Source organism: Streptomyces sp. NPDC006544, assembly GCF_040611715.1.
Taxonomy (GTDB): domain Bacteria; phylum Actinomycetota; class Actinomycetes; order Streptomycetales; family Streptomycetaceae; genus Streptomyces.
The window spans coordinates 1-51,101 of record NZ_JBEXOV010000054.1; the positions used below are offsets into that span (position 1 = coordinate 1).

General features: G+C 72.1%; 43 protein-coding genes and 2 pseudogenes. 21 read left to right on the forward strand and 24 right to left on the reverse strand.

Annotated elements, in window-relative coordinates; translation table 11 throughout:
* Positions 1 to 75: 75 nt before the first annotated feature.
* Positions 76 to 1,173 (reverse strand): hypothetical protein, encoded by a 1,098-nt coding sequence (locus tag ABZY44_RS23495; protein WP_356656884.1) that lies wholly within the window; start codon positions 1,171 to 1,173, stop codon positions 76 to 78.
* On the reverse strand, positions 1,170 to 2,087 hold the full coding sequence (locus ABZY44_RS23500; RefSeq protein ID WP_356656886.1) for a class I SAM-dependent methyltransferase: 918 nt from the start codon (positions 2,085 to 2,087) through the stop codon (positions 1,170 to 1,172). The genes ABZY44_RS23495 and ABZY44_RS23500 overlap by 4 nt, the downstream gene beginning before the upstream one ends.
* A 408-nt stretch (positions 2,088 to 2,495) precedes the next feature.
* Between ABZY44_RS23500 and ABZY44_RS23505 the strand changes: the two genes are divergently transcribed.
* From ABZY44_RS23505 to ABZY44_RS23520, 4 genes are all read left to right on the forward strand, one after another.
* Positions 2,496 to 3,014, forward strand: a complete 519-nt coding sequence (locus ABZY44_RS23505) for a hypothetical protein (protein ID WP_356656888.1) — start codon at positions 2,496 to 2,498, stop codon at positions 3,012 to 3,014.
* A gap of 280 nt (positions 3,015 to 3,294) precedes the next feature.
* Positions 3,295 to 4,215 carry an SDR family oxidoreductase gene (locus ABZY44_RS23510; protein WP_356656890.1) on the forward strand — a complete coding sequence of 307 codons (921 nt, stop codon included), beginning with the start codon at positions 3,295 to 3,297 and terminating at the stop codon, positions 4,213 to 4,215.
* A 292-nt stretch (positions 4,216 to 4,507) separates the two neighbouring features.
* Complete coding sequence (locus ABZY44_RS23515) at positions 4,508 to 6,640, forward strand: transglycosylase domain-containing protein (protein ID WP_356656892.1); 2,133 nt, start codon at positions 4,508 to 4,510, stop codon at positions 6,638 to 6,640.
* A gap of 92 nt (positions 6,641 to 6,732) precedes the next feature.
* The gene (locus ABZY44_RS23520) at positions 6,733 to 7,053 is read left to right on the forward strand and encodes a hypothetical protein (RefSeq protein WP_356656894.1); all 321 of its coding nucleotides are present in this window, start codon (positions 6,733 to 6,735) and stop codon (positions 7,051 to 7,053) included.
* Positions 7,054 to 7,428: 375 nt separating this feature from the next.
* Here ABZY44_RS23520 and ABZY44_RS23525 read toward each other — a convergent pair whose 3' ends face one another.
* The 3 genes and pseudogenes from ABZY44_RS23525 to ABZY44_RS23535 form a co-directional block, all read right to left on the reverse strand.
* The gene (locus tag ABZY44_RS23525; protein ID WP_356656896.1) at positions 7,429 to 10,353 is read right to left on the reverse strand and encodes a hypothetical protein; all 2,925 of its coding nucleotides are present in this window, start codon (positions 10,351 to 10,353) and stop codon (positions 7,429 to 7,431) included.
* A pseudogene (locus ABZY44_RS23530) lies at positions 10,354 to 10,758 on the reverse strand (HSP90 family protein); the annotation flags it as partial.
* 84 nt (positions 10,759 to 10,842) lie between these two features.
* Positions 10,843 to 11,421: a hypothetical protein gene (locus ABZY44_RS23535; protein WP_356656898.1), complete on the reverse strand. Its 579-nt coding sequence runs from the start codon at positions 11,419 to 11,421 to the stop codon at positions 10,843 to 10,845.
* A 384-nt stretch (positions 11,422 to 11,805) separates the two neighbouring features.
* Between ABZY44_RS23535 and ABZY44_RS23540 the strand changes: the two genes are divergently transcribed.
* The 3 genes from ABZY44_RS23540 (at position 11,806) to ABZY44_RS23550 (ending at position 14,541) form a co-directional block, all read left to right on the forward strand.
* Positions 11,806 to 12,219 carry a hypothetical protein gene (locus ABZY44_RS23540; protein WP_356656900.1) on the forward strand — a complete coding sequence of 138 codons (414 nt, stop codon included), beginning with the start codon at positions 11,806 to 11,808 and terminating at the stop codon, positions 12,217 to 12,219.
* A 399-nt stretch (positions 12,220 to 12,618) separates the two neighbouring features.
* The gene (locus ABZY44_RS23545) at positions 12,619 to 12,861 is read left to right on the forward strand and encodes a DUF4404 family protein (protein ID WP_356656902.1); all 243 of its coding nucleotides are present in this window, start codon (positions 12,619 to 12,621) and stop codon (positions 12,859 to 12,861) included.
* Between the two features lie 405 nt (positions 12,862 to 13,266).
* Complete coding sequence (locus ABZY44_RS23550) at positions 13,267 to 14,541, forward strand: hypothetical protein (RefSeq protein ID WP_356656904.1); 1,275 nt, start codon at positions 13,267 to 13,269, stop codon at positions 14,539 to 14,541.
* Between the two features lie 523 nt (positions 14,542 to 15,064).
* Here the strand turns inward: ABZY44_RS23550 and ABZY44_RS23555 are convergent.
* The 4 genes from ABZY44_RS23555 to ABZY44_RS23570 form a co-directional block, all read right to left on the reverse strand.
* Positions 15,065 to 15,484, reverse strand: a complete 420-nt coding sequence (locus tag ABZY44_RS23555; protein ID WP_356656961.1) for an ATP-binding protein — start codon at positions 15,482 to 15,484, stop codon at positions 15,065 to 15,067.
* A 181-nt stretch (positions 15,485 to 15,665) separates the two neighbouring features.
* Positions 15,666 to 16,097 carry a hypothetical protein gene (locus ABZY44_RS23560; RefSeq protein WP_356656906.1) on the reverse strand — a complete coding sequence of 144 codons (432 nt, stop codon included), beginning with the start codon at positions 16,095 to 16,097 and terminating at the stop codon, positions 15,666 to 15,668.
* A 283-nt stretch (positions 16,098 to 16,380) separates the two neighbouring features.
* A complete protein-coding gene (locus tag ABZY44_RS23565; RefSeq protein WP_356656908.1) occupies positions 16,381 to 16,716 on the reverse strand; it encodes a YnfA family protein in 336 nt (111 codons plus the stop codon).
* 293 nt (positions 16,717 to 17,009) lie between these two features.
* Positions 17,010 to 17,456, reverse strand: a complete 447-nt coding sequence (locus tag ABZY44_RS23570) for a MerR family transcriptional regulator (protein ID WP_356656909.1) — start codon at positions 17,454 to 17,456, stop codon at positions 17,010 to 17,012.
* Positions 17,457 to 18,080: 624 nt separating this feature from the next.
* Here ABZY44_RS23570 and ABZY44_RS23575 point away from each other — a divergent pair.
* Entirely contained in the window at positions 18,081 to 19,346 is a 1,266-nt protein-coding gene (locus tag ABZY44_RS23575) for a PP2C family protein-serine/threonine phosphatase (protein ID WP_356656963.1), read from the forward strand.
* Positions 19,347 to 19,549: 203 nt separating this feature from the next.
* Here the strand turns inward: ABZY44_RS23575 and ABZY44_RS23580 are convergent, their stop codons facing one another.
* The 5 genes from ABZY44_RS23580 to ABZY44_RS23600 form a co-directional block, all read right to left on the reverse strand.
* Positions 19,550 to 20,356, reverse strand: coding sequence for an SDR family oxidoreductase (locus ABZY44_RS23580; RefSeq protein ID WP_356656911.1), 807 nt, complete (start codon positions 20,354 to 20,356; stop codon positions 19,550 to 19,552).
* 57 nt (positions 20,357 to 20,413) lie between these two features.
* Complete coding sequence (locus ABZY44_RS23585) at positions 20,414 to 21,313, reverse strand: NmrA family NAD(P)-binding protein (protein ID WP_356656913.1); 900 nt, start codon at positions 21,311 to 21,313, stop codon at positions 20,414 to 20,416.
* A 105-nt stretch (positions 21,314 to 21,418) separates the two neighbouring features.
* Positions 21,419 to 21,901, reverse strand: a complete 483-nt coding sequence (locus ABZY44_RS23590) for a hypothetical protein (protein WP_356656915.1) — start codon at positions 21,899 to 21,901, stop codon at positions 21,419 to 21,421.
* Between the two features lie 138 nt (positions 21,902 to 22,039).
* Positions 22,040 to 22,558: a MarR family transcriptional regulator gene (locus ABZY44_RS23595; protein ID WP_356656917.1), complete on the reverse strand. Its 519-nt coding sequence runs from the start codon at positions 22,556 to 22,558 to the stop codon at positions 22,040 to 22,042.
* A gap of 372 nt (positions 22,559 to 22,930) precedes the next feature.
* Positions 22,931 to 23,368, reverse strand: coding sequence for a hypothetical protein (locus ABZY44_RS23600; RefSeq protein ID WP_356656919.1), 438 nt, complete (start codon positions 23,366 to 23,368; stop codon positions 22,931 to 22,933).
* Positions 23,369 to 23,594: 226 nt separating this feature from the next.
* On the opposite strand from ABZY44_RS23600, the gene ppk2 reads away from it, so the two are divergent.
* The 3 genes from ppk2 (at position 23,595) to thrS (ending at position 27,311) form a co-directional block, all read left to right on the forward strand.
* The gene (gene ppk2 / locus ABZY44_RS23605; RefSeq protein WP_356656921.1) at positions 23,595 to 24,581 is read left to right on the forward strand and encodes a polyphosphate kinase 2; all 987 of its coding nucleotides are present in this window, start codon (positions 23,595 to 23,597) and stop codon (positions 24,579 to 24,581) included.
* 198 nt (positions 24,582 to 24,779) lie between these two features.
* On the forward strand, positions 24,780 to 25,745 hold the full coding sequence (locus tag ABZY44_RS23610; protein ID WP_356656923.1) for a hypothetical protein: 966 nt from the start codon (positions 24,780 to 24,782) through the stop codon (positions 25,743 to 25,745).
* Positions 25,746 to 25,907: 162 nt separating this feature from the next.
* Positions 25,908 to 27,311, forward strand: a complete 1,404-nt coding sequence (thrS, locus tag ABZY44_RS23615) for a threonine--tRNA ligase (RefSeq protein ID WP_356656925.1) — start codon at positions 25,908 to 25,910, stop codon at positions 27,309 to 27,311.
* 12 nt (positions 27,312 to 27,323) lie between these two features.
* On the opposite strand, the gene ABZY44_RS23620 is transcribed toward thrS, so the two are convergent.
* Complete coding sequence (locus ABZY44_RS23620) at positions 27,324 to 28,643, reverse strand: MFS transporter (protein WP_356656927.1); 1,320 nt, start codon at positions 28,641 to 28,643, stop codon at positions 27,324 to 27,326.
* The gene (locus tag ABZY44_RS23625) at positions 28,640 to 29,179 is read right to left on the reverse strand and encodes a winged helix-turn-helix domain-containing protein (RefSeq protein ID WP_356656929.1); all 540 of its coding nucleotides are present in this window, start codon (positions 29,177 to 29,179) and stop codon (positions 28,640 to 28,642) included. The genes ABZY44_RS23620 and ABZY44_RS23625 overlap by 4 nt, the downstream gene beginning before the upstream one ends.
* A 302-nt stretch (positions 29,180 to 29,481) precedes the next feature.
* Between ABZY44_RS23625 and ABZY44_RS23630 the strand changes: the two genes are divergently transcribed.
* Genes ABZY44_RS23630 through ABZY44_RS23645 form a run of 4 tightly spaced genes read left to right on the forward strand, consistent with a single transcriptional unit; the run spans position 29,482 to position 34,182 of the window.
* On the forward strand, positions 29,482 to 30,696 hold the full coding sequence (locus ABZY44_RS23630; protein WP_356656931.1) for a polyprenyl synthetase family protein: 1,215 nt from the start codon (positions 29,482 to 29,484) through the stop codon (positions 30,694 to 30,696).
* Positions 30,693 to 32,231, forward strand: coding sequence for a phytoene desaturase (locus ABZY44_RS23635; RefSeq protein ID WP_356656933.1), 1,539 nt, complete (start codon positions 30,693 to 30,695; stop codon positions 32,229 to 32,231). The genes ABZY44_RS23630 and ABZY44_RS23635 overlap by 4 nt, the downstream gene beginning before the upstream one ends.
* Positions 32,228 to 33,193, forward strand: a complete 966-nt coding sequence (locus ABZY44_RS23640; RefSeq protein WP_356656935.1) for a phytoene/squalene synthase family protein — start codon at positions 32,228 to 32,230, stop codon at positions 33,191 to 33,193. The genes ABZY44_RS23635 and ABZY44_RS23640 overlap by 4 nt, the downstream gene beginning before the upstream one ends.
* Entirely contained in the window at positions 33,190 to 34,182 is a 993-nt protein-coding gene (locus tag ABZY44_RS23645; RefSeq protein WP_356656937.1) for a DUF5914 domain-containing protein, read from the forward strand. Before ABZY44_RS23640 ends, ABZY44_RS23645 begins: the two co-directional genes overlap by 4 nt.
* Positions 34,183 to 34,224: 42 nt before the next feature.
* Here ABZY44_RS23645 and ABZY44_RS23650 read toward each other — a convergent pair whose 3' ends face one another.
* The 3 genes from ABZY44_RS23650 to ABZY44_RS23660 are packed head-to-tail and all read right to left on the reverse strand — an operon-like array spanning position 34,225 to position 37,736.
* Positions 34,225 to 35,826: an FAD-dependent oxidoreductase gene (locus tag ABZY44_RS23650; protein ID WP_356656939.1), complete on the reverse strand. Its 1,602-nt coding sequence runs from the start codon at positions 35,824 to 35,826 to the stop codon at positions 34,225 to 34,227.
* Positions 35,778 to 36,488 carry a class I SAM-dependent methyltransferase gene (locus ABZY44_RS23655; protein ID WP_356656941.1) on the reverse strand — a complete coding sequence of 237 codons (711 nt, stop codon included), beginning with the start codon at positions 36,486 to 36,488 and terminating at the stop codon, positions 35,778 to 35,780. The genes ABZY44_RS23650 and ABZY44_RS23655 overlap by 49 nt, the downstream gene beginning before the upstream one ends.
* A gap of 9 nt (positions 36,489 to 36,497) precedes the next feature.
* The gene (locus tag ABZY44_RS23660; RefSeq protein ID WP_356656943.1) at positions 36,498 to 37,736 is read right to left on the reverse strand and encodes a lycopene cyclase family protein; all 1,239 of its coding nucleotides are present in this window, start codon (positions 37,734 to 37,736) and stop codon (positions 36,498 to 36,500) included.
* Positions 37,737 to 38,326: 590 nt separating this feature from the next.
* Here ABZY44_RS23660 and ABZY44_RS23665 point away from each other — a divergent pair.
* Together ABZY44_RS23665 and ABZY44_RS23670 are read left to right on the forward strand one after the other, a co-directional pair.
* Positions 38,327 to 39,724, forward strand: a complete 1,398-nt coding sequence (locus ABZY44_RS23665) for an erythromycin esterase family protein (RefSeq protein WP_356656945.1) — start codon at positions 38,327 to 38,329, stop codon at positions 39,722 to 39,724.
* Positions 39,725 to 39,940: 216 nt separating this feature from the next.
* Positions 39,941 to 41,149, forward strand: coding sequence for a sensor domain-containing protein (locus ABZY44_RS23670; protein WP_356656947.1), 1,209 nt, complete (start codon positions 39,941 to 39,943; stop codon positions 41,147 to 41,149).
* 150 nt (positions 41,150 to 41,299) lie between these two features.
* On the opposite strand, the pseudogene ABZY44_RS23675 reads toward ABZY44_RS23670, so the two are convergent.
* Positions 41,300 to 42,148: pseudogene (locus tag ABZY44_RS23675) on the reverse strand (PfkB family carbohydrate kinase); the annotation flags it as partial.
* Between the two features lie 80 nt (positions 42,149 to 42,228).
* Positions 42,229 to 43,179: a pseudouridine-5'-phosphate glycosidase gene (locus ABZY44_RS23680; RefSeq protein WP_356656949.1), complete on the reverse strand. Its 951-nt coding sequence runs from the start codon at positions 43,177 to 43,179 to the stop codon at positions 42,229 to 42,231.
* Between the two features lie 259 nt (positions 43,180 to 43,438).
* On the opposite strand from ABZY44_RS23680, the gene ABZY44_RS23685 reads away from it, so the two are divergent.
* Positions 43,439 to 43,852, forward strand: a complete 414-nt coding sequence (locus tag ABZY44_RS23685) for a cupin domain-containing protein (RefSeq protein WP_356656951.1) — start codon at positions 43,439 to 43,441, stop codon at positions 43,850 to 43,852.
* On the opposite strand, the gene ABZY44_RS23690 is transcribed toward ABZY44_RS23685, so the two are convergent.
* From ABZY44_RS23690 to ABZY44_RS23700, 3 genes are all read right to left on the reverse strand, one after another.
* Positions 43,846 to 45,039 carry an MFS transporter gene (locus tag ABZY44_RS23690; RefSeq protein ID WP_356656965.1) on the reverse strand — a complete coding sequence of 398 codons (1,194 nt, stop codon included), beginning with the start codon at positions 45,037 to 45,039 and terminating at the stop codon, positions 43,846 to 43,848. The two genes, ABZY44_RS23685 and ABZY44_RS23690, sit on opposite strands and share 7 nt — an antisense overlap.
* A gap of 348 nt (positions 45,040 to 45,387) precedes the next feature.
* Positions 45,388 to 45,951 carry a methylated-DNA--[protein]-cysteine S-methyltransferase gene (locus ABZY44_RS23695; RefSeq protein WP_356656953.1) on the reverse strand — a complete coding sequence of 188 codons (564 nt, stop codon included), beginning with the start codon at positions 45,949 to 45,951 and terminating at the stop codon, positions 45,388 to 45,390.
* A gap of 43 nt (positions 45,952 to 45,994) precedes the next feature.
* Entirely contained in the window at positions 45,995 to 46,879 is an 885-nt protein-coding gene (locus ABZY44_RS23700) for a glycerophosphodiester phosphodiesterase family protein (RefSeq protein WP_356656955.1), read from the reverse strand.
* A gap of 243 nt (positions 46,880 to 47,122) precedes the next feature.
* Here ABZY44_RS23700 and uvrB point away from each other — a divergent pair, with 243 nt between their 5' ends.
* From uvrB to ABZY44_RS23715, 3 genes are all read left to right on the forward strand, one after another.
* Complete coding sequence (gene uvrB / locus ABZY44_RS23705; RefSeq protein WP_356656957.1) at positions 47,123 to 49,282, forward strand: excinuclease ABC subunit UvrB; 2,160 nt, start codon at positions 47,123 to 47,125, stop codon at positions 49,280 to 49,282.
* 86 nt (positions 49,283 to 49,368) lie between these two features.
* The gene (locus ABZY44_RS23710) at positions 49,369 to 49,947 is read left to right on the forward strand and encodes a TerD family protein (protein ID WP_123077559.1); all 579 of its coding nucleotides are present in this window, start codon (positions 49,369 to 49,371) and stop codon (positions 49,945 to 49,947) included.
* A 61-nt stretch (positions 49,948 to 50,008) separates the two neighbouring features.
* The coding region (locus ABZY44_RS23715) for a TerD family protein (RefSeq protein WP_356656959.1) at positions 50,009 to 51,101 on the forward strand (1,093 nt) is incomplete at its 3' end.

Consider the following 51,101-nt stretch of genomic DNA (forward strand, 5'->3'; position numbering starts at 1 on the left):
CGGCTGTTCGGCCGCCGCTGAGCCGGCCCCGCACGCCCGGGCCCCGGCCGCTCCAGGCCGGGGCCACGACACTGCTCAGCCGTGCAGCCTCCGCCACCAGGAAGCGAGAGCCGGCAGATCCGGCGGCTCGCTCCCGGTGACGCTGGGCGTCTCGGCGAACCGGACCGCGAACGCGGCATCCGCGCGGGGCAGCTCGTACCGGTTGCGCGGACTCGCGTACCGGGGCGCACGGCTCTGCCAGGTGATGGAGCCGGCCACGTAGTGCCCCAACGCCGCCAGGTGACGGCGCAGTTCCCTGTCCGCGCCCTCCTCCAGCCGCACCCGCAGGCCGATGAAGAGGTCCATCACCCGGTCGCGCAGGGCCACCGCGAGCGGAACCGCCTCGGCGGGCGAGCAGTTCTCCTGATTCGCGAGGACATTGACGAGGTTCACCTCCCTCGGCTCCAGGTGGTCGTCCTTGTCGTAGGAGAACAGGTCGTTGTCCGCGCTGACGACGAATCCCGCGGCGTCCGTCAGCGTCGTCAGGGCGGGCGAGCAGAGGACATCCGCCGCCAACTGGTCCCCGCGAGCGACGTCGGACCAGGTCAGCGAGAAGCGCGTACCGTTCGCCAGCGGACCCATGGCGACGAAGTCGTTCAGCCCCGGCACGGTCCCCGCCTCTGCCTGGGCCGCCCGCCAGGCGGCCCCGAGCAGCCAGTCGCGCGTGCCCTCGGCGAACCTGCGCAGCTCGTAGGGCGTGAGCATGGCGTGGGTACGGTCCACCAGGTCCACCAGGGCGCGGGTCATGGGCCCGTCGGGCAGCACCGAGGCCCCGGGGTCCTCGATGGTCCGCAGCAGACGCGCGCCGTGCTCGACGACGGCGGCCGTCCCCACCTCGTCGGAACCCGAATCCTGCCAGTCGTCGACGGCGTTGGCCCAGTAGTTCCACTCGGCGAACAGCAGGACGGCCTCCGCGCTCCCGTCCGGGACGACGCGGCAGGAGAAGTCGGCACTGTGGGTGGCGAGACCCCATGCGCGTTCCACAGGATCGGGGTACACGCCGAACGCGTCCAGCCACTCCACCGCCCGGGCCTCCACCTGTTTCGCCTCGGGATGGACGAGGTCGCGCTCCAGGGGGCAGTAGAAGGACGGCAGGCGCGGACCGAGGAGTGAGGGGCGCGGTGCTCCGGTCATCGGCCACCACCGGTCCGGAAGAGCAGCAGCCGCGTCTGCACGGCGTGGTCACGCCAGAGCCGGAAGAACTTGCTGTGCGTGATCGTCGACTGTTCGAGCCGTTCCTCGCTCCAGGCGCCGGGCTCGACGCCGGGGCCCGACCGGAGCCGATCGAGTTCGGCGGTGTTCCACGCCATGGACTGCACCCAGAACTCCGCCACCGAGTCCGTCACGTCCTCGTCCCGCACCAGCTCGAAACCGGCCCGCTCGGCCGCGGCCAGATATTCGCCGTGCCCTCCCAGTCGTGTTCTGTAGTAGCCGTTGATGAATTCGAGCCACTCGGAACGGACCACGAAGTGCTCCTGGATACCGAACCACCCGCCGGGCTCGAGCGCCTTGGCGACGACCTCGAAGAGCCGGTCCCGGTCGGTGTAGCCGCTGCTCTCGTTGGCGTAGACGGCGTCGTACGCACGGGTCTCGTCCAGGTCGTGCACGTCCGCCAGGACGGGATTCACCCGGGCCTCGAGCCCTGCCTGGAGGGCGAAGCGCCGCACGATCGGGACGTGTTCCGTCGCGACGGTCAGGCTGGTGACCGAGGCCCCGTGCTCCTGCGCCCAGTACAGCGAGGTGCCGCCCAGACCGCAGCCGATGTCCAGCAGCCGTCGCGGCGGCGCCTCGTGGGCGCCCCACGACCGGGCCGCGTGCTCGACTATGCGCTCCTGCGCGTCGAGCAGGCACTGCTTCAGCGCGCTCTGGGAGACGGTGGTGTCAGGAGGGCCGTCGGGGTACAGCCCCACGTGAAAGTGCACGCGGGGGCCCGGGCCGTACTTCTGGAGGATCTCCTGTGTCTTGCGGCTGTAGTAGATCTGCACGGGATCGTCCGCGGCTGAGCCCTGGTCGCTGCCTAAGGACGATACGAGGGGTGTGACGCGCATGGGGTGTCGCCCTTTCGTGGGTAGGGCTGCCGGGCTGCCTCCGGGACGCGCTGCCGCTCCCCACCGCGTCCCGAGCGGCACACTGTTGAAGCACGGATCATCGTGGCACTTCGCGGGCGTCACGTCAGCCCACTGGAGCAACACAGAAATCAGCGTCGGCGCACGCGGCGGCGTCGAGGAACCGCGCCCGCGGACGGCCGGGCCGGACGGGACTGGGCCGGACGGAGGCCGGGAGGGACGGCCGGGACGGCCGGGATCCGAGGTGCTCCGGCGCGCGGGTGAGGCAATCCGCCTCGCGGACCGGCTGCGGCGCCGCCTGACGGACGTACGGGCTCCGGCTCAGGCGAGGGGCTTGGATTTCCTCGAGGAGTTTCCCTGCGGCGCGTTGTCTCGCCTACGGTCGGCTCCATGAGCAGTGACGGCGTGGTCGTGGACGAGGCAATCCGTGCGGCGTGGGACTCCTACCGGGTCCTGGAGAAACGGACTTCCGCCAAGGAGCGCCAGGAGGCGCAGCAGCGGGTCAAGGCCGCGATGGACGCCTACGGGCGTGAGGAGGTGTCCCGGGGCACGGTCTTCCTGGTGGGCGTGCTGACCGGCTACCTGATCGCCGAACAAGCCGGTGCCGAGGATCGCCTTGATCCGCTCAGCGATCTGATCCCCGCTGTGATCCGCAGACTGCCCACCTTCGAGCTGGCCGACCCGGCTCAGGTGCCGATGGTCACCGGTGTCCTCATGGCTGCCGCGATGGGCATGGACACCGTGGCGTGGCGCGACCGGTTCGGACGGATTCCGCCGGAGGAGGCTCTGGTACACGGCTTCGTGTTGTGGCTGCTCGCCGACCTCTTCGATTCCCTGATCGGACAGCCCGGAGCCATCGACCGGATGATGCGGGAGACCTTCCACTCCATGGCCGCCGACCGCGGCTGACGTGCGGACGATTCCGAGCCGTCCGAGCCGACCGGCCGGGTCGGCCCCCAGCCCGGACCGGTCGCCGTCCTGATGGCGGTCACCCGCGCTGACCAGGTCGTCCGGATGCGCCAGCACTCCACCTCGTGTCCCCTCGATGTACGCCAGGCGGGGTGACACGGGTGTCCCGGCGCAAGAGTGCACGGGCTGCGGAGCCTCGGGCTGTTAGAGAGGCAGTGCGGTCTGCGCGATGCCGTAGGCCGGCCTACGGGCTCTGCCCGCATGAGGAACGAGGGGCGCAATGCGCGACATGACCACGCCCGGCCGACACCGCCATCCCGGCAGCCCGCTGCGGGGAAGGGTCGCGGTCGTGACCGGCGCCGCACGCGGAATCGGTGCGGCACTGGCACGGAACCTGTCCGAAGCGGGGATGTCCGTGGCGCTGCTGGGCCGCGAGGAGGCATCCTTGCGCGCGACGGCGAGGACCCTGCCGAACCGCAGCGTCTGCGTCGAGGCCGACGTCACCGACAACGCGGCACTGCACGCAGCCGCCCGGCACGTGGAAGAGGTACTGGGACCGGCCAGTGTGGTCGCCGCCAATGCCGGCATCGCCGTCGGCGGCCCCTTCGACCGTACGGCGCCCGACCTGTGGCAGCGCGTGATCGACGTCAACCTCACCGGATCCGCCAACACGGCCAGGGCCTTCCTGCCCCATCTGACCCGCACGCGTGGGTACTTCCTCCAAGTCGCCTCCACCGCCGCGCTGGGCTCCTCCCCCATGATGAGCGCCTACTGCGCCTCCAAGGCCGGCGTCGAGTCCTTCGCCCTGGCGTTGCGCAGCGAGGTGGAGCCCGACGGTGTCGCCGTCGGGATCGCCTACGTCCACTGGACCGGCACTGCCATGATCAGCGGCCTCGACGACCTCCCCGTACTGCGGGCCCTGCGCCGCCACCAGCCCCGCTTCGCCCGTCGGGTCCGCACTCCCGAGCAGGTCGCCGGCTGGCTCGCGGAGGGGATCACGCGCCGCTCCCACTCCGTCTACGCCCCGCCCTGGTTGCGCTGGTGCCAGCCGCTGCGGCCGCTCTTCCCGCCGATCGTCGCCCGCATCGCCCGCCGCGAGCTGCGTACCTCCGCGCGCGGCGAGCTGACGGCCGACGCGGTCGTCCTGGGTGCCGGAGGCCTCGCCGACTGGCACGCCTGGAAGCCGCCCGCGGGCTCCTGAGCCGTCGGCGGCCCCGTCGTGAGATCTCTGGCATCGGTGCGTCCCTCTGGGCGGTGGCTGCCCCGTCGTCCTCGTAGGCCGCCGGGCAGAGGCATCTGTCGGTCCACAGTGCCTCGCCCTGCCTGCGGCAAGCGAGCACCTCCTTGGTGCCTCGCCCTGCCTCCCGCGTCCTGTGCCGCGCGGTAAAAGTTTCACGAACGGCCCAACCGCGAACGCAATATGATCATCTTCCTTGCCGAGTCCGTCACCACCCCGACGTGACGGCTCGCGATCAAGGAGGTCCGCATCCCCCATGAGGCTCCCCCGCAAACGCCGCGTGGACCGCACCCGCAGTACGGACCAGACCGAAGGCCCCGAGCAGACAGACGGTCCGGACCAGACCGAAGGCGCGGAACAGGCGGACGGCCCGGAACAGACGGAAGGCCCACAGCCGACGGAAGGTCCGGAGCGCACGCGGCGCCCTACGGGCCGTACGAAGACCCGTGAGGGAGCCGGCCGGAAGGCCCGTCGCCTCCGCATCGACTTTCCCCGGAGAGGCCGCAGGGGCTGGCGGCGCTGGACGCCCTCCTGGAAACTGGTCTCCGGCCTGTTCCTCCTCTTCGCGGGCGCCCTCGCCGGCCTCTTCACCGCGGTCTACATGCGGGTCGAGATCCCGGACCCGCACGATTCCGCGCGCCGCCAGGCGACCGTCTACTACTGGGCGGACGGCAGCCGGATGGTGAGCATCGGCGACGTGAACCGGCAGGACGTGAAGCTCTCCCAGGTGCCGGAGTCCGTCCAGCGCGCCGTCATCGCCGCGGAGAACGAGGACTTCTACAGCGACTCGGGCGTCTCGGTGACGGGCATCGGCCGCGCCGCCGTCAACATCGTCAAGGGAGAGGAGACCCAAGGCGGCTCGACGCTCACCCAGCAGTACGTGAAGAACACCTATCTGAGCCAGGACCAGACCGTCCAGCGGAAGATCAAGGAACTCTTCCTCTCCCTGAAGATCAGCAACCAGCGGCCCAAGACGGAGATCCTCGAGGGGTACCTCAACACCTCCTGGTTCGGCCGCGACGCGTACGGCGTGCAGGCTGCCTCGTACGCTTACTACGGCATCCCGGCCGCGGAGTTGAACCCCAGTCAGGGCGCCCTGCTGGCCGCTGTGCTCAAGGGCGCGGAGAGCATCGACCCGTCCCTCAGCCCCGAGAACCACAAACGCGCCGAGGACCGCTGGAGCTGGATCCTGGACCGTGAGGTCGACACGGGTGCGATGACCGCCGAGGAACGCGCGAAGTACACGGACTTCCCCGAACCGAAGCCAACCGTCAAGCCGACCAGCCAGGCCGGGCAGATCGGCTACCTCGTCGACATCGCCAACAAGTACCTCAAGAGCCGCAGCGGGATCACGGACAAGGATCTGGCCGGGGGCGGCTACAGCATCCACACCACCTTCGAGAAGGACAAGGAGTCCGCACTCACCAAGGCCGTCGAGCAGGTGCGCGCGGACCGGCTGGACCCGAAGAACCGCGCGGAAGACCAGTACGTGCAGGTCGGCGCCGCGTCGATACGCCCCAAGGACGGAGCGATCGTCGCGCTCTACGGCGGCTCCGACGCGATCGAGCACTTCACCAACAACGCGGACACCTCGGGCGTGCCCGCGGCCTCGGCGTTCAAGCCCTTCGTGTACGCCGCCGCTCTGGAGCAGGAGCTCGGAGGCACGAAATCCCAAGCCGAAACCCCTGCCCCGGATCCCCTGAAACCCAGGGCGGCGGGAACGGCCCCCGCCTCCGCACACCTGCGCTCGGCGCTGGTGGATTCCGACCACATACCGTTCGTGGAAGCCGGCAAGAAGGTCGGGCTGAACAAGGTCAAGGACCTCGCGGTCGCGTCGGGACTGCGTGAAGAGAGCATGGCCAAGCTGGAGCCGACCTTCTCCATCGGTACCTCCACCCCCAGCGCCGTCCGGCTGGCCAGCGCCTATACGACCTTCATCAACGAGGGCCAGGCCACCGAGCCCTACTCGGTGACCGAGGTCGAGCGGAACGGCGTCGCCGTGGACGGCTTCGGCCGGCCCAAGCCGCGGCGGGCGATGAGCTCCGACACGGCCGCGATCGTGGGCGGGGCGCTGCGCCACGTGGGGTGGAACGCCGTCGGACCTCCGAAGAACCAGCTGACCTACGTCCCGTCCTGGGCGGGCAAAACCGGTCCGAACGACCGTATGAACTCCGCCTGGTTCATCGGAACGACGCCGGAGCTGAGCACCTCGGTCGCGATGTTCCGCACGAAGCCCGACGTCACGCAACTGCTGCCCATGCAGGGCGTCGGCGGCCCCGATTCCGAGCGGGGCAGCGCCTTCCCGCCGCTGATCTGGAAGGCCTACACCGACGTGGTGGTGCCCCCGCCGGCGTCCCCGTCGATCGGTCCTCCCCCGGGAGGACCGTGACGGCCCCGTAGCGCGAGCCCATCCCCGGCGCCGGTCGGATCGTTGTCCGGGCCTGGAGGCCTGACGGTCTGCCTGCCGGCAGGGGCTGGCAGGTGGCTCGTACGGGACTGGAGGCGTTCGGGCCGGACGCCGAGCTGTCGCTGCTCATCGCGCTCACCCACGCGGCCGAGGACGACGAGGACGACCGCGCCGAACAGGTCTACCAGGACGCTCTCGAGGTGGTCCCCGACCACCTCGGGCTGCTCGCCGGGTACGCGGAGCTCTGCCTGCGCAGCGACTTCCAGGACCGCCCGGCCCGCAACACCAGAGGTCCCGCCCTCGCTGCGCGGGTGGCCGAGCCGGCCCCCGACTCCCCCGCGATGCTCGGCGTGCCGTCTGCCCGTGGGGTGACCAGGGCAGCCACGGCACAGTGATGGTCACCGACCCGAAGCTGGTCGCCCGGGCCGACTCCCTGAGCGCGAGCTGCGCGCGGCGCTGGTCCAGCCGGCGGACGCCACGCCTTGATCTGAAGCCGCAGCTTCGCCCCGCCGTCGAAGCCCGCCGCGTTGGAGCGGGCAGAGGCACCGGGCCGTCCCACCGGACGGCGCCGTAGGCAGGGACGGCGCGGCGGCCGGTGCCGCTGTGGCCGTGGGGGCCGTCCCGTCGTGGACGGTCGACGCCGCCGCGGCGACGTCGAGCAACGTCGTCGTGGTCATGGCGCGTCAAGGCCAGCCGGGTACCGGACGACACGGCTCCCCTCGCACCGCCGGCCACGGAGCCACGGAGCCACAGGGCCACGGAGCGGCGGGTTACCGCCGTACGTAGTCCTGGCGGAGGGCCTCCAGGATGTCGGCGGCCTCGGGGAGGTCTGCGCTGCGGCACCGGGCTGCCGCGGCAGTGAGCCGGGCTACCGCGTCCTGGAAGCGGGCGAGGCCCTTGCCCTCGATCAGGGCGGCGATCCGGACCGCTTCGGCGCGCGGCACCTCGCCGTGCTCGCCGCCCTCCTCGTGGGCCGCGATGGCGGCCTCCGCCTCGGGCAGGGCCTCCTCGAAACGCTCGACGTCCGCGAGGACACAGGCCCGGCGGTAATGCACGGTGCCGCGCTCGTACCAGTGTGCGAAGTCCTCGGCGTCCTGCGGCACTCCGGCGCGGACGGCGTCCGCCCGTGCGAGGTGCTCGAGGGCCGATTCCAGGCTCTGGGGCTCCCCCGCCCGCACCGTGAGACGCGCGAACTGGCACATCATGCTGATGATCAGCGATGGGTTCGGTGCCTCGGCGTGGGCGGCTACCGCCCGCTCGTAGACGGTGGCCGCCGCATCCCACCGGTCGGCCATCGCCAGAGTGATGGCCGCCTCCGCCGCCACCAGGGTCTGGACCGGGCGGTCGTCCTCCCACGCGGCGACGGTGTCCGCCAGGCGCAGGAACTCCTCCGCTGCGGGCAGGTGCTCGCCGAGTTCCCGCAGCCCGCGGGCCAGCGACAGACGGGCCTGGGCGAACGCGCGTTCGTTGTCCGGGGCGTGCGCCTCGTCCACCAGCAGGGATTCCAGGACGGCGACCGCGTCCTCCGGCCGGCCACCGCGCCCCAGCACGTCCGCGAGCTGGAGGCGTACGTCGATGGCTTCGGCGAGCTCCCCTGCCTGGTCGAACAGCGCGGCTGCCTCGGAAAGATGCCGTACGGCGCCCCCCAGGTCCCCGAGGTGCGAGACCGCGTGTCCGAGCAGGGAGTACGTGGGGGCCAGCGCGAAGTCCGTGTCGTCGTACCGGGCCGCGTCGGCGAGCGCCCGGTGCAGGAGCTCCGCCGCTTCGTCGGGCTCGCCCTTGGAGAGCAGGAACTGCGCGAGCAGCGCACGCGGGCGTGAACCGCGCCAGGGTCGCACGGAGGCGTCCACGGCGTCGAGGGCCGCGCGCAGCAGTTCCTCGGCCGCTTCCGTGTCGCCTCCTCTGCCGGCCAGGTCCGCGGTGAGCTGCAGCGCGTTGGCCACGTGGTGGGGTACGGCCAGCCGCTCCGCCTCGGCGCGCAGCGTCCGGGCCAGCTCTTGGAACCGCTCCGCGGCGGTCCCCTCCGTCTCCGGCAGGTCCCGCAGCGCATCCTGGTAAGCGGCGTAGGCGGCGGAGTACCGCACCGCGAGGTATTCCAGCGCGGTCTCCTCCGTCAGGGGGGCCTGGGTCTGGAGGCGCTCCGCTTCGGCCAGGACGTCGTCGAGGCACGTGCGGGTCGCTTCGCGGTCCGCTTCCTCGGGGCTGCTGCTCCAGGCCAGGGAGCGGGAGCGTGCGTTGAGCGCGTGCCAGGGCATCCGCAGGCCCTCGTACAGTGCGGCCGCTCGCTTCAGCTCGACGGCGCTCTCCTCGTCCCGGTCCTTCTTGGCGAGTTCGTAGGCCCGTTGGTCGGCGAGCTCTGCCGTCAGGAGGTCCTGTGGGCCGAGCTCGTCGTCGTGGGCGGCGCTGTCGTTGGCCAGGCGTTCTTCGATGCGGTCCCAGAGCCGCTTCGCCCCGGGGTGTCCCGCGGCGGCCAGCCGGCGTGCTTCGCGGACCAGGGTGGCGAAGTCCTGGGAGAGGTCCGCTCCGGCGGCGGGTGTCACGGCGTCGGCGGGCGCCGCGGCAGGGGCCGCGGACGCGGCGGGGCGGGTGCCTTGCGTGCGCAGACCGAGCGGGAGCGGCTCGTCGAGGAGCGGGCGTTGCGCGAGGCGGGTCCGGAAGCGGTCTCCGACGGTGCTGGTGGCGTTGCGCGCGTCGAACGCGGCCGCGAGCCGGCCGGCTTCGGAGCGGACGTGGGCGAGGAGCGTTCCGGCGGTCCAGTCGTGCCCGGGCGGTCCGGCGACGGCGGTGTCGGCGTGCCCGTCCTCGACGAGGCGGGTGAGCAGCACCCCGGCTCCGGTGAGGAAGCCGAGGTGCGCCAGGGGGGCGCCGGTGGCCTCGAACAGCGGGCGGTTCTCGGCGAGGATCTCCAGTCCCCGGCCCTCGTTGCGGGAGAGGGCGCAGAACTCCAGGTGGAGGCCCACGGCGTCCTGCGTGCCGGTGTTCCCCCGGACCTGGCGGTAGCCGCTGAGGTGGTGGGACCGCGCCTCGTCCGCCCGGCCAGAGCGCAGCAGTGGCAGCAGCGAGCGCGACCGGCTCAGCTGCGGCTCCTCGGCGCACCCGGTCTCGCCGTCGAGGACGGCACCCCAGATCTCGAGCGCCCCTGCGTCGTCACCGGACTCGACCTGGTGCTCCGCGAGGTGCCGGATCTCGCATGCCTCGCAGTCGCTCAGCTCGGTACGCACGCGGGTGGCCCAGAGGTCGTAGGCGTCGGCGAGGCCGCTGCCCGTGTGGTTCGCGACGTGGTAGCGCATCGCCGCGACCGGCTGCATGCCTTGGTCGGCCGCCGTGTAGCGGCCGCGCATCGTGTCGATCCAGCCGTGGATCGCGGCCAGCGGTACCTCGGGGACTTGCAGCAGAGAGGTGGCGACCCATTTGAAGCGCCAGAAGACCTGATGGGCCTCCCATGGGCTGAAGGTGTCGGGGACGGTGTCCCACAGTTTGAGCAGCCGGGCGAAGACGACGGGCGACTTGCGGTGCTCGCCGGTGAACTCGTACGAGGCCATCAGCTCCAGCAGCGCCGTGACGAGGGTGTCGGGCTCGTCGAGGAGCTCGGCCGCGTCGACGATCTCCTCGGCGGTGACGGTGCGCTGCAGGCCGTGCGGGCGGTCGTGGTTCTCGCGGAGCGCCTCGACCACGGCCTCGGGGGTGTCCAGCATCTACAGTTCCTTCCGGGGCTCGGATCCGGGTGCAGCCGTGCCGCTGTGGTGCATGGCGTGGGTGAGCAGGCCGCTGAAGGCCCGGTTCAGCAGTGCGCTCTCGCTCGCCCGGAGCGGGCGGCGGCTGAGCAGCAGCGCCTGGCCGTAGAGGGCTTCGGCGGTCGTGACGGCCAGCCCGCGCTCGGCGATGGTGATCGCCTGGCGCACCAGCGGGTTGAGGTGGTTCAGGACGAGCTGGGCCCGCGGGGTCCCGTTGCGCAGGGACCCGAGGATGTCGGCCCACACACCGTCGCTGTCGGCGGCCAGGCTCGACCTGGTCCGCTCGTGCCGGGCCTCCCGGTTGTCGAGGAGCAGGGCGGAAGCCGTGACCGGCTGGAAGTCGCGCAGGACGACGTCGCAGTCGTTCCGCAATAGCTCAGGCCATCGATAAGGCGAGGTCAGAGCGGGCCGTACGCGGTGGTGCACGTTCGCTCGCGCGCCGACAAGGGGTCAGCCGATGCGGACGGTGACCTCGGGGAGGGGTATGTCGGAAAGGTTCAGCTGGAGGCCGGTCACCGTCAGGTAGGTCTGCGAGTCCGTCAGGGCCGAGGTGGTGGACGGCGACTGCGTCTTACCCCGCGTGCTCACCAGCAGGTACCAGCCCCCGCGCTTGTAGCTGCGGGAGGCGTCGGGGCGGTCGCCGTTCGGATTCAGTGTCCAGCCCTGGCGCTCCAGGTCGGCGCAGATCGCGTTCATCTCCGACTGTGCGGCGGTCTGCTCGCGGACGGCCGCCCAGCCCGTCCTGTTCGAGTCGGCGCCTGCTGCGCCTATCGGGCGGCCCTGCGCCGGGTCGAGGCCCGACGCGCTCACTGCGGTCCGGATCACCTCGTCCACGGCGTCCCGCGTGAGGGGAGGTGACGTGGACTCCGGTGCGGGCACCGCTGAGGGGGACGGCGTAGGCGCGGGCGCGCCCAGATGGATGCGCCCGTCGTCATCTATCTGGACGTGGTCCGGCAGCACCGCGGCGGCCAGACTCACGATCAAGGCCGCGGCCAGCCCGATCCATACCCTCTTCAACAGCGCGTTCAACGCGAAGCTCCCCCCGAGTGATCAATTCTGAGGGAGTCTCACACATACCGCTCGGAGTCCGGACGTCCGCATCTGCTTCCGAGCCGCGCCAGCGGCGACCGCGGTGAGCGGCGGCGGTGAGCGGCGGCGGTGGCTGTCACCCGACCGCAACGGCAGCGCGGCCGGGCCTACGGGACTGCACAGCCATCTCCTGGCGACCCGCCGCAACCTCCCGCCCCGCAGCTCACCTTGGTGGTCCATGCGGGCCTGCCGACCGCCACGACGAGGCGCGTGTCGGCCTCCATGGCGACCTGGTGTTTTCATCTCGATCACCTGCGGGTCCCCGGCCCCTGGCGGGGCATATCTCGTTCGCCCGGACGGATCAAGCGTGAGAGCCTCACGCCTGTGGCTACGGAAACCGAGGTGGGAGAGCTGTTGCACCAGCGTGGCTGGCGGACGGCATTCACAGTCGCCGAAAGGGTGAGCGCGTGGGCCGCCCTGGTCAGCTCCATCGAGCGCGGCTACGGCGACGACATCTACGAGTACACCAACGACCTGTACTGCCGAAACTGGCTCCACGAGGGGTGGCTCCTGCTGGACGAACACATCGTTCAGCTCTGGACCCCGCAGATCAAAGCCCTGGACGACCGGTACAAGGCCGCGACCATCGATGACGACGGCCAAGCACTTGACCAGTTCCACAAGCTCCCTGGCCCCGACCTGTGGTGGTGGCGGCGACACCCCCGCATCCTTACCAAGGACCTCGGGCGTTCGCTTCGCTCGGCCGGCGCCATCGGCACCGACCCGGACACAGCATGACCCTCAGCCTCCTGGGAGTACGGGACAGCCCTCAGCTGCGCGGCGGCGAGTTCGGTGAAATCGGTTCCCGAGGCGGCGTGAGTTCCCGTTCCGGCACCTCCTTCGCCTCTCTCACTGCCCCCGCGCCCAGCCTGACCCGCGTACGGGCCCGCGGCCCGGTGCAGGGCGACGGACGGCTCCATGGGGGTGGTAGACCGATCCGACACGATCGGCAAACCGCGCCCGGGGCTCGTGGTCTGCGAAGCTGCCCGCATTGCGTGCAGGTTGCCGGACTGACCGATCGTCCCTGCTTACACCTCCGTGATGCCCGCCTCATGAAAGCCGGAACCAGGAGCGTTGACCGCTCACCGCTGCCACACCCCCAGAGGATGACCCACAGTGCCAGCACCTGAAGTGCACATGCAGCTGATGACCCTTCGGGAACAGCTTGAGCAGGGGCCGCCCCTCTCGCTGGAGGAGCGCGAACAGCTTCACGAGCTGGTCCGCAACATCGAGGCCGATATCGAAGTCGAATCGACCACGCGGCGAAACAGTCTGGTCGACAGAGTCGACCGAGCAGTCGAACGGTTGGGGATCGACCGCCCCGACCTCGCTGGAACCCTGGGGAACATCAGTGTGTCCCTCGCGAACATGGAAATCTGAGCCCGGAACGCGGGACACGCGGGAACGGCCGCAACCGTGAAGTCGGCTCCTCACGCAATCCCCCTACTCGGCGCTTCGATGCCCCGCGCACGGGTGATGCGTGTGGTTGACGGTGTCCGGGCGTGATGCGGCTGACCTCTGCAACGGCTTTCGTGACGACGAGAAGAGGCGCCGCGTCCAAGGCGTCACGCGTGATCGTCTGACTGACCACCGCGATCCGCGGGAGTGTCTGCCTCATGAGGTTCCGGAGGCAGCTGAGCGTGTCGTACCGCGAGGTATCGATGCAGGATCCGAGCTGAAAGGGCGTGTCATCGTCCGCCGAAAACTCTTCCTGCCCACCGATTCGGCAACCGTAGACTTCCCGAGCTGCGGGAACACGACGGGTACGAAGAGAGGGGCCTGGACATGGGCGCGAGCGGTTCGGCCGAACGTGAGCCTGACCTGCTTTCCGCGGTCCGGGCCAGAGATACCGCCCTGGTGAGGAGCCTTCTCCGGGAGGGTGTAGGTCTTGACCCCCGGGAGGGTGAAGGTATCGATGTCCGGGACGCCGCGTTCGGCGTAGCGGTCCGGATGCACTCGGGAGACCTCGCCCAACTGCTGCTCCAGTACGGTGCAGAGCCGGGCGCGTGTGGACCGGGCGAGCTTCCGACACTGCGTGAGGCGGTCGATTCGGGCTCGCCCGCGTTGGTGGAGGCGCTCCTCGACCACAGCATCCGGGACAAGTACCCCGTATCCGAGCTTGCGGAGATGCGGGATCTTGCGCGCCGCTGGCACGAGTCCGGGGTCGAAGCCGAACTGCGGCGTCGCACAGGTTCCCAGGAGACCCCCGCCTGTACCCGGGTCGAGGACGACGAGTACTACAGCGTCGGCGAGTACGCCCTCGGCCCGATGGCCGTCCGCGACGGGCACGGGGCGATCCTCACGGACCTGGAGGAGCTCCTCGGAGTCCGCACGGAGTTCGAGGAGCTGATGGCACGCGCCTTGGCCCACGATCATGACCACACCGCATGGGCAAGGGCCACCATCCTGCTGGCCGGCCGGCGTGACCAGGCGATCTGGACGGCTGCCGCGGCGCTGCGCGCACATGCGGACCCGTCCCACCGGTTGTTCGGCGCCGAGGTACTGAGACTGACGCATCTTTTCGACGACAGCGACGAGGACGCGTTCGCCGGCCCCGCCCTGAACGTCTTCACGGACTGGTCGGCCGAAGAGACGGACCTCACGGTGCTCACCGAGGTCCTGGTCGCCCTCGGAGAGCACTCCGATCCGCGCGCTGACGCGGCGCTCCTGGCCTACGCGGGCCACCCCGATCACCGGTTGCGGGGCGCCGTGGCGCGCGGGTTGAACATGTGGCCCGAGCAGCGTGCCTTTTCCGATGATGTTCGTGAGGCGCTGCTGGTGCTGATGGCGGACGCGGACGCGGTGGTACGGCGCAATGCCTGCCTCAAGGTCGGCGAGGGCAGAGGGCGACATCCCGCCCTTGCGGAGGCCATGGCAACCCTGCTCGACGACGTGGACCGGCGGGTCCAGGTTGCTGCCGTGTACGGGCTCGCTCTGCACGACGACGAGCGCTGCGTGGACGCGGCACGTCGCCTCGGTCCGCCGCGGCCCGGCCTTGCCGGGGAGGAGGATCACCTCGACGCGGTGTGGCGCTACGAGCGGCGTCGCGACGGTTGTTGACCCAGCGGACGCTGCTGACCGTGCCGATGGGATCGACGAGCTGGATACGTACGGTCTTCTCCACGCCGGCTTCCGGGGCGTGGCCGCCCTCGAAGCTCGAGCGGCCTGCCTCGGCATACCAGGCCAGCGGCTCACCATCGGGAACCAGCCCGGCTCCCGCGAGCGGGTGGTCAAGGGAAGCGGTCTCGGATCAACGATCCGGGCCAGGTCTGGAGGCCGTGGGGCTCCTCCCGGAACGGGCGGGGTGAAGAGCGACGCCCGGTGTCCGTGGGCCGTTCTGCTCGAAGCCCGGGGAGCCGAGCGCCCCGGGGACCGGATCGTAACGGCTGCCTGGGCGAGGATCGGCGCGAGGGGCGGGGTCAGAACCACTCGGGATGGCCTCCTCGCCGCTCGCACCTTCCGCCAGCATGACCGGCCCACGACCGCGGAGCCCGGCGCGCGCCCCCAACAGGCCGCTCTGTCGCTCAGAAGGCCTCAGGGAGGAGTCGCTCTCTGCGTACGCTCGGCACCCCCCGAGGCGGATTCAACCGATGTGCCGGCCCACGCCCGTGCCCCAGTCGACGCCCAATGCGACAGCCACCTTGATGCGCTTGCCCACCGGCTCGCGGTGCATTTCGAAGCTCCGGCACACGGCCATGACGATTTCCAGACCGTGCTGGCCCACTCGGTGCGGGTCGGCCGCCGCGACCACCGGCAGCGTCGGCTCGCTGTCCCAGACGGTCACCTCGACCGCACCGTCGCGCGCCTCCAGCACCAGCAGGTACGGACCCGGCGCGTACTTGCGGGCATTGGTTGCCAGTTCGGACACCACCAGCTCCACCTGTCCCGTCACCCGCTCGGACACCGCCAGCCCGTGTTCCACCTGGAGATCCGTCAGAAAGGACGAAGCCAGTCGGCGCGCGTCCGAAATCGCCTGATCGTCTTCGAACGCAGCGGACACCATCGGCGCATGCCCCGCCAGCAGCTGCCCGCTCTTTCCTACCGCAGCCAGATCCATACAGGCCGTCCTCCTTTTGCACTCCCCCGACCGGGCGCGTCTACCCTAAAAACTTCATCTCAGTCACCGGTAGCAGGCGAAGTCAGGCAGCGTGTGTCGTCTCGTCGGAACGGGGAGCTACCGCGGTTCAGCCGGAAGAAGAAGCCGGGCCCGTCTCCGGGGGAGCCTGTCCAGGCGCGGGAGACGGAGCAGGGACACCGTGCGGGTTCTCCCTCTCCGCAGCCGGGTCCGGGTTCGGGGCCGCGGCCGGCGTCGGGAGCGGCGTCGGGGCCGGGGTCGAGGTGTCGGTCTTGGGCTCGCAGTACACCTTGTCGTGGGAGAACTTGCAGCCCGGCAGGTTCTCCCCGTCCGGGCCTTTGTTCGTCTTGCCGTGGCTGGGAGTTCCACGTTCCTCGCCGTGGCGCTTCTCGCCCTCGCCGACGTGCCCGCTTCCGGCCTGCTCGACGAGACCACTTGCCTGTGCCGCCGCCGGGGCGGTCCGCGGCGCAGCAGGGGCGGCAAAAGCACCGGAGGGAACCAGCACGCCCCCGCCGACCATCGCGGCCGAAACGGTGAACATCGCGAAACGCTGCTTCCGGGACACGCAGGCCACGGCCAGTACTCCAAGGAACGACAACGGGGAAAGTGATATCGGAGCATCTAAGACTGAATGTCTGTTTTGCCCTCGCGTTAAAACCCTGCCTTCCGGACCTCACGAGGGTGTCCTCCGGCTGTCACAGGCGTGTGACGGCGGCCATCCCCGGACGGGACCCGTTCCGCGCTTCCGTCCGGGCTCGCAGCCCGCACCGCCCCAAGACCCCGCCAACCCCGCCCCCGCCGGCAGAACGAGGGCATGGTGTTGGTCAGTGGCCGCGGGGGGCGTACATGATCACGGCCATGCCGGCGAGGCATACGAGGGCGCCGATGACGTCGTAGCGGTCGGGGCGGTAGCCGTCGGCGACCATGCCCCAGGCGATTGACCCCGCCACGAAGATGCCGCCGTAGGCGGCGAGGATGCGCCCGAAGTTGTCGTCGGATTGAAAGGTGGCCACCACCCCGTACAGGCCGAGGGCGATGACGCCGGCGCCGATCCAGATCCAGCCCCTGTGCTCGCGGATGCCCTGCCAGACCAGCCAGGCGCCGCCGATCTCGAAGAGGGCGGCGACGGCGAACAGGGCAATCGAACGAGCGACAACCATGCCGTGATCCTACCGACGGCCAGTGTTCGTGATCTTCAGCGCGTCACGGGACCCGCATCGGGCCTCCATCCATGAGCCGCCGCGCTCACCTACTGGTTCTGCCTCGCGCCGGAGCGGCTGATCTTCACTGTGTCCGCCGACGTCGTACAGCCGCACCCGTCCTCACCTGCGGTCTTCGGCGCGCAGGAACACGAGCAGCGGCGCTGGCCAAGCCACCAGGTCGGGCGCAGCACGCCACGCAGGCCAAAGCGGCCAGGCCGCCCAGGGCTTTCGGGGTGCGGTGGGCGCGAGGGTCAGCAGCAGGGTCCGGCATGGCGGTTCTCCTCGGCGAGGTCGGTGAACGGAATCGGGCAGCAGGCGCTGGACGCGCAGACGGTCAGGTCGTCGCAGCCCGCTGCCAAGGCCGTGGCCAGAGCGGTGCGGATGGTGGTGAGGTCGGCGATCTTCGCGTCGACCTCGGTGAGCTTCGCCTGCGCGCGTTCCTGGAGGCCTGCGACGGGGCGGCCGTGCCGGTGGCGGCCCGCCTCCAGCAGCTCGGCGACCTCCTCCAGCGTGAAGCCGAGCCGCTGTGCGGCCTTGATCACCCGCAGGGCGGTCACCGCGTCCTCGCCGTAGAGGCGGTGGCCGCCGTTGCTGCGTTCCGGCTCGGCCAACAGGCCGCGCCGCTCGTAGTAGCGCAGCGTCTGGACGTTCACCCCGGCCGCCTCGGCGACCTGCCCGCTGCGCAGGCCCGTACTCACCGCGACTCCCCGGCGGCCGTCCGTGCGGCGAAGGCGTCCAGGACGGCCTCGTGCGGCTGGTCGTCACTCATCACACTCACTCCCGTCATCGTGTCCCGCAGGCGGGGACACCTCCGACGGTAAACCTGTACCTCGGTACCGGTTGCAAGTCTGGCGGGCCCGGGTGGGGAGATCCCATGAGCATGTGTGGGTCACCCCCCGTAGGGGGTGGCGTTTTCAAAGAGCCCCATCCATGGTGCCGCCTTGGGACATGCTGGTGTGCTCTGGGCTGTGGGAAGCTGATGGGGATGGACCAGCCTGGTTCTGTCGATTTCGAGGCCCTGGGCACAGGTCAGTGCTCCGCGCTTCGGAGCGTGGGACTTCATGCGGCATCGGCTGCGTGCCTGGCCCGGCGACGACGCCTCGAACATGCCGCCGACGCCTCGGGCTGCCGCCCCAGCGCGGGGAGCGCGCCGTGATCGTACGTCTTGTCCACTCAGCGGTGCTGGACCGCACCACGCGGGTCACCGTGCGTGAAGACGCCCGCCGCCACGAAACGGTGGGGTGCACGCGGTGACGCTCCACGGCAGTGGGAACCTGACGCCGGACCCCGCGGCCGGCGTCCGGGTGGACCCCGTGCGAGAGATGCTGGGCGGGCTGCTGGAAGCCAGTCATCTGATGCCGTGGACGGACCTGCCCGCGCAGGTCGCGGCGCACGCGGGCCCGGCCGGGCTCCATGACGTGACGATCTACCTGTGCGATCTCCAGGAGGACGTCCTGCGTCTGCTGGCCGGCAGCGGACCCGACGACGGCCCCGACGACGCCCACGGCAGTGGGACGGATGCCGGGAGGGGAGAGAAGGGGGGCGATCTCCAGGTGGCCACGACCGTCGCGGGGCGGGCGTTCCAGCTCGGCCAGCTCCTGCCGATCACACCCGCGGGGCAATCCCGCGTCGCGTGGTGGGTGCCCCTGCTGGACGGCACCGAGCGCCTAGGCGTGTTGCGGGTATCGACCGCGGCCGACGACGAGGCCACCCGACGGGCACTGAAAGAGCTGGCCTCGCTGGTGGCGCTGTTGGTGGTCAGCAAGCGCAGTTCCAGTGACGCGCATGCCCGCCTGGTGCGCACCCGGAGAATGAACGTGGCCGCGGAGATGCAGTGGCATCTCATGCCGGCGACCACCTACGCCGACCCCCGGGTGGTGATCAGTGCGGTACTCGAGCCCGCCTACCAGCTCGGCGGTGACGCCTTCGACTACGCGCTCACCGACGACATCGTCCACCTCGGGATCTTCGACGCGATGGGCCATGACACCTCCGCCGGAATCACCGCGAACCTCGCGGTCGCCGCGTGCCGCAACAACCGCCGCCAGGGTTTCGGCCTGGCCGACACGAGCATCGCGATCGAGAAGACCCTCCTGGCGGAGTTCGACCGGCAGCGGTACGTGACCGCGATCCTCGCCCAGCTCGACACCCGGACCGGGTGCCTGACCTGGGTCAACCGCGGCCACCACCCGCCGGTGGTCATCCGGGGCGGCCGCTGGACCAGCCGCCTGCAGTGCCAGCCCGCCCACCCCATGGGCACCGACCTCGGCCTGCACCCCGTCCTGTGCCGGGAACAGCTCGAGCCGGGCGACCGGCTCGTCCTCTACACCGACGGCATCACCGAGGCCCGCAACAAGGACGGCCTCGAATTCGGTCTGGACGGCTTCATCGACTTCCTCATCCGTCACCACAGCGACGGCCTGCCCGTTCCCGAAACCCTGCGCCGGCTGATTCGGGCGATCCTCAACCATCACGACGGGCGTCTGGCGGACGACGCCACTGTCGTGGTGGCCGAATGGCTGGGCCCGGAAGGCGGACGCTCCCAAGCCGAGGACCGTGCCGGCTTGCCCCGCCGCCACGTGACGTGACAGCTGACCCTTGCCGGCCCCGAGCGGCGGACGGGTCGGTCGTCGCCTCGGGCAGGGGCCTGGACACGCTCATCGCCGAGTGCGCAGAGCCCTCGGCCGGCGCGTGCGTCGCCTGACGTGTCAGCCGCCACTGGAATCGCCATGATCCGCGTGCGGTCGCGTCAACGCGGCGGCGCCGCGTCGCACTGCACCCGACGCCCGCCTCATGTCCGCAGGTACGAGGCGCCGTTGAGGTCCAGGACCGTCCCCGAGGCCCATTCGGCCGCCGGTGAGGCCAGCCAGAGTACGGCCGTCGCGATTTCGTCCGCCGATGCCACTCGCCCGAAGGGGCTCTGGGCACGGATCGCCTCGCCCTGCGCTCCGCTCAGCCGGTGCGCGACCCGCTCGGTCTCGAAGAACCCGGGGGCGACGGAGGCGACTCCGATTCCGTACGCGGCAAGGTGCACGGCGAGGGACTGGCCCAGCGCGTGGACCGCCGCCTTCGTCGCCCCGTACGCCGGGTGGTCGGGCTCGCCGCGGAAGGCCCCGCGCGAGCCGACGTTGACGATCCGGCCGCCGCCGCCCTGCTCGATCATCCGGCGAGCCGCGAGGTGGCTGAGGTTCGCCGTCGCCAGGAGGTTGACCGTCACATGACTCTGCCAGGCGGCCGCCCACTCTTCGTACGAGGTGGTCGCGAGCGGATGCGGGAGGTTCACAGCGGCGTTGTTCACGAGGACGTCCAGCCCGCCGAGCCCTCCTGCCGCCCTCTCGGCGACCGCTTGCGCACCGTCCGGCGTCGACAGGTCACCCCCGGCCAGTACATGCCCCGCGCCCGCGAGGGAGGCGAGTGTCTTCTCGGCTTCCTCGCGCCGCGAGCCGAAGTGAACGGCTACCTGATCTCCGTTCGCGGCGAACGCCTGAGCGAGCGCACGGCCCAGTCCCCGCGAGGCGCCGCTGACGAGCACACGACGGCCGCTGGGCGGGAAGGGCTGCGGGCCGGGGGAGGTGGTCAGAGACTCCACGGTAGTCATGTGGATCATGATGCCACTTGGCACGTGCGGGGACTCCGCCCTGCGCGGCGGGACGGTTCACGGTCGCGTCGCCGGGCTCGGGGCGGCGTCCTGTCGGCGGAAGTCGGCGTGGTGTTCGTGCAGGAAGGCGTCGAGGGTGCGGGGCGGGCGGCCGAGGACGTCGGTGACGGTGGTGGTGGGGGTTTCGGGTCGGGTCACGGCGAGTTGTTGGATCTCCGTCACGTGGTCGGCGAGCCAGGTGGGCATGTGTGCGTGCTGGACGAGGTTGTCGCGCAATTCCTCCGGAGTGAGATGGACGTAGCGGATCGGACGGCCCGTCAGGGCGGTCAGCCGCGAGGCGAGAGCGGGGTAGGAGACGGCTTCGGGTCCGGTCAGGGTGTAGGTGCCTCCGGCGATGTCGGGCCTGGTGAAGGCGGCTGCGGCGACGTCGCCGATGTCGCGGCAGTCGACGTAGTTGAAGGGCGCGTCGCCCGTCGTGCCGAGGATGACGCCCTGCGCGACGGTGGGGGCCATGCGCAGGAGGTTCTGCGTGAACGCGTAGGGGCGCAGGACGGTGTGGGCGAGACCGCTCGCACGCAGGTGTTCCTCGATGGCGTGGTGTCCTCGGGAGACGGCGACCGGCGAGTCGGGTTCGGCGGCGGGTGCGGAGATCTTGACGATGTGTCGGATGCCGGTGTGGGCGGCGATGTCGATGACGCGGGTTTCGAGTTCGACCTGAGCGGGGCTGTTGGCCATGGCGAGGAAGAGCTGGCCGGCGCCCCTGAAGGCGGTGTGCAGGGAGCGGGGGTCGGTGGCGTCGGCGTACTGCACCTCGACGGGCGGTTGGTGTGCGGCGTTTGTGCCGGGGATCGGACGGTGCGGGGTGCGGGTCAGCGCACGGACGGGGGTGCCGAGTGCGAGGAGGCTGTGGAGCAGGGCGTTCCCGGTTGCTCCGGTCGCTCCCATGACAACGATCATCGTGTGCTCATTCCTTGGTGACTTCCCGGCGGCGGATGTCGCCGGGGGGACTCGGTCGGGCTCGGGCTCGGGCTCGTGGGGCGTGGGCCCGCGGCCGGAGGTGGGCTATGCCGGGGATGCCGTGAGGGTGCTGCGCCAGCGCAGGGTGACGATGGTGGCGGCGAGGGCTGCGGAGACGGGCAGGTCGATGCGCAGGCGCTCCAGCCACGGGGTCACGGGGAGGGAGGTATGGGCGGGTAGCCATTGGGCGGCGAACCATCCCAGCAGGGCTGCCGCGCCGGCGGCGGTGATGACGAGTGCGGCGGTCAGGGCGACGCGCGGCGTGGTGGTGGTCCAGCGTCGGGGCTGCCCGCCGTGCCGCAGCCAGATGCCGACCAGGAACGCCACCACGGCGGAGGCGCCGGCGATGGACGTGCAGGCGGCCACCACCAGGTCCTGCTGCCCTGTGACGACGCCGGCGGTACCGGCCATCAGCGCGGGGGCGGCGTACGCGGTCAGTACCTCGCGCCACAGGGTGAACGGCCGGGATGGCCGGGATGTCCGGGGGGCTGCCCGGTTTCGGCTGGTCCTGTCCTTCGTTGCGGGCATGCTGGCCTCTTTCTTGTGCGCGTGAGGGAAGGGGAGGGTTTCGGCCGGGGCCGGAAGGGCGGCTTCGCAATATAATTAGGCGCCTAACTATCACCTCAAAAAAGGACCCGCCCCGAGGGCGGGTAACCGAGATGCGGGTCAGTCAGCAGCCAGGGCCGCACTGCCGCGCACGACGCGGGCGAGCAGATCCAGGAACACCGCGCGCTCCTCGACGGAAAGCCCGCCCACCATGGCTTCAAGTCTCCCGAAATGGTCGGACGCCATGTCGCGCAGGCGCTGGGCTCCGCGCGCGGTCAGGACGGCCACCGTGCCCCGGCCGTCCTCAGCGGACGGGCGGCGGGCGATCAGGCCCTCACGCTCAAGGCCGTCCAGCAGGCCGGTGACCGTGGCCCTTGAGACGCCCAGGTCGACCGCAAGGCGCGAGGGGGACTTCTCCCCGCCGTGGTCTTCGAGGTCGGCGAGCAGTCGGTAGCGCCCCGTCGACAGGCCGAACCTGGCGAAGTGGACCTCGGCCGCCCGGCCGACCCTCGCGCCCGCCGAGATCAGCCGCACCGCGACCAGCACCGCCTGCGGATCGACCTCCAGTCCGTAGTGCTCGACCTGCCGCCTGGCCTGGTCCAGCGTGGGCGCCTCGGTATCGATGCCGTCCCTCGTCATGTAAGTAATATGGCGGCTAATCATTTAGCTTGTCAAGGCGCGGTCCGCTCGCGAGGGGATCGCGCCCAAGACGGTCACGGTCACGTCGCGGTGGATCCGTCGGCGACGACGGAGCGGGCCAGGGTGCCCTGGGCGGCCGGATGCGGCGGACAGGCTCGTGGATGCGGTCCTGTCCGCCGCCTCCGGCTGATCGGTCGCCGTGACGGGTGGCGCTCCTGGACGGGGAGCGCCGCGCCCGACCCGAACGTCACGGTCGGCATGGGCGTTCGGTCAGCCGGATCGCGCCGCCCGCACCCCGGCCACGCGGTGCCTCGCGCAGCAGCTCGAGCAGGAGTCCGGGGCGGCGCGGCCAGGCCGAGCGCGTACCGGCTGCTAGCAGGTGACGGTGACCTCGTGGGTGACGGGGTTGGCCGACTGGGGGAAGGAGGCCACGCCGAAGGTGCCACGGATGGTGGAGCCGCACGGGACGGTGTTGGCCGCGCCGCGCAGCTCGAGGGGCGCCGAGTTGAAGGAGGCGTACCAGTTCTGCGTGTTGGGCGCGCCGCTACCGACCACCTCCGCGGACAGCGTGGCGATCAGTTGCTTCGAGACGGGCGCCGGCCCTGCCAGCCCGACCTTGCCGTAGAACACGACGGAGTTGCCGGTGACTTCGGCACACAACCGCGTGGACAGGCCCACCTGAAGGCCCGAGTTCCCGCAGGAGGTGACGGTCGCCGTGGCGTTGGCCGACTGGGCAGTGGCGCTGGCGGGGGTGATCGCGAAAGCGGCCAGACCTGCGGTACCGGCGGCGAGGAGGGCTAAGCGGTTCACGGGAATCTCCTTCTGGTGGATCACGGCCTCGGCCCGAGGCTTCCGGACTGAGAATGTGACATGTGAAATTTCACATGTCACTTAACCATAAGTTGATCGAGATCTGAACCCTCCAGCGTGCTGGATCTGTCCAGCAGGCCCCGGGGCGGCCGACGGTCCGAACCGCATGCGGACCGCATGCGGACCCTCTTCACATGACCTCCGGCAGGGCGGGCAGGTGCCCGGTGTGAAGGAACCAGAAGCTCCAGAAGGCCCGGAAGACGCGGGCGCCACCCCCTCCGGGCGGCTGCTGCGCGGCCTCACCGTCGACACGTCCAGACCCGAGCAGCCGGTGTTGCTGGACGCCTCGGGCCACTCGATCGAGACGTGGCGGGAGAACTACCCGTACTTCCACAAGATCCGCCGAGCGGAGTACGAGCGGCAGAAACGAATCCTGCAGATCGAGATGCTCAAGCTGCAGCGGTGGGTGCAGGAGAGCGGGCAGCGCCTGGTGGTGATCTGCGAAGGCCGGGACGCGGCCGGAAAGGGCGGCACGATCAAACGGTTCACCGAGCGCCTCAACCCACGCGGTGCGCGGGTCGTGGCGCTCGGCAAGCCCACCGAGACGGAATCGAGCCAGTGGTACTTCCAGCGGTACACCGCTCACCTGCCCGCAGTCGGCGAGATCGTGTTCTTCGACCGCTCCTGGTACAACCGGGCGGGCGTGGAGCGGGTGATGGGCTTCTGCGACGAGGGGGAGTGCCGGCTGTTCCTGCACCAGTGTCCCGCTTTCGAGCGGATGCTCGTCGAGGACGGCCTGCTGCTGGTGAAGTTCTGGTTCTCGGTGTCCCGGGCGGAGCAGCACACGCGGTTCGCGATCCGTCAGGTGGACCCGGTGCGCCAGTGGAAGCTCTCCCCCGTCGATCTCCAGTCGCTGGACCGGTGGGACGACTACACGGCGGCCAAGGTCGACATGTTCCGGGCGACCGACACCGCGCACGCGCCCTGGACCGTCGTCAAGAGCAACGACAAGCGGCGCGGCCGCCTCGAAGCCATGCGCAGCCTGCTGACCCGTTTCGAGTACGGGAGCAAGGACGAGGGGGCCGTCGGCTCCCCCGACCCCCTCGTGGTCGGCGCGGCCGACACCCTGCTCGAAACCGGTGAGGAGGACACCGACCTGTCCCCGACCCCGCTCGCCCACCCCCGCGTCGGCCGGGGCAGTCATCCCGATTGACGGGCCGCGCGTCGACCTCGAGGGAACCCGGACCGGGACGCCGATCGCGAACGTCGAGCGCCGCGACGGGCGTGGCAAGGAGCGCCGTGCTCGTCGTCCGGTCCCGCGGCACACGAGCAACCGGCGGTGCGGAGACGTTGCCTGACGGGTGGGCACGACGGCACCATGGGAGGACGGTCATGCGAGGGGGGAGAGCCGATGAGTCGCTCGGAACTGCAGCACCTCCCCCGGTACGTGACGGTGTTGCCCCGGCAGCGAGGCGGCGAGCTGGTCGGCCCCAAGGACGGCAAGGTCCACGTCCTGGAGACCCAACCCGAATGGCTTCTCGACGGATGGCGGCCAGCCCCCTTCTTCGTAGGACCGGTCTTCCTGGTGCGGACCCCCCAGCCGCGTGACCCAGCTCATAACTTCCAGTTCGACACGGCGGGCGTGGCCCTCCCGACCCGGCAGCAGAGCTGCCTCTTGCCGTGCACTGCGCAGACCTGCCGCCGCTGGGTCGAAGCCGCCGTCGCCTACGCCACCGCCGTGGACGACATCAGCGCCGAACTGCTTGCCGCCCTCCGCCGCGCCGGGTCCGTCCCGCGGTGGAGGCGCTTCGCCGCGCCCCTCGCCCTGCGCGGCTGGGAGCAGACCCGGCAGCGCTACGACCGGGTCATGCACGAGGCCAGTGAGGCCTACAAGCCGGTCCGCCTGGAGATCCTGCAAGCGATCCAGGTCGTGCGGGACAATGCCGCCGAGCAGGCGCGGAAGGAAGGGGAGGCTCGTGGCCGCAGGGCCGAGTTCGCCGAACGGCCCCTCTGGTGCTGGTCGATGGCAACGGACGCCCAGTCGACCGCATGCGTCTTCCGGCACGACGTACCTGTCGGCGACGGCCTCGGAGCGGCTTCGCCGCAGGTCGAGGCGCCCGTCGACGTGTCAGTTCTGCGCCGGGCTCTCAAAGACCAGAAGCCGGCCCATCTGCGATGGGACCGTGCGGCCATCACCGCGACGGAACGCGAGCTGGAAGGAGTGAGCTTCGAGAACTGGTGGCGGGAATTGTTCTACGAGGACTACCGCACCTTCACGTCGCCCCCACGGAGCCAGAGCTCGTCCCGCCTGATCGGCGGCACGGGCACGGGTGGAACAGGCGGATTCACCGGTGGTTTCCACTTCGGCGGGTACTGACGCACTACCGAGGACCCTGCGGGTCGCGGCCCGCGCCGACGGAGCCAGCTCGGGAGGACCGCGGCGACGTCGACGGGCGTGCCGGCTCGCCTCCGCAGCCCCGAGGCTTCGCAGCCGGCGAGGCTTCGCCGTGCGCGTGACCCGGGTTCACCTGACGAATAAATGCCCGTGCGGACGTCGTACGGCCTGCTACGTTTTGGGCATGAAGCGCGCTGCTGTGACGACGACGCCGGAGAGTGTCCCGGCGCGCTGACAGACGTTTCAGTCCGAAGCCCCGGGGCGAGTGCCCCGGGGCTTCTCCTGTGCGGTCACTCGCCCGATGTCCGCGAGGAGACCGCCATGCATGACCACCGCAAGCTCGGCCGTGAACTGGGCCTGTTCGACACCGACCCGCTGATCGGCGCGGGCCTGCCGTACTGGCTGCCCGACGGCGCCACCGTGCGGCACACCCTGGAGGAGTACATCCGCGCCGCCGAGCGGCGCGCCGGGTACCGCCACGTGTACTCGCCGGTGCTCGGCAAACGGGAGCTGTACGAGATCTCGGGACACTGGGCGCACTACAACGACGACATGTTCCCCCCGATGGACCTCGGTGGGGAGCAGGTCGTGCTGCGGCCGAGTCTGTGTCCTCATCACGCCGTGATCTACCGCTCCCGCTCCCACAGCTACCGCGAGCTTCCCCTGCGGATGGCCGAGCTGGGAGGCATGTACCGCTCCGAACTCTCCGGGGTGCTCGGCGGACTGACCCGGGTCCGGGCCATCCAGCTCAACGACGCGCACATCTTCTGCACTCTGGACCAGGTCGCCGAGGAGGCCCGGGCCGCGCTGGAGATGATCCGCCGGGCGTACGAGGCGCTCGGCATCACCCCGGCCCGCTACCGGCTCTCCCTCCCGGGTCCTGGCGGCAAGTACGTCGCGGCCCCCGAGAAGTGGCGGCGGTCCACCGCCCTGCTGACCGACGTCCTCGACCGCTCCGGCCTGCCCTACGAGGCGGCCGAAGGGGAGGCCGCGTTCTACGGCCCCAAGATCGACGTCCAGGTCACCGACAACGCCGGGCGGGAGTCCACCCTCTCCACCGTCCAGGTCGACTTCCACCAGCCCGAGCAGTTCGACCTGCACTACGTCGGCGCGGACGGCGCCAAACACCGTCCGGTCATGGTCCACCGCAGCATCATCGGCAGTGTGGAGCGGGCCGTCGCCCATCTCGTCGAACAGCACGGCGGGGCCTTCCCCGCCTGGCTCGCCCCCACCCAACTGGCGATCCTCCCGATCTCCGACGCCGAACTGCCGAATGCCGCTGCCCTCGCCCGACGATGTGCCGCCCTCGGACTCCGGGCGGAGATCGCAGGGCCCGACCGCGGCACTCTGGGCGCCCGTGTCCGTGAAGCCCGCCTGGTTCCCTACCAAGCCGTCATCGGCGCCAGGGAAGCCGCTGGCGGCCACGTAGCCCTGCGGCTGCGTGACGGACGCCGACTCGACGCGCAGCCGGCCGACGCCGTGCTCACCCGTATCGCCGCTCTCGTCGAGGCCCACAGCACCGGCCTGTGGGACGACGCGGCCGCATAGCGGGCGGCGCTGTCAGCGCCTGCCGTCACCCGGGGCGAGAGCGCCGGTGACGGCTCGCTCCTGAACGGGATCCGGGGACTGCGGGTGGACCAGATCGCCGGCCGGGGCGGTGGCACGCAGCGCCGCCTCGACCCGGCGGTTGCTGGTCATGGTCGACGTGACGGCGGTCATGGTGAGGAGGAGGCCGGCGGCGGTGTAGAGCGGGGTGCGCACGTCGTAGGTGGTGGCGAGCCAGCCGCCGAGGAAGGCGCCGAACGGGGCGGCGCACATGGCGAGCATGCGGGAGGTGGAGGCGACCCGCCCCATCAGGTGGGCGGGGACGATCGCCTGCCGGAGGGAGGGGCCGATCACCATCGTGGCGCCCATGCCCGCTCCGCAGACGGCGAGCGCGAGCCCGGCGACGTACGGGTCCGGGGCGGCGGCGAGGCCCAGGACGGCGAGTCCCTCGGCTGCGGCCGTGCAGGTCAGTGCGGTGCCGGTGCCGAGTCGCCGGCCGAGGAAGGAGGCGATGCCCGCGCCGAGCAGACCGCCTGTGGCCTCCGCCGTGAGGAGCAGGCCGAAGCCGAAGGCGTCGATGCCGAGACGATCGTGGGCGAAGAGGGCGAGTACGGTCTCGACGGCGAGGAAGGCGGTGTTCCCGACCGCCGGACGCAGCGCGAGGCCGAGCAGCAACCGATCGCGCACTACGTACGAGGCGCCGGCCCGCGCCTGCCGCAGCAGCGACTCACGGGCCTGCGGTACGGGCCGGGGTGCGGCGGGCAGTGACCGTACGAGCACTGCGGAGAGTGCGAACGACACCGCGTCGGCGAGCAGCGGAACCGCCCGCCCGAGCGCGAGCAGGGCGCTGCCCGCGGGTGGCCCCGCGAAGCCGGACGCGGCGGTCTGGGCGCCGCGCAGGCGGGAGTTGGCGCGCTCCAGGAGCGCGGGGTCGCGGCCGAGCAGATCCGGCAGATAGGCCGTGGCGGCCGTGTCGAAGAAGAGTGCGCCGAGGCCGAGCAGGAAGGCGAGGACCGCGAGCAGCGGAACGCTCAGCATGTCGAGCGCGGCCGCTGCCGCCGGTATCGCGAGCAGTGCCGCACGCGCCGCGTCCGTGACCCACATCGTGCGCCGGCGGTCCCAGCGGTCCACGAGCGCTCCGCCGAGCACTCCGAAGAGCAGCCACGGCAGTGTTCCGGCGGCGGTGACGACGGCGAGCGCCATCGGATCCCGTGTCAGCGTCAACGCGAGCAGCGGCAGCGCGGCGTGCGTCACCCCGTCGCCGAGCGAGGACACCGTCTGCGCGGTCCACAGCCGTCCGAAACCGACCGGCAACTTGCTTGATTCCGTGGTCACTTGCTGTCCCCCTGGACCTGCTGGCGCGGTGCCGGGTGGAACAGTGCGAAGACGAGCGACGCGTCCGGCAGCGACGGGTCGGACAGCTCCCGGTACTCGTCCGCCAGTGCCTCCAGCCGCGCCCCGAGTTCCGCGAACTGCTCCTCGGTGAGCCGTAGATGCGCCATCCGTACGTGACGCCCACCGTCGGCCGGCGCTGCCTCCAGGTCCGCCACCGCATGCCGCATCAGGACGTCCGGCCCTCCCTCCCCCGGGTCCGGAAGGACGATCGCCCGAGCGGCCATCGCGTAGTACCGCTCGGTGACGCCGCGTACCTTCCGGGTGCGTACCACCTTCACCAGGCCGGCCCGTTCGAGCAGCCGTACGTGGTAGCTGGAACTTCCTTTCGCGAGGCCCACCCGCTCGGCGATCTGCGTGATCGTCGCGGGCTCGAAGCGGAGCACGGCCATGATCCGGTGACGCGTGAGGTTGGAGACGGCGCGCAACTGATCGTCGGTGGTGACGTGGAGTGTCTCTGGCAGGTCTTCGGTCGACATGCCGCCAATGGTCAACGTTTCTTGACCATTGCGCAAGGGGGTTGCGGACCAGCTGTCCGGGACGTGGGGCCCGCACCGCCGCGCTCTGCCGACCGGCCGGGACGTGGGGCCCGCTCCGTCGGCCGATGGTCCGTCTGCTCGCCTGCGCCGTGCACCCATTGAGTGGTTCGGCCAGAGCTGCCGTCTGAACCGCTCGTGCTACGGGGACCCATGGCTCGGCGGCCGAAGAGCGGGCGGTGCATCCGTCCGCCCGGTGAACGCGGAACAGGTGGCAAGCACCACTTCACGACACGGAGGACCAGATGCATGCGAGGCCGGTTGCCCGCCATCACGTCACGGCCCCCCACCGCCTGGCCCTGCCCGGGCCCCCGACGATCGCTGCGGCAGTCGTCGACGAGGCCGTGGCCGAGGCCGTCACCGCGGAACTGGAACGCTGCTGCGCCCACTTCGTCGCCCACAGCCGTTCCCTCGACCCCGTCTTCGCCCGCGATGTCGCGGAACGGCTCGCCACCTTCACGTGCGGCGGCGGCTCGAGGATCCGGCCTCGACTCCTCTGGTGGGCGCTGCGGGCCTGCGGAGGCACGGACGCCCACGTCCCCGGCGCCCTGCGGGTGGCCGCCGCGCTCGAACTCATCCAGAGCTGCGCCCTGGTCCACGACGACGTCATGGACCAGTCGGAGGTACGCCGCGGCGGTCCTTCCTTCCACGCGCAGATCGCATCCCAGTACTCCCGGTCCGTAGCCGCGGCGGAACCGGGCCTGTCGGCGTTCGCCCAGTCGGCAGCGGTCCTCGCCGGGGACCTCGCGCTGTCCTGGGCCGACGACCTCGTCGCGGAAGCCGATCTGGAGCCGCCGGTTCGTGCCGAGGTCCTGAGGGTCTGGCGGGCCATGCGGACGGAGATGATCGCCGGTCAGTACCTGGACCTGCACGGCCAGGCGACCTCGTCCCGCTCCGCCGTGCAGGCGATGCGCACCGCCTGCCTCAAGACCGCCCGCTACACCGTCGAACAGCCTCTGGCCCTGGGGGCGGCGCTGGCCGGATCCGACGAGGCGACCACCCGTGCCCTGACGGCCGCCGGGCGGTGCGCCGGCATAGCCTTCCAGCTGCGCGACGACCTCCTCGGCGTGTTCGGCGACCCCGCGGTGACCGGCAAGCCCTCGGGAGAGGACATCCGCTCCGGGAAGGCGACCTATCTCCTGGCCCTGGCCCACTCGGGGGCGCGGGCCGTCGCCGGCACCCCCGTCCTCGATCTCCTGCGGGGCTGTCGCGGGAACGCTCCGCTCTCCGGGGCCGTCCTGTCCTCGGTACGCGAAGCGCTGCGCTCCACCGGCGCTCCGGCGCGGGTCGAGCGGCGCATCGAGCGCCTGTCCCGGGCGTCCGGCCGTCACCTGGCCGCCGCGGCCCTCCAAGACCCCTCCGCCCGGCACCTGTCCGCTCTCCTGGCACAGGTGGCCTCGCCGCCGCGGTGCGGCCACCTCACGACGGAACCGGCCGGACCCGGCGGGAGCTCCCGATGAGGACGATCACCGGACGTACCGATCACGTGGTCGTCGTGGGCGCCGGGCTCGCGGGCCTGTCGGCAGCCCTCCACCTGCTCGGCGCGGGCCGCCGCGTCACCCTCGTGGAACGCGACCCCCTGCCAGGGGGCCGGGCCGGCCTCGTCGAGCGCGACGGGTACCGCTTCGACACCGGACCCACGGTGCTCACCATGCCGCACCTGCTGGAGGAAGCCTTCGCCGCGGTCGGCGAGACCTTGTCCGACCGGCTGACCCTGCACGCCCTCCACCCCGCCTACCACGCCCGGTTCGCCGACGGCAGCAGCCTCGACGTCCACACCGGCGCCCAGGCCATGGAGGCGGAGATCGAACGCTTCGCCGGAGGCCGGGACGCGGCCGGCTACCGACGACTGCGCCGCTGGCTGCACGATATCTACCAGGCCCAGATGGGCCGGTTCATCGAAGCCAACTTCGACTCGCCCTTCTCCCTCCTGCACCCCGACCTGGCCCGCCTCGCCGCACTCGGTGGCTTCGGCCGCCTGCAGCCGAAGATCGGCCGGTTCATCACCGACGAGCGGCTGCAGCGCGTCTTCACCTTCCAGGCCCTCTACGCGGGTGTCCCTCCGGCCCGGGCACTCGCGGCCTACGCCGTCATCGCCTACATGGACACCGTCGCCGGGGTGTACTTCCCGAAGGGCGGCATGCACGCCGTACCCACGGCCCTGTCCGCGGCGGCAGTGGACGCGGGCGCCACCCTCGTCCACGGCGAGAGCGTGACCCGGCTGGAGCGCACCGGCGAGCGGATCACCGCCGTGGTCACGGACCGGCAGCGCATCCCGTGCGATGCGGTCGTCCTCACCCCCGACCTGCCGCTCACCTACCAGCTGCTCGGCGCGTCCCCGCGCCGTCCGCTCGCCCTGCGCCACTCCCCGTCGGCCGTCGTCCTGCACGTGGGCAGCGACCGCACCTGGCCCGAACTGGCGCACCACACCCTCTCCTTCGGCGCCGCCTGGAAGCAGACCTTCCGCGAGCTCACCGACACCGGACGTCTGATGAGCGACCCCTCCCTCCTCATCACCCGCCCCACCGCGACCGACCCGGACCTCGCACCGCCGGCCAGGCACACCCATTACGTCCTCGCGCCCTGCCCCAACACCGCCACGGGTCCCCGCGCGGCCTCCTGGAAAGAGCTGGGCCCGCGCTACCGGGACAGCCTGCTGCGCGAACTGGAGCGCCGCGGCCTGACCGGGTTCGAAGCCGCGGCCGAGACCGAGGTGCTCGTCACCCCCGCCGACTGGACCGCCCAGGGCCACGGGGCCGGCACGCCCTTCTCCGTCGCCCACACCTTTCCCCAGACCGGCCCCTTCCGCCCCCGCAACCTCGTCCGCGGAACCGCCAACGCCGTCCTCGCGGGCTGCGGCACCACACCGGGAGTCGGCGTCCCCACCGTCCTGATCTCCGGCCGTCTCGCCGCCGCCCGCATCACCGGCGTGTCCCACGTCCGCCACCGCACCACGCCGACCCGCCCGGCCGCGACGAAAGGCAGCACCGCATGACGCGACGCGAACTCGACGCCGCCGCCCTCACCGACCCGGCCCTGCGCAGCGCCTACGCAGGCTGCCGCCGCCTCAACGCCCAGCACGGGAAGACGTACTTCCTCGCCACCCGGCTCCTGCCCGCGGCACGCCGTCCCGCCGTCCACGCCCTCTACGCCTTCGCCCGGCTCGCCGACGACATCGTCGACGACCTGACCGCCCCCGCCGAGCGCACCGACCGGGCGGAGCGGCTCCAGGCCCTCTCCCACGACCTGCGGACCGCGATGAACGGCGGTCCCGCACACCACCCCGTCGTCACCGCGCTCGCCCACACCGCGTACCGCTACCGGATCCCCCACCGCCACTTCGACGACTTCCTCACCTCCATGCGAAGTGACCTCGGCACCACCGACTACGGCACCTTGGACGCGCTGCGCGGCTACATGCACGGGTCCGCCGCCGTCATCGGCCTCCAGATGCTCCCGGTCCTGGGACACGTCACCCCCCGGGACGAGGCGGCCCCGCACGCCGCCGCCCTCGGCGAGGCGTTCCAGCTCACCAATTTCATCCGGGACGTCGGCGAGGACCTCGACCGCGACCGGGTCTACCTGCCCGCCGACCTGCTCGCCGCCGACGGCGTGGACCGGGACCTCCTGCGCTGGAGCAGACGTACCGGCCGATCCGACCCCCGCATCACCCGCGCCCTGCGCTCCGCCATCGCCCTCACCCGGGGGTTCTACGCGCAGGCGGAACCGGGCCTGGACATGCTCGAACCCGTCTCCCGGCCCTGCGTGCGCACCGCCTTCGTCCTCTACGGCGAGATCCTGGACGCCGTCGCCCGGGACGGGTACGCCAGCGTCCACCGCCGCTCCGCCGTGCCCCTCGGCCGACGGGCCGCCGTCGCCGCGGCCGGCCTGGCCAAGATCACGGCAGCGCGGCTCGGGGCGCCTGCCGCCCGTGTCCTCGAGGAGCCGTCCCGGTGAGTCCGCGATCCCGCCTCCGCGTCCCGCTCAGCCTGCGCCGCACGCCCGTGGCCTGGCACCGGCAGGAGCCGACCTGGCGGGACGCCTCGCCACGCCTGATCGACGCCGCCCTCAAACGGGCCCAGGCCCTTCCCACCGGGAACTGGTACGTCCTGGGGCCGTCCACCGCGGTCGGCGCCGACCGCAGCCACGGGACCACGGTCGACGGCACGGAGATCGTGGCCTGGCGCGACTCCGAAGGCGTCCTGACCGCCGGCCCCGGCGCGTGCCCCCACCTCGGCGCCCCGCTGGCGCGGGCCCCGGTGCGCTGCGGCACCCTGGTCTGCCCCTGGCACGGACTCGCCCTGAGCGGGGCCCCCTTCGCCGGCTGGAACCCCTACCCCGCCCACGACGACGGGACCCTGGTCTGGGTACGGCTCGACGCGCACGGCGGCGAGGACCCCCTCGACCGGCCCGTGCTGCCGGCCCGGCCGCCGGCCGGCGCCTGTCTGACCGCCGTCTACTCGGGCACCGGCGTCTGCGAACCCGAGGACATCGTCGCCAACCGCCTCGATCCCTGGCACGGCGCATGGCTGCACCCCTACTCGTTCGTCGACCTCACCGTCCTCGACGACGGCGCCGAGACCGACGTCCTCACCGTGCGCGTCTCCTTCAAGGTCGCCGGCCGCGTGGTGGTGCCGGTCACCGCCGCGTTCACCGCCCCCGGCCCACGGACCGTCCTCATGACCATCACCGAGGGCGAGGGCGCGGGCTCCGTCGTCGAGACGCACGCCACGCCGCTGGGCCCCGGCGCGGACGGCCGCCCCCGCACCCGGGTGACCGAGGCGACCCTCGCCACCTCCGAGCGGACGGGCTTCGCCCTCGCCCGCGGCGCCGCCCCCCTCCTGCGCCCCCTCATGAGGCGCGCGGCCGGCCGCCTGTGGCAGGACGACTTCTCCTACGCCGAGCGGCGCTGGGAGCTGCGCAGCACCGGCCGCTTCCCCGGCTGAGCCGCCTTCACCGGGCCGGGGCCGGCCGGGCGCGGCAGGACGTCATGACGCCGCTGCCGCCCGGCGTCCCCAGCCCGCCAGGGCCCGGGCCGGCGCGGACCTGCCGCGGTCCGGCACCGTCCACAGCGTCTCGCCCCGCACGCCCCAGCGTTCCAGCAGCGCGTTCGCCGCCAGGAACCCGCTGGTGGCCGCCCTTTCCATCAGGGCCACCGGCAGGTCGGTCCGCACCAGGTCACCGGCGAGCACCACCCGCGGGTCCCCCGTACGCACGGCGGGCCGGTCCTGGTAGCCGCCCACGGTGAACAGCGGACAGTCCTCGCGCCACTCGTGCCGGGCGTCCACGATCCCAGCGGCCGATGTCTCCGGATACGCCTCGCGCAGCTGCCCCAGCAGCCCCTCCTGTACCTGCTGGCGCCGCTCCGCCGGATCGACCGCGTAGGCGTGCAGCTCCACCACCGAACCGCCGGTCTTCAGCGCCCAGCGGTGCGCCTCGCCCTCGAACCGGTCCAGGACGGTGACGTTGTCGAGGCCGCCGAACCCACTGGTGCCGAGGAAGCCGGGGCGCGTGCCCGCGACCGGAGCGGACAGCCACAGCCGGGAGACCAGGAACGCCGGCGCCGTCCTCAGTCCGGCGATCCGCTCGCGCCACACCGGGTTCAGCAACTCGGGCGACGCGCCGACCACGGCCTTGAGCCCCCCGGTGTCCAGGGCCAGTACGACGGCGTCACAGCGTTCTGCGCCGGCCTCCGTGACGACGTCCACCTGCTCCTCGCCGACGGGGCGCACCCCGTGCACCGCCGTGCCCGTACGGATCCGCACGCCCAGCCCGTCCAGGTGACGGGCCAGCGGATCCCACAGGGCCTGCGGGAACGGCTCGCGGGGCACGTCGAACAGCAGCCCCTCGCTCGATCCGAGGAAGTAGATGTGGAACATCAGCGCCAGTTCGGCCGCCGACAGGGTGGCCGGGTCGGCGAAGAAGCTGCGCGAGAACACGTCGAAGGCCAGGTGGAGGGCCGCTTCAGGGAAGCGGATCGAGGCCAGGAACTCGCTGGCACTGACCTGGTCCAGTGCCTCGTAGACCCCGGGAACACCCACGTCCAGCAGCGGCAGGGCCGCCCGCGGGTTCATCCGGCCCAGATCCCTCCAGCCGAACGACGGGCTCTGCGCGACGAACCCGAGGGCGCTGAGCGGCGGCGTGCGCGGCACGCGGGCAAAGCTGTCCTGACCGCCGTCGCGGTGCCGCAGGGGATAGTCCGCCAGCCCCGTCAGGCCGTTGAGGCCCGGATCCGTACGCCTCAGCAGCGCCCTCAGGTTGTAGTACTGCCGGAAGAACGCGTGGAAGCCCCGGCTCATCGTGACCTGTGAACCGTCCGCCAGCTGCGTCCGCCAGCCGGCCAGCCTGCCGCCGAGCTGCTGGTCCCGTTCGTAGACGCTCACGCGCACACCGCGCTCGGCGAGCACCGTGGCCGCTGCCAGTCCGGCGATGCCCCCGCCGACCACCGCCACCCGCGGAGCGTCCCCCTCGACCCGCGCCCGCCCGCCCCGCCCGTCGATCCGCCGGGCGCGCCGGTCCCGGCCCGGGCGGACCCCCCGGTTCACTCGGCGACCCGGCCGACGAAGGTGTGGGTGATGCCCGTCTGCCATCCCGGCAGGGGCAGCACCCGCACGTCCGTGAACCCGGCGGCGCGCATCCGTTCCGCGAACTCCCCGGCGGTGTCGAAGTCGAGCACGCTGCGCCACAGGTGCTCGTACAGCCCGGCGTCCCCGCCGGCCCGCCCCAGAGGCATGATCACGGTGCGGCACACGGCCGTCCACAGCGCCCGGTGCACCGGCTTCCCACTGAGCGCGTACTCGTGCACGGCGATCCGCCCGCCCGGCGCCATCGTGGCGCGTACGGCGGCCAGCGCCCGGTCCGGATCGGGCACGTTGCGCACCACGTAGGCCGCGAAGACGGCGTCGAAGGGGCCCTCGACCCCGGCCTCGGCCAGCCGGCCGGCCGACGCCCGGACGAAGCGGACCCCGGCCGGCCAGCTCTTGGCTGTGGCCCTCTCCAGCATGCCCGGCGAGGCGTCCACCCCGGTGATGTCGGCCTCCGCGGCGGCCGACAGGAGGGCGGCCGTCGAGGCGCCGGTACCGCAGCCGAGATCCAGGACGCGGGCGCCGCGGCCGCCGTCCGGCAGGCCCAGGCGGCGTGCCGAACGGCGCAGATGCCCGTGGTAGCCGGGGTTCGCCCGCACCAACAGGTCGTAGCGTGACGCGGCACGGTCGAAGGCGACCGACAGCGCGTCGTCGCGCAGCAGGGACATGAAGGCCTTTCAGCTTCGTCCCGGCACCCGGGCCGGCACGGATCGGCGAAGCAGCGGCAGCTCCAACAGCGACCGCAGCATGGGACGGACGGGTGTGCGCAGCCCGATTGTGAAGTCCTCCCAGGGCGAGGTCGCCCCGTCCAGGAACCGCAGGATCCGCTCGGCGGGCACGGCGGAGAAGAGGCGGGCGAAGAAGGCCCCGCCGTCGATGCGGCCGGTGTCCAGCGCCCGCAGCATGACGGCGTCCATGGCCCGGGCCCTGGGTCCGTGCACGGGGGGAGTCCGGTCCGGGGAGCGGCCCGCCAGCACAGCCTCGGCGAGCTGACGGCTCTGGCGCTGGATCGCTGCGAAGGTGTAGCCCGTGGAGGGCCGCGTCGCACCGCCCGCGGCCCCGATGAGGTGGACCCGCCGTCCGGCGCTCCGGGGGAACCGGCCGTCGGTCATCGGGATCACTCCCTGCTCCCGCTCCACCACGGTGTGGTCGCCCAGGCCCAGGACCGCCCTGCAGTAGTGCCCCAGGGCGCGCTCGTAGGCGGCTTCGTCCAGGACTTCCCGGGAGAACTCCGTGTACTCGACCAGTGCCTCGGACCGGCTGAGCGGCAACACGTAACCGAAGGCCAGCCCGTGGGCGGGCTGGGGTACGCGGAAGTCCATCAGGGTCGCCGCGCCGGGATCGAATGCGGGACGTCCGGTGCGCACGAACCAGCCCCGGAAGTGCTGGAGCAGGGTGGTCCGTGCCGCGGGCAGCTGCCGCGGGGGGCGGGAGTCGAAGACCAGGCCCGCGCGCAGCACCGCCGGATCCCCCGCGGCGTCGCGGCCGTGGACCACCGCCCCGGCGGCGCCGGCGTCGGCCACCGCCTCCACGGTCATCGGCCGCAGGCTCACCCCGTGGACGGACAGTCGGCGGGTCATGGCCTCCTCGAAGCGGTCCGACCTCAGCATCTTGTACCTGAGCGGTCCCAGCGAGCGGTCGATGACCCCGCCGTCCGGGCCGTGGACGCGCAGCCGGTCCCAGCTTCCCGACAGCAGGCCGTCGTAGGGTCCGGCGCCTGCTTCCCAATAGCACCAGGTGCGAGCGGGAGGACGCAACGGCCCGGGCGGCGCCTCGACCACGATCACCGTGGCCGCGGGCCTTCCCCGGGGCGTCGTCTCCACGAGCCCGACTGCCAGGCTCAGGCCGGCTGCCCCGGCACCGACCACGGTCACATCTGCATCCCAGGGCACCCTCAGGCCTCCCGCCGTCCGCATCGTCCGTGGTCACTTCCGTGCCTGGCATCCCCGTGGATGCAGTAAAACCCCTCGCCGACCGGAACTCTTCACGACGCGTCGACAACGGGGCCGGACGCGCGGCGAATTCCGACCCGCCTGCCGGCCCGTATGGCTGCCGGTCGCCGGACCGCGGGCCGGTGGAGGACATACGGGTGTCCGTACGGGGCAGTCGCACACTGCGGTGCCCGGCGCCTGGCCCTTGGCGCCTGGCGGCCGCCGCAGACGCAGACGCAGAACGTGAAGGGGACGGACGTGAAGAACAGCGAGCCCGCGAAAGACAGGAATGCCGGACGGGAGATCCCGGATCTGCCCGACAACGGAGCGATGGTCGACGAACACGGCCGCCCTCCCGGAGTGCCCTCCCGTACGGGAACAGGGTCGTCCGCGCCGCCCGCCGACGCCGATCGTGTGGAGAAGGCCTCGGAGGACCACCGAGGAGACGCCCGGCACTGAAGCGACCGGCGGCGGACGAGCCGCCTCCGCCGGCGGAGCGGGAGGGGGAAACCCCCCGGCTCGATCAGGGGGTGTGTCACATGGTCGGCGCATCCGTGGCCGGACAGCCTGGAGGCATGCACCTTCACAAGCCTGCTCTGGCCGTACTGCCCGTCCTACTCCTTTCGATCGGCGCGTCGATCGTCGCCGTACCCGCCGCCACCGCGTCGCCCGCGCGGGCCGCTTCGGCCGCCTCTGCCTCTGCCTCTGCTGCCGAGTCTCCGGTCGCGGCCCTGGACCGGATCGCGGCCCCGCTGCGGTCCACCGACCCGCAGGACAGCCTCAAGGATCTACGGGCCCTCGGCAGGATGGTGGGCGACGCCAAGCTCGTGGGTCTGGGTGAGGCCACCCACAGCTCACACGAGTTCTTCACGATGAAGCACCGGGTGTTCCGCTACCTCGTGCAGGAGAAGGGCTTCCGCACCTTCGCACTCGAAGGCAGCTGGAGCGCCGGACTGCGGCTGAACGACTACGTCCTGCACGGCAAGGGAAACCTGCGGCAGCTCATGGACGAGGAGTTCCAGAACGTCTACGCCAGCTGGAACAACGCCGAGTACCGCGACCTGGTGCAGTGGATGCGCGACTACAACGTCAAGCACCCGAAGGACCCGGTGCAGTTCATGGGCAACGACAGCGCGTACGCCGGTCCGGACCTGTACGACCAGGTGAACGCCTACGTGGCCGGGGCACTCCCCCGACTGGCGCCGCGCTTCGCCGAGCTCTACCGGGACATGCGCCCGGCCACCGGCGTGGACGGCTACGTCAATGCGTACCTGGCGAAGCCGCTCGCCGAGCGGAAGGCCCTCGCGGAGCGGACGGCGCTCGCGGTGACCCTGCTCGAGCAGCGGCGACCGGGCCGGGGTGCCGACGGCGAGGCGTACGCGTGGGCCGTGCAGCAGGCCACCGCGATCGACCAGATGGCCCGTCTCTTCGCCTACGACTACGACGACCCGCAGCAGGTGGTGGAGAGCATGCGCTACCGCGACTCGGTCATGGCCGCGAACGTGGTCTGGTGGGAACAGCGCACCGGGCACAAGATCCTGCTGGCCGCCCACAACGCCCATGTCGCCCTGGAGACCTACACGCCGGCCTCCTACCCCAAGGTCCAGGGCACCTTCCTGCGCGAGGCGCTGGGCGACCGCTACGTCAGCATCGCCACCACCTTCGACCGGGGCTCGTTCAACGCCACCGGGGAGGACGGCGTCATGCGGAAGGTCACCGTAGGAGCCTCGCAGCCCGGCAGCGCCGAGCACACCCTGGACCGGGTCCGCCTGCGCGACTTCGTCGTCGATCTGCGGAACGCACCGGCCGGGGCGCGCGACTGGCTGGCCGCCCCGCACACCGTCAAGCGCATCGGGACGGCCTACCCCGCCCCCCACACGGATCCGCAGATCTCGCTGGCGCGGTCACACGACATCCTCATCCACCTGCACCAGGTGACCGCGGCCGAGCTGCTGACCCCGTCGGCCCGCTGAAGGCTGCACCGACGATCCGGGCGGCGGCTCCCGGCGTGCCGGAGCAGCGCACGCCGGGACTCTCGCTGGAGGCCGCCTGAAGAGCGGGCGCGCGACAGGGGGGTTATCCCCCGGGCCGACAGGCCGACCCGCCGCATGGTGCGCCGGGGTTCCGGGCGGCAGGGTGAAAGCGTGAAAGATGCACGAGCGGGTCGACGGAACGTACTGGTCGCAATCATGGGTGAAGGCGAGGGTGGCGGCCCGGGCGCTGGGATCGGCGCGTTCCTGCGTGCCCCGCTCGCGGCGCGCACCTGGCGCGAGTTCGGACACCTGCTGAGCGGGCTGCCGCTGAGCCTCGTGTACTTCTCGTTGGCGATCACGGGCGTGGGTCTCGGCGCCGGGCTGTTCTTCACCTTCCTCGGCGTCCCGGTCCTGGCCGGCGCACTGGCCCTGTGCCGCGAGTTCGGGCACCTGGAGCGGGCGCGGGCGCGCAGCCTGCTCGGGGTGGAGATCGCCGATCCCGCGCCGATCCGGGCGAGGGAGAGCGGGGCCCTGTCCGCGATGGGCGCGCTGCTCAAGAGCGGGAGCGCGTGGCGGCACGTGCTGTACTGCGTCGTCCACGTCCCGTTCGCGGCATTCGGGTTCGGGGTGGCGCTGGTCTTCGTGACGACCGGTGGGGCCTGCCTGTCGTACCCGTTGTGGTTCTGGGTGTTCCCGGCTTTCACCGACCAGCCCGGTCTCCAGCTCTTCCAGCGCGACGACTACGCCTTCTTCGCCGACTCGCCCGCCGCGATCGCCCTCACCTCCTTGATCGGGCTGGCGTTCACGCTCGCCACGCCGTGGGTGGTCCGGGCCCTGACCACCGTCGACCGGTTCCTGGTCAGCGGGCTGCTCGGGCCGTCCCGGCCGGACACCCGGCTCATCGAGCGGGAGTCCGGCCGGGGCGCCGTCGCGGACAGCGCCGGGGCCGACCTGCGGCGCGTCGAACGCGACCTGCACGACGGGGCGCAGGCCCGGCTGGCGGCGCTCTCCACGGGCCTGGGGCGGGCGAAGGAGAAGCTGCTCGAGGACCCGCAGGGCCCGGAGCGCGCGGCGGCGATGGTCGACGAGGCCCGCAGCGAGGTGAACCTGACGCTCCGGGAGCTGCGCGAACTGGCGCGGGGCGTCCACCCCGCCGTGCTGACCGGCCGGGGGCTGGACGCGGCGCTGTCCGCGGTGGCCTCGCGGTGCGCGGTTCCGGTGCGGGTCGCGGTGGACCTTCCGGCGCGGCCGACGGCGGCGATCGAGGGAATCGCGTACTTCGCGGTCGCGGAGCTGCTGCAGAACATCAGCAAGCACGCTCGATCGGCCTCGGTCGACGTGTGGAAGGCCCGGGAGCGCCTGCTGCTCCAGGTCTCCGACGACGGCGGTACGACGGCGACCGCCGAACTCCCCTGGCGGTCGTAGCCCGCCCCGGGCCGCCCAGCACACGGCGCCGCCGCCCCCAGGCCGGACCGGCTCGCGGCGCCGCCACGCCGGCCCTCGGCGGGGGAGCCGCCCGGGGCCGGCCGGGGTGGGCCAGGTGCGGGCGGGGCGGTGGGGCTGGTCGCCGGCCCCGGCGGCCCGGGCCGAGCCCGCGCCCGCCAGCCGGGCCGCCAGGAAGGCGCCGGTGAACGCGTCCCCGGCGCCCGTGGAGTCCACCGCCTCGGCGCTCTCCGCCGCGACCTCGGCGGTCACCCGGCCGTCCTCGGCGATCAGCGCCCCGGCCACGCCCCGGGTGACCACCACCAGCGGCACCCGCCGGCTCAGCTCCGCCGCCGCCCGCGCCACCCCGCCCGCCTCGGTGGACCCGGACCCGGGCGACCCGGTCAGCCCCGCCAGCAACAAGGCCTCGTCCTCGTTGGGCAGGAGGACGCCGGCCCCCGCCACGGCGTCGAGGAAGCGCCCCGGACCCAGCGCGGCCAGGAACCCGGCCGACGCCGGGTCCACGCTCACCGGCACGTCCCGGGCGCGGGCCGCCCGCAGCGCCACCAGGGCCAGGTCCCGGCTGCTGGCGGCGAAGAACAGATAACCGGACAGGTGGAGATGGGCCGCTCCGTCCAGCAGCTCCGGCACCCAGTCCTCGGGGGCGAGCCGCAGCGAGGCGCCGCTGTCGGTCAGGAAGGTCCGCTCCGCGTCCTGGCCGACCAGCGCGACCACCGTGCCGGTCGGCTCGGCCGGATCGATCACCAAGGTCGGCCGCACGCCCGCGTCGAGCAGGGCCCGCTCGTGCCACCGCGCCGTTTCACCGCCCACCCGCGCGAGGAGCCGCACGTCCGCGAGCCCCGTACGGGCCGCCCAGCAGGCCGCGTTGGCCCCCGCGCCCCCGGGCAGGGTCCGGATCCGGGCCGGGGTGTCGGTGGCCGGGGCCAGGGGCTCGGCATGTACCGCCACCACGTCGGTCACCACGTCCCCGACGACCAGCAGGGCACCCGGCCGGTCTGAAGCCGGCCGGTCTGAAGCCGGCCGGTCTGAACCCGGTCCGCCTGAAGCCGGCCCGCCTCCGGTCACGGCCGAGCCGCCCAGGCCCGCGCGATCCGCGCCCCGAGGCGCACGTTGCCGCGTACGGCCGCCAGGTTGGCCTCCAGGGAGGCCCCGCCCGTCGCGCGCACCAGGAACCCCAGCAGGAACGGTGTCACCGCCTGCCCCGTGATGCCCCGTTCCCGGCACTCCGACAGCGCCTCGGCCAGTACCCGGTCGTGCAGTTCCGGATCCAACTGCTCGGCCTCCGGCACCGGATTGGCGACCAGCAGCGCCGACTCCGGGCCGCCGAGTGCGTCCTGGGCGGCCATCACCGCCGCCACCTCCGCAGGCTGGTACACCGTCCAGTCCACCGGCTCGCCGGAGTCGGCCAGGTAGAACCCGGGGAAACGATCCGTCCCGTATCCGAGCACCCCCACCCCCAGCGTCTCCAGCCGCTGCAGCGTCGCCGGCACGTCCAGGATCGACTTCACCCCCGCGCACACCACCGTGATCCGCGTCCGCGCCAGCAGCGACAGGTCCGCCGACTCGTCCTGCGACCGCGTCCACTCCCGGTGCACGCCGCCGAGACCGCCCGTGGCGAAGACCCGCAGCCCCGCCCGCGCCGCCAGGAAGGCCGTCGCGGACACCGTCGTCGCGCCGGTCGCCCCCGTCGCCAGCGCGGGCGCCAGATCCCGGTGGCCGAGCTTGCGCACGCCCTCGCCGCTCGCGATCCGCTCCAGCCGCGCCTCGTCCAGTCCCGCGCGGGCCACGCCGTCGATGACCGCGATCGTGGCCGGAACGGCTCCCTCCGACCGGACCAGCTCCTCCAGTTCCCGGCCCACCGCCAGATTGCGGGGGCGGGGCAGGCCGTGCGCGAGGATCGTCGACTCCAGCGCCACGACGGGCCGCCGCCGGGCGAGGGCCTCGCGCACCTCCTCCGACAGGACCGGAACGGGGGCCTCGGCCGATGACGACGCTGCTGTGTGCTGTGACATGTCCCCATCCCTGGCACGGGATCCGGCGCCCCAAACGCGCCGCCGCCGACCGGGCGCGAACCTGTCCGCGTAGCGTCCCGAGTGAGAAGCATGAGAAGCACGAGCAGTATGTGAGGGATGGGCACCCCGTGGCCCGCGCGATGTCCCACCGGCCGTGGCACCGGCCCGTCGGGCTCGACAGGGTGACGCGCCGGGAAGGCGCGCGCTGGACGCTCTGGTCACCCCGGGGCGCGGTGGGCCCGGATTAGGCTGGCGCGCCATGAGCACCAGTGACCACAGCGCCGCCCCGTCCGAGGCCTCCGCCCCCGCACCCGCCCCCGCCCCCGCTTCCTTCGCCGTCTCCGTACCCGACCTTCCGGACACGGAACTGGAGCGCGAGGACCTCGATCCCGCACAGGTCCTCTCCGGAGAGCCGGTGGTGACGGGCAAGGTGCTGTGGGAGGCGGCGGACGGCTCCCAGGTGCGCGGGATCTGGCAGATCACCCCCGGGGTGGTCACCGACACCGAGGCCGACGAGCTGTTCGTGGTGGTCAGCGGCCGCGCCACCATCGAGGTGGAGGGCGGCGCGACGCTGGAGGTCGGACCCGGCTCGGCCTGCGTGCTGCGGGAGGGCGACAAGACGACCTGGACCATCCACGAGACGCTCCGCAAGGCGTACCACATCAGCTACTGAGCCGCTGAGGACGCCTTCACCGGGTGGCGGCGCGAGGTGAACAGCGCGAGCGCCGCCATCGGCAGCAGCAACGCGGCGCCGACCGCGTTGAGCCAGCCGTAGCCCGCCTGGGACATGATCAGACCGGCGACCGCGCCGCCCACGCCCGCTGCCGTGTTCATCGTCAGGTCGCTCAGCCCCTGCACCGCGGCCCGCGCGGGCTGCGGCACCGAGTCGGTCAGCAGCGCCGACCCGGACACCATGCCGGCGGACCAGCCGAGGCCGAGCAGGAACAGCCCGGCCGCGCTCTGGGCGTGGTCCGGGCCGGCCGTGCCGGCGAGCAGGGCGGCCACCGACAGCAGCCCGGCCGCCAGGCCGATCACGGACAGCCGGCCGAGCCGGTCCGCGAGCCAGCCCATCACCGGCGAGAAGGCGAACATGCCGGCGATGTGTCCGCTGATGACCAGCCCGATGAGCTGCAGCTCGGCGCCGTGGTGGCCCAGGTCGACCGGGGTCATCACCATGATCGAGACCATGGTGGTGTGGGACACCGCGATGGTGACCAGCGCGAGCCGGGCCCGTGGGGAGGCCTTGACGGCCGCGAAACCGGCGCGCAGCGAACGCCCGGCGCGGGTCTGTTCCGCGGGCGCGGCGAGCGCGCGGGCCGTCAGGAGCGGGTCGGGGCGCAGGAGTACGGCGATCAGGGCGGCGGTGAGCAGGAAGACGGCGCCGGCCCAGACGAAGGGCCCCGCCATCTCGGGTATGGAGGTGCCGGCGAAGCTGCGGCTGGCCGGGGCGGAGAGGTTGGGGCCGAGCACCGCGCCCAGGGTGGAGGCCCAGACGACCAGGGAGATGGCCCGGGCGCGGCGGCCGGGCTCGGCGAGGTCGGAGGCGGCGAAGCGGGCCTGGAGGTTGGCGGAGGAGGCGGCTCCGAAGGCGGCCATGCCGAGCATCAGGAGCGGAAAGCTCTTGACCGAGGCGGCGAGGACCACGAGGGCCGCGCCGGCGGCGCCGATGAGGTAGGCCAGGACCAGGCCGGGGCGACGGCCGCGGGCGGTCATCAGGGCGGCGAGCGGGAGCGAGACCAGGGCCGTCCCGATCACGGCGGCGGTGGAGGCGAAGCCGGACAGCGACTCCGTGCCGCTGATCTCGGTGGCCAGTACCGGGGCCAGGGCGATGCTGACGGGCACGCCGATCCCGCTCAGCATCTGGCTGGCGATCAGCACGCCGGAGGTCCGGCGCTGGAGTCGGGGCAGGTCGGCGAGGGTCACCGGCGCGGCGGTCCGGTCGGCGGCGGGCCCGGCGCTCACGCGGTCGGCCCCTGACCGGGACACGGACACGGGGGCGGTACGGGGGCGGGCGCGGCGGCAGCAGTAGTCACCGCGGCAGTTTCGCACCCCTTACCGCCCGGCGGAACCGGATAAGCGGCCGCCGGGAGCGGAGCCTCGCGGCCGGGGCCGCGCGCAGAGCAGGAGGCATCGGGACGGGCGACGGAACCCGCATCGGCCGGGGCGTCGCAGCGGACCGCGCGACGGACGCGGCGGACGCGGCGGAGATCAGAACAGCGGCGGCGGGAGCACGCCCTCCAGGGCGAGCAGGACGCGCTTGGTCTCCACGCCGCCGCCGAAGCCGCCGATGCCCCCGTCGTTCTCCACGACCCGGTGGCAGGCCACCACCAGCGGCAGCGGGTTCGATCCCATGGCGTTGCCGACGGCCTGCGCCGCGCCCGGCTGGCCGACGCGCGCGGCCAGTTCCCCGTAGCTCACGACCGCCCCGTAGGGCACCGAACGGTCCAGTTCCCGCAGGACCTGCCGGTTGAAGCCGGAGCTGAGCCGCCAGTCCAGCCGCAGGTCGAAGCGGCGCAGGGTGCCGGCGAAGTAGGAGGTCAGCTGGCGTATCGGCTCGGCCAGCAGGACCTCCTCGCCCGACGGCGGACGCCAGGCGTCGGCGCCGAGCCGGGAGATCAGCGCGCCGGTCGCCCGCTCGGCCCGGTCCGGCCCGGCGTGGAACTCGACCCGGACCAGACCCTCCGGGGTCGCGGCCAGGAGCAGGGGCCCGATGTCGCTGGGGACGACGGTCCATTCGAGGCGCGGCCCGCGGGGCCGCTCGGTGCTGTCCACCCCCTCACGGTACGGCCACCCGCTGACAGCGGAGCTCCCCGGTTCAGTACGCGCCCACCGCGTCCCGTACGACATCGGGCTTGTTCGTGATGATCCCGTCCACGCCCATGTCCTGGACCTTCCGGGCGGTCTGCGCGTCGTCCACGATCCAGGTGTCCACCTCCATCGCCTTGCCGTGGGCGCCGAGCAGTCCGTGCACCGCCGCCACCCAGTCCTCGTTGATCGTGGTGTACCAAGGGTTGATCCGGTCGGCGAACTGCGCGTACCGGGGCAGATCGGCCACGGGTGGGGTGCCGAGGAAGGCCGTCACGAGGTCCGGGCGCAGCTCGTGCACGATGCGCACGGACTCGGCGCTGAAGCTCTGGACGACCAGCCTCCGGCTCACGTGGTTCTCGTCGAGCCAGCCGGTGTCGGCCAGTACCCGCAGGGTCTGCTCCTCGATCCCGGGGTAGATCTCCGGCTTCTTGATCTCCAGGAGCAGCCGCTGCCAGTTGCGCTGCACCCGGTCCATGTACTCCCGCAGGGTCGGCACGCGGGCGCCGGCGAACCGCGGCGCGAACCAGCTGCCCGCGTCCAGCCCGCGGATCTCCTCGGCCGTGAAGTCCTTGACGCGCCACGGCTTGCGGTCGGGGTACACCTGCTCGACGTCGGTGGTGCGGGCCAGGGTGTCGTCGTGGATCACCACGAGCTCGCCGTCCTTGGTGCGCTGGACGTCGTTCTCCACCCAGTCGATGCCCATGCGCATGGCGAGGTCGATCGCCTCGAGGGTGTTCTCCGGCGCGTACGCCGAGGCCCCCCGGTGGGCGTACACGATCGGGTTGGAGAGCCAGTCCGGACCGGGCGCCGCGGAGGCGGCCGTCGCGCCGAACACGGTGAGGGTGAGTCCCAGGAAGGCGGCGGTGGCCGCGGCGACGGGTCGGACGTACATGCGCGTTCTCCTCGGTCGTGAGCCCTGCTCCTGCCTCAAACGGGCGTGGAGCGGCATTCGTTGCGGCAGTGCACGTGCGGGATTGCGGTGTTCGACGGTCTTTCAGGGAGAGCCGTGTACGGCGATCATGGGGTTGAAGATCGTGGGGGCGCCACCGAACTACGACAAACGGACCAGACGACCCGCGGGGATCCGACGGCCGCGGGAGCGTGGAGTGTCAGTGGAGGGTCGTACGGTTGACCCATGCGGCCCGTATCGAAGATCGAACGCACGGTGGCGCCTTTCGAGGTCGTCAGTTCCTACCAGCCCAGCGGCGACCAGCCGACGGCCATCGCCGAGCTGGAGAAGCGCATCCGTGCAGGTGAGAAGGACGTCGTGCTGCTCGGCGCGACCGGAACCGGCAAGTCGGCGACCACCGCCTGGATGATCGAGAAGCTCCAGCGGCCCACGCTGGTGATGGCACCCAACAAGACGCTCGCCGCCCAGCTGGCGAACGAGTTCCGCGAGCTCCTGCCGAACAACGCCGTCGAGTACTTCGTCTCGTACTACGACTACTACCAGCCCGAGGCCTACGTACCGCAGTCGGACACCTACATCGAGAAGGACTCCTCGATCAACGAGGAGGTGGAGCGGCTGCGCCACTCCGCGACCAACTCCCTCCTCACCCGGCGCGACGTGATCGTCGTCGCGTCCGTGTCCTGCATCTACGGCCTCGGCACCCCGCAGGAGTACGTGGACCGGATGGTCCCCCTCAAGGTGGGGGAGGAGATGGACCGCGACCAGCTGCTGCGCCGCTTCGTCGAGATCCAGTACACGCGCAACGACGTGGCCTTCACCCGGGGCACCTTCCGGGTGCGCGGCGACACCATCGAGATCTTCCCGGTCTACGAGGAACTGGCCGTCCGCATCGAGATGTTCGGCGACGAGATCGAGGCGCTGTCCACCCTGCACCCGCTGACGGGCGAGGTGATCAGCGACGACCGCGAGCTGTACGTCTTCCCCGCCAGCCACTACGTCGCCGGCCCCGAGCGCATGGAGAAGGCCGTCCGCGGCATCGAGACCGAGCTGGCCGAGCGCCTCGCCGAGCTGGAGAAGCAGGGCAAGATGCTCGAGGCGCAGCGGCTGCGCATGCGCACCACCTACGACCTGGAGATGATGCGCCAGATCGGCTCCTGCTCCGGCATCGAGAACTACTCGCTGCACATGGACGACCGCGAGCGGGGTTCGGCGCCCAACACCCTCATCGACTACTTCCCCGAGGACTTCCTCCTCGTCATCGACGAGTCGCACGTCACGGTCCCGCAGATCGGCGCGATGTACGAGGGCGACGCCTCCCGCAAGCGGACGCTGGTCGACCACGGCTTCCGCCTCCCCTCGGCCCTGGACAACCGGCCGCTGAAGTGGGAAGAGTTCCAGGAGCGGATCGGCCAGACCGTCTACCTGTCGGCCACCCCGGGGAAGTACGAGCTCTCGCGCGGCGACGGCTTCGTCGAGCAGATCATCCGCCCGACCGGCCTCATCGACCCGGAGGTCGTGGTCAAGCCCACCGAGGGCCAGATCGACGACCTCGTGCACGAGATCCGCCAGCGGGTCGAGAAGGACGAGCGGGTCCTGGTCACCACCCTCACCAAGAAGATGGCCGAGGACCTCACCGACTACTTCCTGGAGCTCGGCATCCAGGTCCGCTACCTGCACAGCGACGTCGACACCCTGCGCCGCATCGAGCTCCTGCGCGAGCTGCGCGCCGGCGAGTACGACGTCCTCGTCGGCATCAACCTGCTGCGCGAGGGCCTCGACCTGCCCGAGGTGTCGCTGGTGGCGATCCTCGACGCCGACAAGCAGGGCTTCCTGCGTTCCGGCACCTCCCTGATCCAGACCATCGGCCGCGCGGCGCGCAACGTCTCCGGCCAGGTCCACATGTACGCGGACTCCATCACCCCGGCCATGGCGCAGGCGATCGACGAGACCAACCGGCGCCGTGAGAAGCAGGTCGCGTACAACACGGCCCACGGGATCGACCCGCAGCCGCTGCGCAAGAAGATCAACGACATCGTGGCGACGATCGCCCGCGAGGAGCTCGACACCGAGCAGCTCCTCGGCACCGGGTACCGCCAGACCAAGGACGGCAAGGCGGTCAAGGCGCCGGTCCCGGCGCTGGGCGGCAAGGCGGCCGGGCAGGCCAAGGCGGACGCCAAGGGCGGCAAGGGCGGCAAGGGTGCGAAGGCCGGCGTGGTGGCGACCGACCGGCCCGCCGCCGAACTGGCCTCTCTCATCGAGCAGATGACCGAGCGCATGCGCGGCGCGGCCGCGGAGCTCCAGTTCGAGGTCGCGGCCCGGATCCGGGACGAGGTGAGCGAGCTGAAGAAGGAGCTCCGACAGATGAAGGAAGCGGGCCTCGCCTGACCCGGAGGCGGTCAGTAGGGTTGGCACCAGCCGCAGGTACACGCTGCGCACCCACAACGGGGCGGGCTAGGGAGAGGGGACAGCGCGTGACGGTCAACATGACCAAGGGTCAGGCCATCAGTCTGCAGAAGGCGGACGGGGGCACGCTGACCGCGGTCCGCATGGGCCTGGGCTGGCAGGCGGCCAAGCGCCGCGGGCTCTTCGGCTCGCGGACCCGGGAGATCGACCTCGACGCGTCGGCGGTGCTCTTCGCCGACAAGCAGCCCGTGGACGTCGTGTTCTTCCGGCACCTGCAGAGCGACGACGGCTCGGTGCGGCACACCGGCGACAACCTCGTCGGCGGTGTCGGCCAGGGCGGGGACGACGAGTCGATCCTCGTCGACCTGCAGCGCGTGCCGGTGCACATCGACCAGATCGTCTTCACGGTGAACTCCTTCACCGGCCAGACGTTCCAGGAGGTGCAGAACGCGTTCTGCCGCATCGTCGACGAGACCAACGGCCAGGAGCTGGCCCGCTACACCCTCGACGGCGGCGGCCAGTACACCGCGCAGATCATGGCGAAGGTGTCGCGCGTCGGCAGCGGCTGGCAGATGACGGCCCTCGGGAACCCGGCCAACGGGCGGACCTTCCAGGACCTGATGCCGGCGATCCTGCCGCACCTGTAGGACGAAGCACGGCGCGACCGACGGCACGGCTGAAGAACGGGTACGGGGGAGGGGCTGCACGATGACGGCCGAACTGGTCCGGGGGCAGAACCACCCCCTGTCCCGGAGCCGGGTGGAGGTCAGGATCTCGGCGGGCACACCCGTGCTCGCGCTGGTCCAGGTCTGCGACGACGCGGGCCGGCTCGCCGGGCCCGGAGCGGTGGCCCACCCCGGCGCCCGTGCCCTGCCGGGGCTCGAAGCGCCCGAAGGGATCGCGGCGCGGCACCGCATGACCGTCGACCTCGACGCGGTCGGCCCGGCCGTGCACCGGGTCGGCGTCGTGCTCGTCCTGCCGCCCGGCGGTCCGCCGCGCTTCGGAGCGGTCCCGGCGTCCTACGTGTCGGTGGCCGAACCGGAGGGCGCCGAGCTCGTCGGGTACACGCTGACCGACCTGGACTCCGAGACCGCGGTCCTCGCCCTGGAGCTGTACCGGCGCCAGGGCGCCTGGAAGGTCCGCGCCGTCGGCCAGGGGTACGCCGGCGGGCTCGGCGCGCTGCTGGCCGACGCCGGCCTGAGCGCCCCCGCGGCCGCGGAGCTGACCGCCGCCGCGACGGGACTTACGGCGCCGGGCGACATCACCCTGGCGGCCATGCCGACCGGGACGACGCCCACCGTGCCGCGCGGCCTGCGGGCCCCGGCCCCCGCCCCCCACCCGACCCCGGCGCCGGACGCGCCGCCGGCCCCGGCGGCTCCCGCGCCCCCGGATCCGCTCCCGGCCCCCGGGGCCCCCTACGCGGGCACGTCCGGCGGCGACACCGCCGGCGGACCGCCCACGATCAGCTACGCCCACCCGCGCCGCCGCACCAGCACCGAACCGCCCGAGCCCGCCCCGCGCGCCGCCGCGCCGGCGCAGCCCGGCGAACCGCCCCGGCCCGTCGCCGGGGACGCGAGCGGCTGGTCCATGGAAGAGCGGCTCTACAACCAGGTGTGGGGCATGTTCGAGGACATGGCCCGCTCGGTGGCCGCCTACCGCGGCGCCGTCGAGTTCGCCGACTCCCGCATGGACCGCGAGCTCGACGAGGCGCTGTCCGACCCGCGCCACCGCCTCGGCGGCTCCGGCAGCGCCGCCCGCGACGGCGCCCGCGCCCGCCGCGACGAGCTGGTCGCGCGGGCGC

What these genes read in the sequence shown, in the direction of transcription:
- ABZY44_RS23700 (WP_356656955.1), bottom strand. Translation starts at nt 46,879, where the DNA reads ATGTACGTCCGACCCGTCGCCGCGGCCACCGCCGCCTTCCTGGGACTC.
- ABZY44_RS23680 (WP_356656949.1), bottom strand. Translation starts at nt 43,179, where the DNA reads ATGTCACAGCACACAGCAGCGTCGTCATCGGCCGAGGCCCCCGTTCCG.
- ABZY44_RS23565 (WP_356656908.1), bottom strand. Translation starts at nt 16,716, where the DNA reads ATGGTTGTCGCTCGTTCGATTGCCCTGTTCGCCGTCGCCGCCCTCTTC.
- ABZY44_RS23635 (WP_356656933.1), top strand. Translation starts at nt 30,693, where the DNA reads ATGAGGACGATCACCGGACGTACCGATCACGTGGTCGTCGTGGGCGCC.
- ABZY44_RS23655 (WP_356656941.1), bottom strand. Translation starts at nt 36,488, where the DNA reads ATGTCCCTGCTGCGCGACGACGCGCTGTCGGTCGCCTTCGACCGTGCC.
- ABZY44_RS23495 (WP_356656884.1), bottom strand. Translation starts at nt 1,173, where the DNA reads ATGACCGGAGCACCGCGCCCCTCACTCCTCGGTCCGCGCCTGCCGTCC.
- ABZY44_RS23625 (WP_356656929.1), bottom strand. Translation starts at nt 29,179, where the DNA reads ATGTCGACCGAAGACCTGCCAGAGACACTCCACGTCACCACCGACGAT.
- ABZY44_RS23580 (WP_356656911.1), bottom strand. Translation starts at nt 20,356, where the DNA reads ATGACTACCGTGGAGTCTCTGACCACCTCCCCCGGCCCGCAGCCCTTC.
- ABZY44_RS23500 (WP_356656886.1), bottom strand. Translation starts at nt 2,087, where the DNA reads ATGCGCGTCACACCCCTCGTATCGTCCTTAGGCAGCGACCAGGGCTCA.
- ABZY44_RS23550 (WP_356656904.1), top strand. Translation starts at nt 13,267, where the DNA reads ATGGGCGCGAGCGGTTCGGCCGAACGTGAGCCTGACCTGCTTTCCGCG.
- ABZY44_RS23595 (WP_356656917.1), bottom strand. Translation starts at nt 22,558, where the DNA reads ATGACGAGGGACGGCATCGATACCGAGGCGCCCACGCTGGACCAGGCC.
- ABZY44_RS23555 (WP_356656961.1), bottom strand. Translation starts at nt 15,484, where the DNA reads ATGGTGTCCGCTGCGTTCGAAGACGATCAGGCGATTTCGGACGCGCGC.
- ABZY44_RS23670 (WP_356656947.1), top strand. Translation starts at nt 39,941, where the DNA reads ATGGGTGAAGGCGAGGGTGGCGGCCCGGGCGCTGGGATCGGCGCGTTC.
- ABZY44_RS23575 (WP_356656963.1), top strand. Translation starts at nt 18,081, where the DNA reads ATGCTGGGCGGGCTGCTGGAAGCCAGTCATCTGATGCCGTGGACGGAC.
- uvrB (WP_356656957.1), top strand. Translation starts at nt 47,123, where the DNA reads ATGCGGCCCGTATCGAAGATCGAACGCACGGTGGCGCCTTTCGAGGTC.
- ABZY44_RS23510 (WP_356656890.1), top strand. Translation starts at nt 3,295, where the DNA reads ATGCGCGACATGACCACGCCCGGCCGACACCGCCATCCCGGCAGCCCG.
- ABZY44_RS23640 (WP_356656935.1), top strand. Translation starts at nt 32,228, where the DNA reads ATGACGCGACGCGAACTCGACGCCGCCGCCCTCACCGACCCGGCCCTG.
- ABZY44_RS23585 (WP_356656913.1), bottom strand. Translation starts at nt 21,313, where the DNA reads ATGATCGTTGTCATGGGAGCGACCGGAGCAACCGGGAACGCCCTGCTC.
- thrS (WP_356656925.1), top strand. Translation starts at nt 25,908, where the DNA reads ATGCCCGTGCGGACGTCGTACGGCCTGCTACGTTTTGGGCATGAAGCG.
- ABZY44_RS23560 (WP_356656906.1), bottom strand. Translation starts at nt 16,097, where the DNA reads ATGTTCACCGTTTCGGCCGCGATGGTCGGCGGGGGCGTGCTGGTTCCC.
- ABZY44_RS23660 (WP_356656943.1), bottom strand. Translation starts at nt 37,736, where the DNA reads ATGCGGACGGCGGGAGGCCTGAGGGTGCCCTGGGATGCAGATGTGACC.
- ABZY44_RS23590 (WP_356656915.1), bottom strand. Translation starts at nt 21,901, where the DNA reads ATGCCCGCAACGAAGGACAGGACCAGCCGAAACCGGGCAGCCCCCCGG.
- ABZY44_RS23505 (WP_356656888.1), top strand. Translation starts at nt 2,496, where the DNA reads ATGAGCAGTGACGGCGTGGTCGTGGACGAGGCAATCCGTGCGGCGTGG.
- ABZY44_RS23515 (WP_356656892.1), top strand. Translation starts at nt 4,508, where the DNA reads ATGAGGCTCCCCCGCAAACGCCGCGTGGACCGCACCCGCAGTACGGAC.
- ABZY44_RS23630 (WP_356656931.1), top strand. Translation starts at nt 29,482, where the DNA reads ATGCATGCGAGGCCGGTTGCCCGCCATCACGTCACGGCCCCCCACCGC.
- ABZY44_RS23545 (WP_356656902.1), top strand. Translation starts at nt 12,619, where the DNA reads ATGCAGCTGATGACCCTTCGGGAACAGCTTGAGCAGGGGCCGCCCCTC.
- ABZY44_RS23650 (WP_356656939.1), bottom strand. Translation starts at nt 35,826, where the DNA reads ATGGCAGACGGGCATCACCCACACCTTCGTCGGCCGGGTCGCCGAGTG.
- ABZY44_RS23685 (WP_356656951.1), top strand. Translation starts at nt 43,439, where the DNA reads ATGAGCACCAGTGACCACAGCGCCGCCCCGTCCGAGGCCTCCGCCCCC.
- ABZY44_RS23610 (WP_356656923.1), top strand. Translation starts at nt 24,780, where the DNA reads ATGAGTCGCTCGGAACTGCAGCACCTCCCCCGGTACGTGACGGTGTTG.
- ABZY44_RS23525 (WP_356656896.1), bottom strand. Translation starts at nt 10,353, where the DNA reads ATGCTGGACACCCCCGAGGCCGTGGTCGAGGCGCTCCGCGAGAACCAC.
- ABZY44_RS23690 (WP_356656965.1), bottom strand. Translation starts at nt 45,039, where the DNA reads ATGCTGAGCGGGATCGGCGTGCCCGTCAGCATCGCCCTGGCCCCGGTA.
- ABZY44_RS23665 (WP_356656945.1), top strand. Translation starts at nt 38,327, where the DNA reads ATGCACCTTCACAAGCCTGCTCTGGCCGTACTGCCCGTCCTACTCCTT.